Annotated in this window: 43 protein-coding genes (2 of these 43 cut by a window edge); 11 read left to right on the forward strand and 32 right to left on the reverse strand. The window is 49.9% G+C overall.

The window, feature by feature from the left end; translation table 11 throughout:
• Window positions 1-423: the 3' portion of an AraC family transcriptional regulator gene (locus RSX24_RS11390; protein WP_236413967.1), read on the forward strand. 393 nt of this gene lie to the left of the window's left edge; only the last 423 of its 816 coding nucleotides appear in the window; its start codon lies off the left edge, out of view; the stop codon is at window positions 421-423.
• Here RSX24_RS11390 and RSX24_RS11395 read toward each other — a convergent pair.
• From RSX24_RS11395 to RSX24_RS11425, 7 genes are all read right to left on the reverse strand, one after another.
• Entirely contained in the window at window positions 420-1,061 is a 642-nt protein-coding gene (locus tag RSX24_RS11395) for an HAD family hydrolase (RefSeq protein WP_343260641.1), read from the reverse strand. The genes RSX24_RS11390 and RSX24_RS11395 overlap by 4 nt on opposite strands.
• A gap of 37 nt (window positions 1,062-1,098) precedes the next feature.
• On the reverse strand, window positions 1,099-1,692 hold the full coding sequence (locus RSX24_RS11400) for a DUF1349 domain-containing protein (RefSeq protein WP_339278152.1): 594 nt from the start codon (window positions 1,690-1,692) through the stop codon (window positions 1,099-1,101).
• A gap of 296 nt (window positions 1,693-1,988) precedes the next feature.
• A complete protein-coding gene (locus tag RSX24_RS11405) occupies window positions 1,989-3,236 on the reverse strand; it encodes an MFS transporter (protein ID WP_343260642.1) in 1,248 nt (415 codons plus the stop codon).
• A gap of 96 nt (window positions 3,237-3,332) precedes the next feature.
• Complete coding sequence (locus RSX24_RS11410) at window positions 3,333-4,364, reverse strand: zinc-dependent alcohol dehydrogenase (protein WP_339278150.1); 1,032 nt, start codon at window positions 4,362-4,364, stop codon at window positions 3,333-3,335.
• A 35-nt stretch (window positions 4,365-4,399) separates the two neighbouring features.
• Window positions 4,400-5,707: an aminotransferase class III-fold pyridoxal phosphate-dependent enzyme gene (locus RSX24_RS11415; RefSeq protein ID WP_343260643.1), complete on the reverse strand. Its 1,308-nt coding sequence runs from the start codon at window positions 5,705-5,707 to the stop codon at window positions 4,400-4,402.
• Window positions 5,708-5,741: 34 nt separating this feature from the next.
• Window positions 5,742-6,896 carry a glycosyltransferase family 2 protein gene (locus tag RSX24_RS11420; RefSeq protein WP_343260644.1) on the reverse strand — a complete coding sequence of 385 codons (1,155 nt, stop codon included), beginning with the start codon at window positions 6,894-6,896 and terminating at the stop codon, window positions 5,742-5,744.
• A 359-nt stretch (window positions 6,897-7,255) separates the two neighbouring features.
• Window positions 7,256-8,179, reverse strand: a complete 924-nt coding sequence (locus RSX24_RS11425; RefSeq protein ID WP_343260645.1) for an RCC1 domain-containing protein — start codon at window positions 8,177-8,179, stop codon at window positions 7,256-7,258.
• A 205-nt stretch (window positions 8,180-8,384) separates the two neighbouring features.
• On the opposite strand from RSX24_RS11425, the gene RSX24_RS11430 reads away from it, so the two are divergent.
• On the forward strand, window positions 8,385-8,921 hold the full coding sequence (locus tag RSX24_RS11430; protein WP_343260646.1) for a GNAT family N-acetyltransferase: 537 nt from the start codon (window positions 8,385-8,387) through the stop codon (window positions 8,919-8,921).
• A gap of 227 nt (window positions 8,922-9,148) precedes the next feature.
• On the opposite strand, the gene RSX24_RS11435 is transcribed toward RSX24_RS11430, so the two are convergent.
• Window positions 9,149-9,628: an N-acetyltransferase gene (locus tag RSX24_RS11435; protein ID WP_343260647.1), complete on the reverse strand. Its 480-nt coding sequence runs from the start codon at window positions 9,626-9,628 to the stop codon at window positions 9,149-9,151.
• Between the two features lie 353 nt (window positions 9,629-9,981).
• On the opposite strand from RSX24_RS11435, the gene nrdI reads away from it, so the two are divergent.
• The 3 genes from nrdI to nrdF are packed head-to-tail and all read left to right on the forward strand — an operon-like array spanning window position 9,982 to window position 13,417.
• Window positions 9,982-10,341, forward strand: a complete 360-nt coding sequence (gene nrdI / locus RSX24_RS11440) for a class Ib ribonucleoside-diphosphate reductase assembly flavoprotein NrdI (protein ID WP_236413955.1) — start codon at window positions 9,982-9,984, stop codon at window positions 10,339-10,341.
• Entirely contained in the window at window positions 10,328-12,412 is a 2,085-nt protein-coding gene (gene nrdE, locus RSX24_RS11445; protein ID WP_236413954.1) for a class 1b ribonucleoside-diphosphate reductase subunit alpha, read from the forward strand. The genes nrdI and nrdE overlap by 14 nt, the downstream gene beginning before the upstream one ends.
• 42 nt (window positions 12,413-12,454) lie before the next feature.
• Window positions 12,455-13,417 (forward strand): class 1b ribonucleoside-diphosphate reductase subunit beta, encoded by a 963-nt coding sequence (nrdF, locus tag RSX24_RS11450; RefSeq protein ID WP_343260648.1) that lies wholly within the window; start codon window positions 12,455-12,457, stop codon window positions 13,415-13,417.
• A 127-nt stretch (window positions 13,418-13,544) separates the two neighbouring features.
• Here nrdF and RSX24_RS11455 read toward each other — a convergent pair whose 3' ends face one another.
• The 4 genes from RSX24_RS11455 to helD all read right to left on the reverse strand — a co-directional run bounded on the left by RSX24_RS11455 (window position 13,545) and on the right by helD (window position 21,403).
• Window positions 13,545-17,111, reverse strand: a complete 3,567-nt coding sequence (locus RSX24_RS11455) for an S-layer homology domain-containing protein (protein ID WP_343260649.1) — start codon at window positions 17,109-17,111, stop codon at window positions 13,545-13,547.
• Window positions 17,112-17,800: 689 nt separating this feature from the next.
• Complete coding sequence (locus tag RSX24_RS11460; protein WP_343260650.1) at window positions 17,801-18,340, reverse strand: GNAT family N-acetyltransferase; 540 nt, start codon at window positions 18,338-18,340, stop codon at window positions 17,801-17,803.
• Between the two features lie 66 nt (window positions 18,341-18,406).
• Entirely contained in the window at window positions 18,407-18,877 is a 471-nt protein-coding gene (locus RSX24_RS11465; RefSeq protein ID WP_236413950.1) for a GNAT family N-acetyltransferase, read from the reverse strand.
• 105 nt (window positions 18,878-18,982) lie between these two features.
• On the reverse strand, window positions 18,983-21,403 hold the full coding sequence (gene helD, locus RSX24_RS11470) for an RNA polymerase recycling motor HelD (protein WP_438286808.1): 2,421 nt from the start codon (window positions 21,401-21,403) through the stop codon (window positions 18,983-18,985).
• Between the two features lie 476 nt (window positions 21,404-21,879).
• Here helD and RSX24_RS11475 point away from each other — a divergent pair, with 476 nt between their 5' ends.
• Window positions 21,880-23,322, forward strand: a complete 1,443-nt coding sequence (locus RSX24_RS11475) for a 4-hydroxyphenylacetate 3-hydroxylase family protein (RefSeq protein ID WP_343260651.1) — start codon at window positions 21,880-21,882, stop codon at window positions 23,320-23,322.
• Window positions 23,323-23,438: 116 nt separating this feature from the next.
• Here the strand turns inward: RSX24_RS11475 and RSX24_RS11480 are convergent, their stop codons facing one another.
• The 13 genes from RSX24_RS11480 to treC form a co-directional block, all read right to left on the reverse strand.
• Window positions 23,439-24,440, reverse strand: coding sequence for an AraC family transcriptional regulator (locus RSX24_RS11480; protein WP_343260652.1), 1,002 nt, complete (start codon window positions 24,438-24,440; stop codon window positions 23,439-23,441).
• A gap of 84 nt (window positions 24,441-24,524) precedes the next feature.
• Window positions 24,525-25,724, reverse strand: a complete 1,200-nt coding sequence (locus RSX24_RS11485) for an MFS transporter (RefSeq protein WP_343260653.1) — start codon at window positions 25,722-25,724, stop codon at window positions 24,525-24,527.
• A 28-nt stretch (window positions 25,725-25,752) separates the two neighbouring features.
• Window positions 25,753-28,527: a family 78 glycoside hydrolase catalytic domain gene (locus RSX24_RS11490; RefSeq protein ID WP_343260886.1), complete on the reverse strand. Its 2,775-nt coding sequence runs from the start codon at window positions 28,525-28,527 to the stop codon at window positions 25,753-25,755.
• 279 nt (window positions 28,528-28,806) lie between these two features.
• Window positions 28,807-31,140, reverse strand: coding sequence for a glycoside hydrolase family 95 protein (locus RSX24_RS11495; protein ID WP_343260654.1), 2,334 nt, complete (start codon window positions 31,138-31,140; stop codon window positions 28,807-28,809).
• A gap of 150 nt (window positions 31,141-31,290) precedes the next feature.
• On the reverse strand, window positions 31,291-32,937 hold the full coding sequence (locus RSX24_RS11500) for an extracellular solute-binding protein (RefSeq protein WP_343260655.1): 1,647 nt from the start codon (window positions 32,935-32,937) through the stop codon (window positions 31,291-31,293).
• Window positions 32,938-32,972: 35 nt separating this feature from the next.
• Window positions 32,973-33,872, reverse strand: coding sequence for a carbohydrate ABC transporter permease (locus tag RSX24_RS11505; protein WP_343260656.1), 900 nt, complete (start codon window positions 33,870-33,872; stop codon window positions 32,973-32,975).
• 15 nt (window positions 33,873-33,887) lie between these two features.
• Entirely contained in the window at window positions 33,888-34,772 is an 885-nt protein-coding gene (locus RSX24_RS11510; RefSeq protein WP_236414349.1) for an ABC transporter permease, read from the reverse strand.
• Between the two features lie 325 nt (window positions 34,773-35,097).
• Entirely contained in the window at window positions 35,098-37,332 is a 2,235-nt protein-coding gene (locus tag RSX24_RS11515) for a helix-turn-helix domain-containing protein (RefSeq protein WP_343260657.1), read from the reverse strand.
• Between the two features lie 444 nt (window positions 37,333-37,776).
• Window positions 37,777-41,718, reverse strand: coding sequence for a X2-like carbohydrate binding domain-containing protein (locus tag RSX24_RS11520; protein ID WP_343260658.1), 3,942 nt, complete (start codon window positions 41,716-41,718; stop codon window positions 37,777-37,779).
• Between the two features lie 379 nt (window positions 41,719-42,097).
• A complete protein-coding gene (locus tag RSX24_RS11525) occupies window positions 42,098-42,736 on the reverse strand; it encodes a sugar O-acetyltransferase (RefSeq protein ID WP_438286809.1) in 639 nt (212 codons plus the stop codon).
• Window positions 42,737-42,934: 198 nt separating this feature from the next.
• Window positions 42,935-43,678 carry a trehalose operon repressor gene (gene treR / locus RSX24_RS11530; RefSeq protein ID WP_343260659.1) on the reverse strand — a complete coding sequence of 248 codons (744 nt, stop codon included), beginning with the start codon at window positions 43,676-43,678 and terminating at the stop codon, window positions 42,935-42,937.
• Between the two features lie 100 nt (window positions 43,679-43,778).
• The gene (gene treP / locus RSX24_RS11535) at window positions 43,779-45,788 is read right to left on the reverse strand and encodes a PTS system trehalose-specific EIIBC component (protein WP_343260660.1); all 2,010 of its coding nucleotides are present in this window, start codon (window positions 45,786-45,788) and stop codon (window positions 43,779-43,781) included.
• Window positions 45,789-45,826: 38 nt separating this feature from the next.
• Window positions 45,827-47,527 carry an alpha,alpha-phosphotrehalase gene (gene treC / locus RSX24_RS11540; protein ID WP_343260661.1) on the reverse strand — a complete coding sequence of 567 codons (1,701 nt, stop codon included), beginning with the start codon at window positions 47,525-47,527 and terminating at the stop codon, window positions 45,827-45,829.
• A gap of 349 nt (window positions 47,528-47,876) precedes the next feature.
• Between treC and RSX24_RS11545 the strand changes: the two genes are divergently transcribed.
• Window positions 47,877-48,365, forward strand: coding sequence for an NUDIX hydrolase (locus RSX24_RS11545; protein ID WP_339278133.1), 489 nt, complete (start codon window positions 47,877-47,879; stop codon window positions 48,363-48,365).
• A gap of 184 nt (window positions 48,366-48,549) precedes the next feature.
• Window positions 48,550-48,945, forward strand: coding sequence for a hypothetical protein (locus RSX24_RS11550; protein WP_236413927.1), 396 nt, complete (start codon window positions 48,550-48,552; stop codon window positions 48,943-48,945).
• A gap of 3 nt (window positions 48,946-48,948) precedes the next feature.
• Here the strand turns inward: RSX24_RS11550 and RSX24_RS11555 are convergent, their stop codons facing one another.
• Together RSX24_RS11555 and RSX24_RS11560 are read right to left on the reverse strand one after the other, a co-directional pair.
• Complete coding sequence (locus RSX24_RS11555) at window positions 48,949-49,662, reverse strand: type 1 glutamine amidotransferase (RefSeq protein WP_343260662.1); 714 nt, start codon at window positions 49,660-49,662, stop codon at window positions 48,949-48,951.
• 330 nt (window positions 49,663-49,992) lie between these two features.
• A complete protein-coding gene (locus RSX24_RS11560) occupies window positions 49,993-50,766 on the reverse strand; it encodes an IclR family transcriptional regulator (RefSeq protein WP_339278132.1) in 774 nt (257 codons plus the stop codon).
• Between the two features lie 211 nt (window positions 50,767-50,977).
• Here RSX24_RS11560 and RSX24_RS11565 point away from each other — a divergent pair, with 211 nt between their 5' ends.
• On the forward strand, window positions 50,978-51,790 hold the full coding sequence (locus tag RSX24_RS11565; protein ID WP_343260663.1) for an undecaprenyl-diphosphate phosphatase: 813 nt from the start codon (window positions 50,978-50,980) through the stop codon (window positions 51,788-51,790).
• Window positions 51,791-51,902: 112 nt separating this feature from the next.
• Here the strand turns inward: RSX24_RS11565 and RSX24_RS11570 are convergent, their stop codons facing one another.
• Window positions 51,903-53,963 (reverse strand): beta-galactosidase, encoded by a 2,061-nt coding sequence (locus RSX24_RS11570; RefSeq protein ID WP_343260664.1) that lies wholly within the window; start codon window positions 53,961-53,963, stop codon window positions 51,903-51,905.
• Window positions 53,964-54,227: 264 nt separating this feature from the next.
• Here RSX24_RS11570 and flgB point away from each other — a divergent pair, with 264 nt between their 5' ends.
• Both flgB and RSX24_RS11580 read left to right on the forward strand, forming a co-directional pair.
• Window positions 54,228-54,638, forward strand: coding sequence for a flagellar basal body rod protein FlgB (gene flgB / locus RSX24_RS11575; protein ID WP_343260665.1), 411 nt, complete (start codon window positions 54,228-54,230; stop codon window positions 54,636-54,638).
• Window positions 54,639-54,798: 160 nt separating this feature from the next.
• Window positions 54,799-55,269: a GNAT family N-acetyltransferase gene (locus tag RSX24_RS11580; protein ID WP_343260666.1), complete on the forward strand. Its 471-nt coding sequence runs from the start codon at window positions 54,799-54,801 to the stop codon at window positions 55,267-55,269.
• 177 nt (window positions 55,270-55,446) lie between these two features.
• Here RSX24_RS11580 and RSX24_RS11585 read toward each other — a convergent pair whose 3' ends face one another.
• The 4 genes from RSX24_RS11585 to RSX24_RS11600 all read right to left on the reverse strand — a co-directional run.
• Window positions 55,447-55,668 (reverse strand): helix-turn-helix domain-containing protein, encoded by a 222-nt coding sequence (locus tag RSX24_RS11585; RefSeq protein WP_339278127.1) that lies wholly within the window; start codon window positions 55,666-55,668, stop codon window positions 55,447-55,449.
• Between the two features lie 11 nt (window positions 55,669-55,679).
• Entirely contained in the window at window positions 55,680-56,156 is a 477-nt protein-coding gene (locus RSX24_RS11590) for a DUF2975 domain-containing protein (RefSeq protein ID WP_236413916.1), read from the reverse strand.
• 127 nt (window positions 56,157-56,283) lie between these two features.
• Window positions 56,284-57,027 (reverse strand): hypothetical protein, encoded by a 744-nt coding sequence (locus RSX24_RS11595; RefSeq protein WP_343260887.1) that lies wholly within the window; start codon window positions 57,025-57,027, stop codon window positions 56,284-56,286.
• 155 nt (window positions 57,028-57,182) lie between these two features.
• Window positions 57,183-57,671: the 3' end of an MFS transporter gene (locus tag RSX24_RS11600; RefSeq protein ID WP_343260667.1), read on the reverse strand. 732 nt of this gene lie beyond the right edge of the window; the window shows 489 of its 1,221 coding nt (coding positions 733-1,221); its start codon lies off the right edge, out of view — the gene reads right to left on this strand; its stop codon occupies window positions 57,183-57,185.

Below are 57,671 nucleotides of genomic sequence, written 5' to 3' on the forward strand. Positions count from 1 at the left end.
AAGAACCAGATCTGGCACGTGTCCGCACTGCTGTACATGCTGCTGGTCAGGTTGAACATCGAGGGCGACCATTTGGGCACGTTTGAACGTTCCGAAGCCCGATTAAAGCTGGCTGAACTCATTGCTTTTATCGAGCAGAACTATCACCAGGATCTCTCGTTGTCAACCTTGGCCCAGCAGATGAACATCACCGAGCAGCATTTGAACCGGATTTTCAAAAAAGAGTTTCATATGACGCCGCTAGATTACCTGCTTCGATACCGTTTGCTGAAAGCCAAGGAAATGCTTATCCATGATCATGCCGCCCCGGCCCACGAAATTGCCAAAGCGGTCGGTTTCAACAGCGCGAGTTACTTCGGGGCCGTTTTCAAAAAACATGAAGGCATCTCCCCGATCGAATTGCGCAAGCAATACCTCGGTTAGAGTTTTTCCAATTGGAACTCGATCAGCGACGACAGCCTCAGGTCATGAAGTTGAAATTGCAAATTGCGCGTTACTTCATTCGGCACGATGACGCAGCGAATGCCTGCTGCTTTGGCGGCTTTCAGCCCGTTAGGCGAATCTTCGAACACAACCGCTTCGGACGCCTCGATGCCGAGGCTCTTCAGGGCCAGCAGGTACAGCTCCGGGTCCGGTTTGACCCGTTTAACGTCCTCGGCCGTGTGAATGACCGCAAATTGGTCGAAAATGCCGAGGGTTTGCAAATAACCATGCACCCAGTCCCGGGTGGAACTGGAGGCTACGGCTAGACGAATCCCTTGCTCTCTGGCCGATTGGAGCAATTCTAGAACGCCCGGGAGAATGGCTGCCTGCCCCAGATAGGCGGCGTATTTCTGCTCCGAGAGTCGCTTGATGTGATCGTGGTCGATCGATCTTTGCAGCGTTTCCTCCAGATAAAGATAAGGATGGAAGTCTTCAAAATCGGTGCCCACGTTACGGGACCACAATTCCAGGCCCAGCTCAAGCCCATGCTCTTGATAAATATCGCGAAAGGCATAGTACCAAGGGGTTTCGGTATCCACAATAAGTCCATCAAAATCCAATATGAACGCTTTGACCATGAAGCATTCTCCCTCCTCTGATCGGCAGGGGGGCGGCTCAGAAACGTGCAGCCAAATCCGGACGAGTCACCTGCAAGCTTAGAAAATGGCAGGTACAGCCTGTTCCCGTAGGCGACTGAGCAACGACCCCGCCCCGGAGTTCCCCTTTCACCGGCATGCCGAAATATCGAATAAGTTTCCACTCTTCTCCATCAGGCGAATAAAAAAACGAGATGCAGTGCTCTACTTTGCGAATGCGCAAAAAGGGATGGGATACGGTCACTTCAACCGAGTTGCAGTCGTCGGACAAACCGTCTCTGGTAACGACCGACACGATGGTTGGCACGCTGCCGTCGAATTCGAAACAAAGCTTGCACCAGTTCCGTTCATCGGCCATGAGCATCAGGCAGCCGGAATCGTATTGGTGTTTCATGTCTACGGTCAATTGCGCGGTCATCTCGAAGTCGCCCGGCAGGGGCATGCCCAGGAAAGGCGCGGATGCCCGGACGTTTATGCCAGCGGGGTCTTGAAAGAAATCCGTATCCGGCTGGGCTTCCACGGTTAGGCTTCCTTGATCCGTATAAGACCAGGCCTTCGGCTCATTGATCCAGCTCAATTGTTCCCGCGTATTGCTGTCGAATGCGTTTATCATGTTTTTGCCTCCCAAGTTCGTTTTCCGTATTATATAGGTTGAACAAATAATCTTTACACGGAGTCACTACGTGGTCAGAACCATCTTCCGATCGCTGTTATCCCCAGATTTTTTTGATCCCCTTATTAAGAGGAAAATCCGGTGATAAGCCTATGCTTACGATGCAGCTTTCTTTCAGAAAGCTTTTAGAACGCTCCGCTTCTCCAGATTCTTTCTGACCTCTCCGTTATCGTGTAAATGTCCAGTCCAGTTCAACCTATATAGTTATTCTTTTTATATACAGAAAACCCCTTCTTCTACATATTCTTGTAAGTCTCAATCGCTTGAGCAGGTTGGTTTTTGGGATCAGGCAGGAACAGCATGATAACCATCAGTATGACATATAACGCAAGAATGACACCGAACAACAGAACGGGATTGTGGTGATAAAGCAAACCGGTCAAATACCCCGATGGAATGGCCGTCAAAGTCATGACCGTTTGCACGGCTGAATACATGTCGGCTTTTTCATGGGTGCCCAGACGGTTCATGAGCAGCGAATCCCGATAAGTTTGCAGAATGAAATTGCCTGCTGCGAGCACGATTAGCGTCATGAACAGCATCGACACATTTCCGACGGGAATGAGCAGAAAAAGCACCGAACCGACCGTACTCAACATAATGGAGAAGCTCACGTACTTTTCCTCCGACCGGCGTTTCAGGCGCGGGAAGATCACCAGATAGAGGAGCATGACCGTAAGGGCGGTCACCACCGGGATAAACGAGATGACGCGATCGTCAAACTTCAACTGCTCCTTGAAAAAAACGACCTGGAAAAAATTCAGCTGCAAAATCAGATTGGAGATGACCGTGATCAATATGATCGGCAGCAGACTGCGCTTGTAGAACGATTTGCCGAACAATCGCAAACTGGAAGCAAGCCCCCCAAGCACCCGGGTTTGGCTGTGCAATCCCATGAGTTCCTTCCCCACCTCGGTTTCATCCGTGTAGCGGTTGCGAATGAAAAACATCGCTGTCATAAGGATGCCTCCGATAAAATAAATGCTCGCCAGGGTCGGCACGATGCCGACATCCGTGATGACGATCCCCGCAATCGGGGTCAATACGCCAGCCGCCGTAATGATCATGTTCAGGATGCCGAAAACCTTGGATCGTTTGTGCTCCTCCACATCCTCGATGATGAGGCAATTGAAGGAAACCGTCACGAATTTGGACGTTGCGTTGAGCAGGTAAGCGATCAGGAACAACCAGAAGTTTTGCGAAAACGCCCAAATGAACATCGGAACGCTCCAGGCAAGCAGGTCAAAAATCAACGTTGTCCGTTTGCGTCCCAGCTTGTTCGTTACGGAACCGGCAAACAATTGAAAAATGAAAGCAAAATAAAGATTTACCGAATTGATCAAGCCGATCTCGATATCCGAAAGGCCAACTTCCTTCATGTACAAAGGCGCGTAAAAAAGAACAATCGTTCCGGGTATGGCCCACACCGGTTCGAGCAATATGGAGTACCGTGGATTTCTCGGCAAATCTTGCAGCAGCTTCAACCTTTATCCCCCTCTTTCTGCGGTTGTTAGCCGCTGCGATCACCATTCGTCGCAGCGGCGCAACCGCGAAGGCTTATGTCCTTGTGTGTCAGTTATCTATATGATCAGCGCAGTTTTAACCGAATTCATCGGCAGCGGTTCTCCTGTCCGCAGGTGGTACCCCATTGTACCGTTAAAGGCTTGCTCGTAATCGCTCAGCAATTCCGTGGACGTAACCATTCGTTCCAGTTCCGGAATGCTCTGCGCAAACTTCAGGGCGGTGCTGATCATGGAGTGGGAAGCGACCGCACCGATGACGCTGAGGCCTTCATTGATGACGTCGGTCGGTTTGAACGTCACCTGGTAGCTGTCGTCATACCCCATCGGAATGATTTTCCCGCCTTTGGCGACCAGCTCGAATCCGACGTGAAGCTGGTTCCCCACAGCATCCACCACGATATCGAACTTGTGGTTGTTGTTGATTTCGTATACCTTGTCCAATGTCAGCTCCTGCGGGTGGAACACATGGTCGGCAATGGTAGAAGCGAATTGAATGCGATACGGATCGACCTCCGTGCCGACCGTCAGCCTGGCCAATCGTTTGCTGACGAGCTGGCACAGGGAACCGATGGCGCCGGAACCGAGGACCAGAACCGAATCGCTCGGTTTGACCCCTGCTTTCATGAACGTTTGCAGAACGCAGCCGAGCGGCTCGACCATCATCGCGGTTTCCCAGCTCATGGAGTCCGGGATCGGATAAATATACTTCTCGTCGCCGACATAATATTCTGCAAACGTACCATGAATGGTCATGCCCACCTGGTGGTCTTCAAAGTTTTCGCAATAGATGAACTGGCCTTCGCGGCAATACGAGCAAATTCCGCAAGACTGGGTAGGGTCGATCAACACCCGATCCCCGACGCGAAGGCTTCGAACCTCCGGTCCGACCTCAACCACCGTGCCAACGCCCTCGTGTCCGATCACCGTTCCCCGGTTGGCAGGAATTTTATCTTTCACGATGTTCAGATCCGTGCCGCAAATGCCCGAACCGTAAATTTTGACTTTGACCTGGTTTGCCTTTTCGATGCGCGGCTCTTCAATGTCCAGCAGGGCTACCTCTTTGCGGTCTTGATATACGAGTGCTTTCAAATGTTGTTCCTCCTTCGTCGATTTCCCGATCCGGGTTACGCTTTGATTTTTTTGGTTATGGTTACGCGAGAAAGGTATTGCTGTCTTTGAACCTCTTTCCAATCCGACAACGTTTGCAGGAGAGCTTCCTCTACCCAAAGCATTTCTTCCCGGGTATGCATGTCCGAGAACAAGAAATAACCTTTGGTGAAAATGCCGAAGTGGGCCATTTTTTTCACCATAAATTCACGGAACGGGTCTGCCTGGAAATTGTCTTCCGAAATGGATTGGATGTAGAAACTCGCATAGGTTCCTTTCAGTGCCAACTGCTCGGTTAATCCGAGCAAAACCAGTTCGGACTCGATCCGGTCCATGATCCGAGCAGCGGGCTCTCTCCAGCTCGGCCACGTCTTTGCATTTTCCATCAACTTTTCGCAGGCGATCGCTGCCGCGAGCGCGGTCGTTTCGCTGGAATGAGCATTGCTGAATTTGACCTGTCCCGACAAAGACATCAGATGCTCTGGTCCAAGCACGGCACCAAGGGGCAATCCGTTCGCCATGCCTTTGGAAATGCAGAGCAGGTCAGGCCAGATGCCATACTCCCCCGCTGTGGCCTGCTTGCCCATGCGAATGCCGGAGGTGACTTCGTCAAAGATGACGATGATGTCCTGCGATCGGCAGAGCGACACGACCCGCTCCAGGGCATCGCGTTTCCATTCGTTAGGGCACAGCACAATGCAGGCAATATCTTCGGCCGAAGATGCAATCAAAGGTTCGATGCGTTCAGGCGAGGGTTTGTCCACCCAGATGGTCGTGCGTTCGATATCCACCGGAATGCCGCGGCCTTTGGTTTCGCGGCCATAGTAGCCGTAAGCAGACCAATCATGCCACCCATGGTACGCCGTCGCGATCACTTTGCTTTTGCCGCTCCCTGCGCGTGCAAGCCTCACTGCCCCGCTGACGGCATCGGCACCGCTTTTGGTAAATCGGAGCGAGGCATATCGGCCTTCGAACCGCTTCAAAATCAATTCGGCGCATTGCAGCTCGATCTCGGCCGGAATGGAATAACTGGTTCCTTTTTTCAACTGATGGATGACGGCCAGCTGAATCTCATGCCGGGCATGTCCCCACGAGGCAGTTCCCATGGCCATTTCGCAATCCAGCCACTCGTTCCCGTCAATGTCCGTAAAGCGGGAATGGCGAGCCTCCGCGCAGCAGACGGGGGTGTGACCGGGAAACAATCGTTCCGGCGCCTTGGCAAGCGTGCTGCATCCGCTCGGGATGACTTTTTCGACCTGTTCCAACCACTCCAGATTCCGGTTAAACCTGACGGCACGCTCCAGCGCGCTCTCTTTTGTATTCACAGACAGTACCTCCCTGTTTGCTTGGTTTTTTCGATTAGCGTACTTTCGTTCCAGGCCAGCACCCGTCGTAGATGCGATCCATCGTAATGACATTTCCATACAAGTCGATGATCAGGTCTTTGGCCCTTTGGGCATGCCTCATCTCGATCCAATACCGGTTTTCCAGCAGCCGGGCGAAATTGTCCACCAAAAACAGCAGCCGGTTCTCGGTATGGATCAGTTCCTTGCCGAGTACCTGCGGCAGCCAGATGGCTCCATTCGAATGGAAACGGTTGGAATAGTCCCGAACTTCGGCAACAGGCGCAATGTCCGCTTCTTCCAGCTTCGTCCAGAACGTTTCCGCATCGCTGCGCACCTCGGCGAGATCAATGCCTACGATCGGCAGATGTCGGTCTTCGCCTTGGCCTTCAAGCTGTGACTTCAAGTGACCGAATACGAACGGCCAGATATCGGCTTCGATTTCGTTGCCCCATTTCTTCCAAAACCGCGCCAGATTGTTTTTGCGGTTGAAGTTCCGGTGGATTCCGCTGCTTCTTTCCCAGTGGTAAGCAAGGATGTCGGGATTGATGACCGTATCGTAACCTGCGGCCCGTGCCCGCATTTGATAATCGAAGTCTTCGTATCCATTAAAGAACTTTTCGTCGAGCAAGCCGATCGTCTCGTACACTTCTCTCTTCATGCCAAACATGGCGAAGACGACGAGTTGAACCGAAAAGGTCTCTTTCGGGATATCTTCGGGAGACGCGTTCAGGAAGAGATGGCGGCCGATCGTGTCCGCAAAAGCGATGCCGCAGTGCTGTACGCCGCCGGTTTGCGGATATAACAGCACGCCGCCGGTCATGCCGATCGTAATATCCCTGTCCAGCGTCTCTTTCATCATCCATTGCCAGTTGGGCTGAAGAATCGTGTCGGAGTCCAGGAAGAAAATATAGTCGCCTTTGGCGATGCGCAGCGCGCTATTGATGGATACGGCACATCCGAGCGGAAAATCATGCTGCAAAATTTCGATGGTTACGCCTTCTCTGACTTCCTGCTTCAATTTTTCCAAATGCTGCAGGACGGCCGCACCCGAGCCATCGTTAATGAAGATGATTTCGCTGGACGGGCTAACCGTCCGAAGCAGCGAATCGGTGAAGAGGTTCAGAATGTTATAGTCCTGGTTAACTGGCAAGATAATGGTATAAAGCATGGAATCCCTCCTGTAGGATAATGTGGAACGACTGACTCTAACCGATTCAAACCTGCGGGAAATGACTAAACAACCCACCTCCTGTCCGAATCCCCTGTCTTAACTTGGCAAAGATTTGAATCTAATAGAAATTTATATCAATTTTTGGGATTTTTAAATCTTAAATTCTGAACTCTATCAAAATCTGAATCTCTCACTGAAACACCTTTGTTGCAGCCAGTTTGCAGCCAGATCGCCTGGTCTTCATGTCGACTCAGGGTTATCGTGTTAAATATGCAGCATTGTTGATTAAGGAAGTTACAAATGCGTCCAACAAAAAAGACAGACCTGTTTGGCCTGCCCCCATGGCATTCTCTTTACTATATTTCGCCGCTGCATGCCCGAAACGATTCCCCCGGCAGTCCAATGCCGCGCCAACCGCTTACATCGCATTGACCGTACTCGTTATCTCCCACAGCGACCATGATGCCGTTCTGTTGAAGGCCCAGGGTATGCGTGCAGCCTGCCGCTACCGCCACGATATCCCTCCAGCTGTCTACATCGCATTGGCTGTACTTGTTCCAACCCGCTGCCTTTACAGTGCCGTCGGCTCCAAGACCGATCGTATGATTACTGCCCGCCGCTATGGCGACGATCCCGTTCCAATGGCTTACGTCACATTGGCCTTCGTGATTACGCCCTGCAGCAACTACGGTGCCATCCGACTTTAGTCCAATAGTATGGAGGTAACCTGCCGCCACCGCTACGATATTGTCCCAGTCGTTTACATTGCATTGGCCATACCGATTATTGCCCGCAGCCATTACGGTACCGTCCGATTGAAGCCCGACAGTATGCCAGTCACCCGCGGAGATCGCTATAATATCGCGCCAATGGCTAACATTGCATTGGCCTTCATGATTTCGACCCGCAGCAACCACCTTCCCATCGGCTCCAAGCCCAATCGTGTACCGCCAACCCGCTGCTACAGCTGCAATATCTTGCCAATCGTTTACATCGCATTGATGATGCTTGTTCCAACCTGCGGCAACCACCGTGCCGTTCGATATAAGGCCAATCGTATGGGCATTTCCCGTATTGGTCGCCATATGAACATTACCGGCAGCAACCGCCACCACATCACGCCAGTCCCCGACATCACATTGACCGTGTTTGTTATCGCCTACAGCCATCACGGTGCCGTCCGCTGCAATTCCAACGGAATGACGGCGTCCTGCTGCAATCGTATCTCTAGGCCATGGTTTTACTTTTAAAGCAGCTTCCATCGGTGAATAATAATCCATGCTTCGCCTCCTTCAACAACTAGGCTTTTGAATGCAGCTTCACATTCGGAAATTGACCCTATCCGTTACACCACTCCCCCGTTTAAAAAGGGGCCATTTCGTCATAATAACACCAGCTTGAGGCTGCATCGCTTGACCTTAGTATTATACCAAGGTTTATCGTGGTGAATATCCAAAGATGATGATTACATTCAGGGGTGGTTGTATGATGCTGCAAAAACAGTTCGATCAAGTATACGACATTATGAAACAATCTTTTCCGGAGGCTGAGTATCGTGAATATTCGCAGCAATTGAAGCTGTTGTCCAATTCGAGATATCTGCTTCTCACCGAGAAGAATGAACAGAACGAAGTCATTGCCTTTCTCGCAGGCTGGGAATTCGAGACGTTTCGGTACGTTGAAAATATCGCCGTTTCCCCGGGCATTCGCGGTGGAGGCATCGGCAAGCGGCTGATGGAACGTTTCATGAAGAGGTCTGCTCTGCCGATCGTATTGGAGGTGGAATTGCCCGAGGATTCGCTGAAGCGAAGAAGGATCGGATTTTACGAGCGTTTGGGATTCCATTTAGAGGAGGCTGCCTATGTTCAACCGCCGCTGCGCCCAGGACAGCAGCCTTTGTCACTCCGGATCATGAGTTATCCGGAGCAATTGACCCCTTCACAGTTTGAAGAAGTGAGGGATGTGCTCTATCGGGAAGTGTACGGCGTATCTCCGGCAAGCACGGTCGCCCGGAATCGCTGATGTTATCCGGTTGGCAAGACAACGCGCCGTATTTTTCCCAGCTGTTCAAGAACCTAAGGGGATCGCCCCCAAGTCGTATAGATTGGCAATCAAACAAACGTATCAATAAAGAGATTGGAATACATCATGAAGAACAAGGCTCTGCTAGAGGTACATAACCCCGCAGAGCCTTTATCGATTATTGTGAATGCCTAATTGAACTTTCGAATTGAACTTTCGCTTACTTATCAAGAAAACAAATTTGTTCCAGTTTCTTTCCATTCCATCAAGTATTCCTCATGACCGGTTTGCTCATCCAGAAGCTCTTCCACGATATGAAAGCCGTTTTTCTCGTAAAAACGTACGGCCGAGGCATTTTCTTTGTACACTTTTAGCGTGATTTTTGATTTCTTGCTTTTGACAAAACGAAGCAGCTCTTTGCCGTATCCCTTATTCTGACGCGATGGATCGACAAAAAGCGCTGCCAAATAGTCATCTACCATCGAAACGAATCCGGCGATTTCTTCTTGATCGTAGATGACATAGGTTTCCGACATCGGAATATACTTGTCTCTCATTTCGGTTTTGTTGGAAAGCCAATAAGTCTCCTCGATAAAATCATGGGCTTGAACCGAGCCTTTGTACCAAATTTCAGTTAAAATATCGACATCGCTCTGCTTATGTAATGTTATTTTCACTATGATCTCACCTCTATATTTTTTTCCCAATCACTTATGTATCCTAACATAACCTTCAGCTCCCAAGCAAAATGGAGTCTCCTCATACAAAATTAGCCGCCCCCCTCGTTCCACCGCTCCCGACTGCGAAGCTTCCTCCCTTCCTCCTTACGCTTCCTCACCGAATCACGCAATCGATCGATCAGGAATACAATGTTATTCAGGACAACGGGTTCATCCTTCTCCCATTTTCACACATATTTGATTCCATGCACCCTCATCGCTATTTTGAAAGAGTTCACCTTATATTCATTGACAAATCTATATATTGATATAGAATTAGAAAAGAAATCTACATATAGCGTATTTATAGATAGCTTTTACGTTTAAGGAGGTTAATGATATTGCTGATCGTGTATGATTCCATCACTGGCAATGTGAAGAGATTCATCTCCAAGCTTCACATGCCGGCCATCCAGATCAATAGTCAAATGACGATCGACGAACCGTACGTACTCGTGACATATACAACAGGTTTTGGACAGATACCTGACAAGGTGTCTTCTTTTTTGCAAAAAAACTCCAAACATTTGATTGGCGTTGCCGCGAGCGGCAACCGCAACTGGGGCGAACGTTTCGCCAAAAGCGCGGATTTGATTTCCGCATCCTATAACGTGCCTGTAATCAGCAAATTCGAGCTGTCCGGCACCAAAAAAGACGTAGAGCATTTTGAACAGGAGGTAAGCCGCCTTGAAACATATTGAATTGAACAACATGCTGCTGCAGCGCGACTCCGATGGCTTTTTCCAGTTACATAAGGATCAGGAAGCTGTAGCCGAGTTCATGAAAGAGATCGAAGAAAAGAGCATGCGTTTTGCCACCATCGACGATCAAGTCAGCTATATGATTGAGAATGATTATTACGAGGACTTCTATGCTTCCTACACTGCCGATGAAGTGAGACGAATCTTTGAAATCACGCGCAGTTACCAGCATCGCTTCCCTTCCTACATGGCAGCTTCGAAATTTTATACCGATTACGCGCTGAGAAGCTATGATCGCAAAACGGTGCTGGAGCAATATCCGGATCGCGTGGCAGCCGTAGCGCTGCATTTGGGTCGCGGAAACTTCGACACAGCTTCTTTGTTGTCCCGTTCCATGATGGAACAGCGCCTGCAGCCTGCCACTCCGACATTTTTGAACGCGGGCAAAAGCCGGCGCGGGGAGCTGGTATCCTGCTTCCTGCTCGAAATGGACGATTCCTTGAACTCGATCAACTATGTGCTGAATACATGCATGCAGTTGTCCAAAATCGGCGGCGGCGTTGCCGTGAATTTGTCCAAGCTGCGCGCCCGGGGCGAAGCCATCAAAGGCGTGGAAGGTGCTGCCAAAGGCATCACGCCCGTGCTCAAGCTGATGGAAGACGGCTTCTCCTACGCGGACCAGATGGGTCAACGCAAAGGCTCCGGTGCGGCTTATTACAATATTTTCGGTTGGGACGTCATGGAACTGCTCGATAGCAAAAAAATTAATGCCGATGAGAAAATTCGCCTGAAAACCCTCTCCATCGGGTTGATCGTTCCGAATCGTTTTTATAAGCTGGCCCAGGATAATGAGCCTCTTTACCTCTTTGCACCATATAGCGTATACCAAAATTACGGAATTCACCTGGATGATATGGATCTGGACGAGATGTACGACACCTTGGTCGCCGACGAACGCGTGAAAAAGAAAAAATCGTTGATGGCGCGGGATATGCTCACCAAAATCGCCATGGTTCAACTGGAATCCGGCTATCCATACATCATTAACAAAACGAATGCCAATCAGGCACACCCTTTGAAAAACGTGGGACAAATCAAAATGTCGAACCTGTGCACGGAGATCTTCCAGCTCCAGGAAACCTCTGAAATTACGGACTACGGCCAGCCCGATATCATTCGCAGAGACATCAGCTGCAATCTGGCATCCCTCAATATCGTGAATGTCATGGAAAGCGGCAAAATCAAAGAATCCGTTCACGAGGGCATGATCGCGCTGACTTCCGTCAGCGACATGACCCATGTCGCCAATGCTCCCGGCGTAGCCAAGGCCAATTCGGAAATGCATTCGGTCGGCCTCGGCGCCATGAATTTGCACGGGTATTTGGCCAAAAACAAAATTGCTTACGAAAGCTTGGAAGCCAAGGATTTTGCACGCACGTTCTTCATGACGATGAATTTTCACTCCTTGGAAAAAAGCATGGAAATTGCGAAAGAAAAGGGCCAACGTTTCCACGGATTTGAAGCATCCGATTATGCGACAGGAGTTTATTTCGATCGGTACCTGTCTACGGACTACTCGCCTAGCACGCCAAAAGTGCAGGAGCTGTTCAAGGGGATATTCGTTCCGACAACGGATGATTGGAATTGGCTGAAGTCCAAAGTGCAGGAACACGGCCTATATCATGCCTACAGAATGGCCATCGCGCCGACGGCAAGCATTTCTTACATTCAAAACGCGACCTCCAGCGTCATGCCGATCGTGGAACAGATCGAAACGCGAACCTATGCGAATTCGACGACGTACTACCCGATGCCTTACCTGCAGAAGGATAATGTGTTCTATTACAAATCGGCGTATCAAATGGACCAGTTCAAAGTGATTGATCTGATTGCGGAAATTCAGCCTCATGTGGACCAAGGGATCTCGACGATTCTCCACGTCAACAGCGACGTGTCTACCCGGGACCTGGCCCGCTGTTACCTGTATGCCGCTCATAAAGGGTTAAAATCCCTGTATTATACACGCACGAACAAGCTGACGATGGAAGAGTGCATCGCTTGTTCGATTTAAACTAATTTACCTGCGGGTATGACGATTGGAGTTTGATATAAAATGCAGCCTATTCAAGCCGTGAACTGGAATCGCCCGGATGATGATTTCACGCTGATGTTCTGGAATCAAAATATTATGCAATTTTGGATCGATGATGAAATCCCTCTATCCGATGACAAGATGACATGGGTAACGCTCAGCGATGAGGAAAAAGAAGCTTACATGAAAGTCCTTGGGGGATTAACCCTCCTGGACACCATTCAGGGCGGCGTGGGCATGCCGCAAATCATGGAACATGTCGATGGACTCCAACGCAAGGCCGTGCTTGGCTTTATGGCGATGATGGAGCAAATTCACGCCAAGTCGTACAGCAGCATTTTCACGACGCTGGCAACGACCGAGGAAATCGACGGAATTTTCCGGTGGGTCGAACAAAATCCGTATTTGCAAAAGAAAGCTTCGATCATCCGCCAGTACTACACCAGCATTGAAACGTCCAAAGACTTATACATGGCCATGGCCGCTTCCGTGCTTCTGGAAAGTTATTTGTTTTATAGCGGGTTCTTCTATCCGCTCTATTTGGCCGGGCAGGGCAAACTGACGTGCAGCGGTGAAATCATCGACCTGATCCTGCGGGATGAAAGCATTCATGGCGTATACGTGGGCGTGCTGGCCCAAGAAATATACGCCGGTTTGGACGAAGCGGAACAGAACGAGCTTTATCAGCACCTGGTCGATTTAATTCAGACCCTACATCAGAATGAATTGCGTTACACCGAAGAATTGTATACGCCGATTCATTTAACCGATGACGTGGAAGCTTTCCTTCGTTACAATGCCAACAAAGCGATGATGAACCTGGGCTTTGAGCCATTGTTCGAAGACGCGGAAGTAAACCCGATCGTATTGAACGGAATCAGCACCCACACCAAACAGCATGATTTCTTCTCCAAAAAAGGCAACGGATACGTTCGTGCGTTGAATGTAGAACCGCTGACGGATGACGATTTCCGCTTCGAGTGAACCGTATAGAGCTCTTCATGATCAACAAATCGATAAAGAAAGGCGTTTAACCGGATTGGATCAGCCGGATGTCCGCCATATCAACGAAAAAGCACCCGCAATGGGGTGCTTTTCTTTGAGTTCAATCTTAAATATGCAAAGCTGACAGGAGCTTATAGATCATGGCTGCCGCTTCGGCACGGCTTGTCATGTTTGCTGCACGCACGGTATGGTCGGCGTAACCTTCCACGATGCCTGCTTGAACCGCTGCATCCATAGCCTCCTGCGCCCAAGCTGGCGTTTGCGAAGCATCCGCGAATGCCTTGCCATTTTGGCCGCTGGTGTCAACTTGAACCTCGCTGCTGAGCTTGAGCGCGTTTGCGAGCAATACGGCCATTTCAGCCCGGGTAATCGTACGATCCGGCTTAAACGTGTTATCGCCGTATCCCTTTACAATGCCAGCCTCTACGGCAGCGGCAATATCCTCGCGAGCCCAGGACGGCAGCGTTGTTTGATCTGCAAAGGCCGCAGCCGACGCAGCAGGTTTCAATGCCAGCGCTTTGCTGAGCAATGTCACAAACTCCGCGCGCGTGACGTTCCGGGACGGTTGGAAGCTGCCGTCGCCATAACCTTGAATGACGTTCATCCCCATCAAGCGATCCACGTAGTCAGCCGCCCAATGTCCATTCAGATCAACAAGAGATTTCGGTGCATAACCGGCCACGATAAACGTGCCCAAATGATTCACATCTGCCGTGATGCTGCCTGCGGCGTGAGAGACTCCGCCGACGAATACCCAACTTTTGCGGTCTTCATGGTAATAATAGATCGCTGGGCGTTCACCGTCGGATAGTTTGGAAGAATCGTAATTTAATGTCAAGGAAGCGTCCTTATTCAGAATACGTCCTTCGTTTCTAGTAATCCGGATTCCCTCTCCCAGAACGTTAAGCGATGAAGCACCAGGCAATCCGTCTTGAGGAACCAGGGAAAGTTGCAGTGTCTCCTTTCCTGGAAATGTTCCAACGGGTGCGTCAAACTGAGCTTTGTTATCAATGCCTGTGCGTAGGGCCTGGTCCGGTCCAGTCTCTATCTTGACCTCGGTCACAGGAGCTGGTTCCGCTCCCGGATTGGCAGGATTTGTAGAGTTTGTAGGATTGGCAGGTTCAGCCGGTACAGCTGGCGAGCTGCCACCTGTGCTGCTGCCCGGGTTATCGCCTCCGCTGCTGCCGCCAGAGCCGCCGCTTCCTCCGGAACCTCCGCCGCTCGAACGAGGCTGCACAGTCACCGTGCGCGTTACCTCTTGTGCCTCATTTCCGGCAAAATCCTTCGCATGATAACGAATGGTATATATTCCGGGTATTTGCGTATTCACTGTACCTTCTATTTTCACGGAACCGTCGATGCCCACATTGTCCGCTGCCTGTGCACCAGGCTCGTTATACGTATCTCCTACATTCAGGGTCATTTGGCTGCTGCCCTGTAACATAATCACCGGAATCTCCCGATCAATTTTGACGATAAGCGGAAGTGTGTACTGCTGTTCCAGATTATCGGTAGCTCTGAACAAGAGTGAATGTTCACCAGGTTCGGTGACTTCAACCGGCGTATTTTCCTCATAGGATTCATAGCTTTCTCCCCCATCCCGGGACAACTCTATGGTCGCTGAAGCTGCCGGAGCATATACCGCACTGGTGACGCTCAACGTGACAGACTGGTTGGTCCATGTGTCCGTGCGATACGGCTGCGCATCCGCCGTGGTCATCGTTCCTTTCAGCACCAATGCCTGATTGTTCCGTCCTTCGACGATGATCTTGAACACCTTCGTATCCGTCACGCCGCCGCGGCTTACGGCTGCCGTCAGCTCCAGCTGCTCATTGTTATCCGGCTGGGTTAACAGCTTGCCTTCATCGTTTATCAGCTCCGGTCTGGAACTGGACCAACGGATCGCTGCGCCATGTTCGCCACTGACAGGAAGCGTAAGGTCGGTTGTGACCGCGTTCAGATCACCCAGATCGATGCCCTGAATGGTATCGTTAACGGCCTGCTCATCACTGTATGGCGCTGCGCTTACGAAAATCGGATTGGAATAGAACCACAGATCGCGATAATTGTTATCGTTGATTTCATTGAATCGGGCTGCAGCATCCGCCGTGGTTACTTTGGGGTCCAGCTGCGGTTCCCCGTTTACCGTTTCTCCCTGCACGTTCATGCCCAGGTTCGTTCCGCGCAAACGGAAATACTGATCTTTATCCGATGCTTTGATCTTATACGTGATGACATTGTATCCCTCCGCGTCCGTCGTCCAATCATCAGAGGTGAACGTTGCCAACACGCGGGTAGAATCATTGGTATCCTTACTGTACTCCGGTGTCCCTTTTCGGGCTTTGCCGGTCACATCGCCGGCGATCAGGTCAACGTGGTCCACGACAGGGGCTTGCCCTACCTTGATGCCGCTGTTGATCGGATTTTCATAATTGTTGGTCGACGGGCTTTTGAAGCGGATTTTGATTTCCATGTCGTCCCCTTGGGTCACTTGCAAATCCTCGCCCATTTCGGATCGGGAATCGTTGCTTGAAATCGTGAAATCCAAGGCATTGATCAAGTCTCCAAATACGGAAAATGATTTGCCGGAGCGCAGTCCGTCAAGCACCGCTTGCATGCCCGAACCCTCTACCCAAGCATAGGTTTTGGCATACTCGCCCGGGAAATAACCGCTGGAATTCGGGTCAATCGTTTTGAAATGATAGTCCGAGTTGCCATAATTCCAGAAATGGCGTCCCTCTCCAAGCAATGCATCCCATAGACCGCCCACTTTGGCAACCATGTAATCGACACCGCCATATGTGCGGTACTTGTAGCCGTCATCGGCGGTTGGATTCGATGTATTGTAAGAGGTGTTATACCCGCCGCGATCCGGTTCCATCTGGTTGCCGAGCATACCTTCAATACCGAAGACCACTTCGGGGGCCAGATCGTTGAAATCGCGGAAATCGGCGATCGTATATTTGTTTTTGCCGCGCGAAGGATGATTAATCATGGCATAACTGGTCATCGGATAATGAGTGGAGAGCCATTCAATGGCGGTAAGCGCATCCTGATGCGTCGAATAGGCACGCGCTCCTTCCGCATTCCATTTGGCTACATCCTCGGCGTCGAACATATTGGCATCACGATTCGTGAACCGATATTCAAATTCCTTGGCCGCTTCAAGTGCCTCGGTGGAATTGGGTTCATTCGTCAGAATGCCCACGCCGACATGTTCGTGTGTGGGCATGTCCCACTCAAAACCGGAGAATATTGTTTTGCCAGCGTAGTTCCCCTCTTCCTGCAGCTTTTTAATCTGCGGAACTTGATATTCATTCATGCCGAGCGACATGGGGATAGGCCCGTTCTTAATGACATTACCGTCAGCATCACGCTTGGACGTCCGCAAATGATCCGTAATCGCAATCCAGTCCAGCCCATACTTGTTCAGACCGTTGTCCAGCACATTTTTGAGCGAATTCTGTGCATCATCCGACTCAAACGTATGCACATGCAGATCTCCCGTCTGCCACGATCCTGTGACATTCGTTGTCGATACGGGGTTATTTCCCGTTACCGGATCGCCATGTGCCGTCCCTGCAGGCATGATTGTTCCTGCTACCAAGCCTGTCGTCAGCGGAACCAGCGCAAGCATGGCCAGCATTTTCTTTCCTTTACTCCCGAACAACATTGTCCACCATCCCTCTGTGTGTATGTAACGAAGTTAATATAAGGGACGTTGCGGACAAGATCAACGGAATGAAAGCGTATATCAAAATTTTGACATAGAGTTACATTTGTTAACGTTTTACTAACACTTTCTCATATGCTCATATATACGCTTTTACGCTTTTTTGCTTCAATAATAACTCGCCACAGGGTCCGCACCCCCCTTCCCCCTAAGACCGTAGGAAGTCACACAATGTTCACGACTCAGGAATATTCCACCACCCTTGTGGATCACAGGAAAAGCAAGTCCTGGGCATTCAACGATCGTTGCGTAAAATGATGTGTTCTGTAAAATGAACAGATAACTTCAACAAGATGACTTTGACCAAACAAGCCGCTGCATACGATTGCCAATAATCCCAAGGATGCGCGTCCTGCCTGTATTCCCCGCTGCTGTGGGAAGATCCGCCCCTTCATTCTATGTAAACGGAAGGCAAACGGATTGTTGCCGCATCATTAAATTGGAGATATGGGCCGCTGAAAGCTTTGACTACATTGTCCTCCTTTCAGCGTTATTTCCTAATAATATGAAAAGAGAGCCGCAAATTGCGCGACTCTCTTCGGTATTATTTTTTTATCGGCCCTGCCGGTTGACCGTTTTAAGATCAGTCGTCGTCTCCTGTTCAACAAACGTACCCCACGTTCTCCTCCTCAATAGAGGTAGCCTAATAAGTCCAGATCTGCCTCTTCCCAATCGATCTTGCCTACTTTTTTGATCATCAGTTCGTCCATGGCTTCATGGCCTAAGCCAATGGAAGTTTGAAATCCATCATCGATTTTCAACCATTTGCATTTGTTCTTCACCGGTTTGTAGCCATTTTTCAAATATAAAGTCATGTTATCCGCAAACAAAAGGATAAAGTCAATATTTCGACCTGCACAAAATTGATCCAATTCCGCCAGCAAGGACGAGCCTATTCCTTGGGAACGGGCGCTTTGTGAGACACATAAATCAATGACGCCGAGTACCCTGATCGGTTTCTTGTTTAAATTCATGACTCTGTAATCCAATCCAACATGTCCGACGAGTCGATCTTCCTGGTTGTAAACCAGAAATCGCAAATGCGGCAATTGCTTGAAATAAATCCGGTGCTCAGGGTACACATCCGGAAAACTGGCGATCAATAAATCTTGTATTTCTGATTCCAATTCATGGCTTATATCGTATTCGTATACTTTTTCTATTCGCAAAGTAAAAGTAATCTCCAATTTCATATTTATTTGGTCACTGTGCCCACGCGTTGCAACCCCAAAACATTAAACCGGCTCGCGGACGACATCTTTCTGATACGCCAGCACTTCCTCCCATTCACCGCTGAAAATCGGGATTCTATAATAACCCACCCGTTCATAGAGCGCTGCCGCTTCCGGCTGTTTCGGTCCTGTTTGCAGCTTCAGGTTGCTATAGCCGAATTCCCGCGCCAACCGCTCCGCTTCGGCCAATATCGCCTGCGCCACGCCTTTGCGCCGGAAATCCGAGCGGGTATACATCCGTTTCACTTCCACCGAATCTTCGTCAAGCGGCCTGATTGCCCCGCAACCGACGGGATATCCGTCAAGACGGGCTACGATAAAGGCCGAGCGTGGTCCCTCCACGTCGCTCGGCGAGAAACCAGCCGTACCGTCGCCGCCATATAATGCACCCAATTCGATGCTTAACTCCCGAATCAATTGTTCCGAATCCTTGCTGCGCACATCTTCAGCGGCAGCTTGCACTATATGCGTCATGTATGATACCCCCTTCATTCACATTGAAATTATTGGCTTAATATCGATGTATATAAGCTATCACCAATACCGTACGAGCGTCAATTGCCGCATATATTGAAATTTTCAATAAGAACGCAATTCGTACAAATTCGCGGGCAGTGCTTGCACAAACGGCGACCATTCACCGGTCGTATACAGATGGAGACGATGCATGGCCCGCGTACACGCGGTATAAAGAAGCTTTCGCTCGTTTTCCTGCGCGTATGTTTCGGGTGAAGCATCGTAGATCAGGACGGCATCGAACTCGACACCTTTGGCGAGATATACGGGAATCACCATGACTCCTTTATGAAATCCCAAGGTATCCTTTGTGATCAAGCGAAGCTTCTCACCTCCATGAACACGCAGCGATTCGTAAACCTCCCGGCTTTCGGATGCACTCTTCGTAATGACGGCGATCGAATCGAACCCTTCGGCCATAAGTCCATCGATGTCTGCCCAGATTTGCGAATAGCGCTGATCCGCATCTTCCAATTGCACCAGGATCGGTTTATGACCTCCGCGTTGAAATGGCATAATCCCCTCTCCGTCCGCAAGCATCAATCTTGTGAATTCGACGATTTCCCGGGTTGAACGATAACTGCGCACAAGACGAATAAGTCTGGTTTCGTTTTCCCCAAAAAGACGAAGCAGCGGCGAATCATCTGCGTCCAGACTTGTCGCCTGCAAGAAGATCGCTTGCCCGAAGTCGCCCAGCACCGTCATCCTGGCACGCGGGAAAAGCTTTTTCAAATATTCATATTGCAGGGGTGAATAATCCTGGCCCTCATCAACAAAGACATGCCGAATATCCGTGTTCGTTCGGACTCCTTCGATCATTTCCTTGACATACAGATACGGCGTCGCGTCTTCATGAAACAATTCGTTCCTCATCAGCTTTTCCTTGGTCTGTTTGCATATTTCCAACCAAAGCGGAGGCGTTGCAGCGCCATTCGTTCTCTCCCGATAAACGGACTCGTCAGCAAACAATTGGGCATATATGCGTTGAACATTCACAAACTTAAATTTCCTTACGCTTCTTCTCAGCGGTGCAAAGCGTTCTTTCACGACCTTGCGGCGCAGCAACTGTTCCTCTTTTACGGCATAGTCGAAATCGCCCTCATCGCCCCGGCGCTGCTTGGTTATTTTCTCACGAACGACGGCATAGTGCTCCGTTAGATCCAACAATTCCTTTTCTTTGTGCAATGAGCGGTAAGCTTCCGCATATTGGTCATTATCGAGGTAACTCAATTCCTCCTCTACCCAAGGCGCATCCCGTTCCGCACGCTCAAGCGATGCGAGCTCTTTCAGCAGCCATTCCTGCAAAAGAGCGATGCGGTTAACCAAGGACAAGGAACGGTCATAACCGTAAAATGTCGTCTTCATTTGCTCTGCCGTAATCAGCTCACGGTCCCGGAACCGGATGCTGTTGAACTGCATGCCTTCTTGCCCCAGCCACACTCCATAGTTTTGCAGGGCTTGCATGAAAACCTCGGAAGCTTTGTATTCGATGCCTCGAATGCGGGCCTCATATCCTGCCGAACCTCGCGCAGTCAGCACATATTCAATCTGATCAAAAACATCCTCCAAACGGAGTGCGGAACCCAGCCAATAGTCCAGATACTCTTGAAACGTCGTCTGCTGCATGTTCTCCTCGCCAAGCTCCGGAAGGACGGTGGAGATATAGCTGTTAAACATCGGATTCGGCGAGAAAAGAACGATTTGATCCGCCCTGATGGTCTGACGATGTTTATAGAGCAGGTACGCCACCCGCTGCAGTGCCGCAGAAGTTTTGCCGCTGCCGGCTGCACCTTGAACGATGAGCATCCGGTGATGGTCGTCGCGGATGATGGCATTTTGTTCTTTTTGGATCGTTGCCACGATGCTCTTCATTTGCGAGTCCGCGCCTTTGCCGAGCACCTGCTGCAATAACTCGTCCCCGATCGTCTCGGTAGCGTCAAACATGTTGCGAATTTTCCCGTTCTGTATCTGAAACTGCCGCTTGAGCTCCATCGTGCCTTCGATCTTTCCGACCGGCGTGACATAGGAGGCTGGCCCTGGAGAATAGTCGTAGTACAAACTCGCGATGGGCGTACGCCAGTCATAGATCAAAAAATTCAACCCGTCTTCGTCAAGGAAGGAAGAAACCCCGATATAAACCTGTTCACTGGAGTTAAGCCCCTTCTCGTGAAAGTCGATCCGTCCAAAATACGGGGACGTTAACAAACGCTTCATATTGTTCCATTGCTGGACCAACCGCTTATGACTGCGTTCCCTTTCTGCCAGCACTGCGGATTGCTGTTTAATCGTATAGAAGGTTTCCTCGAAGTCTTCATCCGTAGCCGTATTGATCGTGACTTCTTCCCAGAAGCGTTTGCGGATGTCGCTGGCCTGATCTCCCAGCCCTGCAACCTCGGGCTCCAGTTCATCCATTCTCGCTTGCAGTTTAATTTTGACCTGTTCCAGCCGTTCCTGTTCTTGATGCCATTCATTGTTCTTGATCACGTTTAGGACACGCTCCTCTTCCAAGTTGTTGGGCGAAAAAGAGCATTGACAATCCCAAATCCAGAGTGTATAATTAAATTAGGGATAAAATTAGTAACACAATTTATTTGTTTTGTCAATGACGCTATTGAGTATATCATGGCGTTTGTTTTAGTTCAATTCTTTTTTGACATTACTGAACATACCTTGTTATTGAAAAAGGAAAAGATGCTCCTCCTGTTGAGAGGAACATCTTTTTTTTGTCCTTGATGTTCTCTTGAAAGCGATACTTCGACCTTCGTTGAATCTGGTCCTACCCTGGCTGTGATCCATGGCCGAGCTTATTGGCTGCATTAGACGGTTAACGTTGACTTTTCGGACATAGGAGCGTTATTCTTTCAGAAGATACAAGTTGTATCGAACCCCAACTTCTTCTGTTCACTTAACTTGGCTTCTCGAGGATTCGCAGCTTATGCCAATAAGGAGGCTCATACATAATGAGTTTAACGATGTCTCGTGGACAAGCATATATTCACAGATTAAATGACGATCGGAATGTGTGGTTGGACGGTGAACGTGTCAGCATTCCCCATCACCCGGCTTTTCAGGGAACGCTGCAAACGATAGAACGATTGTTCAATCTGGCGGATGAACCCGAAACGAGGGATACGGTCGCTTTTTGGGACGAGCAGACGGCAGGATATGTTCACCGCGCTTTTCAACTCCCCCTCTCCCCTAACGATATCCAACGCAGAGCGGGTGCCTTTCGGCTATGGGCTGACCGGACCCATGGCGTCATGAGCCGATTATCGGACTACGCCCGCTCCCGTCTGACTGGCTGGTATGCGACTCGCCATGACATGGCAATATACGATCCTTATTATGCAGACAAATTAGCAGCCTACTATCAGGAAGCCAAACGAAAAGACGCGTTCCTGACCATTGTGCAGCGCGATCCGCAGATCAACCGAGCCTTGCCTGTCGGCCAAGATGAGGACGCCATGCTGCGCGTTGTTAAAACAAATGCCGAAGGCATATTCCTTCGTGGCGCCAAAATGGTGGCCACTGCGGCCCCTTATGCAGATGATATCGTCGTTTATCCGGTACAGCGAATTCCGGCAGATCGTCCGGAGCTGGCCCATATGGTCATCGTGCCTGTCTCAAGTCCGGGCTTGCACCTGGTATGCCGGGAATCTTTTGCTGCGAAGACCCCCGACCCAAGTCATCCGCTCAGTGCACATTATGATGAAATGGACGCGATCCTCTTTTTCGACGACGTACTGGTCCCTTGGGAGCGTGTGCTCATACATAACAATCCGGAAGCATTGTGGCAGATCCGCAGCAATGCCGCATCGTCCAGCTTGGCTTACCACCAGAGCATCATTCGTCTGCATGCAAAACTGGAATTCATAACGGCCGTAACCTCGGCGGTTGCCAACGAAATCGGCGTGGATTCCTTCCTGAACGTTCAGGAACAGCTTGGGGAGATGATCAGTCAGATGCAAACTATCGAGGGACTGATCATCGCTTCTGAAGCCCAGGCCAAATCGGACGCGCATGGCAACTGGCTTCCTTCATTCCCATTCATCGAAACCGCCCGCAATTTGGGAAGCCGGTATTATCCGCGTGCCGTGGAAATTTTGAAAACCATCGCTGCAGGCGGGCTGATCCAGATTCCCTCCGGAAACTTCGATCGTAATGAACCGCTGAGACCTTTGCTGGACAAATACCTTGGCGGAACGACGATGCAAGCTTTAGAAAAAATTCGCCTGTTCCAGCTTGCTTGGGATATAACGGGCAGTCCGCTTGGAGCGAGGCATGATCTTTATGAACGGTTCTATGCGGGAGATCCGACCCGCAACCGGGCAAATCAATATGTGCAATACGACAAGGAAACGTTAAAAAAGAAGCTTGAACCATGGCTGAATATCCCTCTGTAACCGTGCTCTGGCCTGCCGCATTTTTTTCATAGAACAAAGCTCCTGTCCGTCACTCCGGGCAAGAGCTTTTCTTTATTGGAACTTAAAACAAACCAACGCTGCCAGATGTCTGCTCTTCAGAACGCGGCCGACGGATTGTTGCGAATGGTTTGCGGGGTAGCCCCATAAACTTGTTTAAACTTTTTATAAAAAAAACTCATGCTCTCATAGCCGACCTGTTTGAAAATCGTCTCAAACGGCAATTGGGTGTTCACGACCAAGGAATAAGCCGCGTTCAACCTGATGTTGGCAATCAGCTGCGTATACGTCAAACCGGTTACCTTTTTCAACTTGTTGCTCAAATAGGTACTGTTATAGCTAAAATGGTCGGACAATTGCTGCAGGCTCAAATTCCTGTAATGTTCCTCCATATAATTCAAAATGGCCGTGATGTTGTTCTCCTGCTCGTTCAGGCGAATGTTGTGCTCGCTTTCCAATACGCGGACCAGTTCCCCAAACACGATCTGCATGTACGCCTTCACCAATTCCATCGAATCGTCCTGCTCGGAATAGTACTCTATCAACATTCTTCGCAAAATATATTGCAGGTTGTCGTGATCCTGGGATTTGAAAATAATGAAGTGATCATGGTGCTGATGCTGAAGCACCGAGTTGGCCAGAAATTCGCCAATCAAGCTTTTTTTCTTCGACAACCGCTGCAGGAACAGCGAAGAGATCGTCTCCCTTTGCAGCAAAATATTAATAAGGATATCGTTCTCCCCGAGCGGAGCGATGCTATGAGGCACATCCTTGTCCAGCACGCACATCTGGCCTTGGCCCAGCTGAATTTCTTTACCGGCGATGATCTGATGGCACGTTCCTGAATACACATAGTTCAACTCAATGAATTCGTGCATGTGTTCCAGCATCGGAGCGAAGCGGTTATGCTTTTTAATATAAATATCGTGTTTGCCGAAGAAAAACGATGCGGGCATGCGATACATCTTCCGCTGCATGTCGAAATACCGTTCGTCTTCGGATTCTGCGGAAAGATCGTTGATGACCTCATTGTTCCGCTGCTGCAACCGTTCGATGTCCGTTTTGGTTCGCAGCAAGCGATCCAGCTCTTGAAGATCCATGAACGACACCCCCTCTTTGCTTAGATCATGGAGAAGCGGGCAGCGGACTGCCCGTGGATGGATACTACTTTCAGCGAGAAACCGTTACCCGCCCAGCACGGCTGCCTGATCCCGATTTGCCTTTCCTTTGACGGCAATTCCCAGACAGATCACCGCAGCAACCGTGAACACGACGGCAGATACGAGGAATGCGAATGATGCAGTGCCATTGCCAAACATCGTGCCGACTGCGTTGATGACGTAAGGTGAAGCAAACGCTCCCAAATTGGAGCCTACCATCGCAATTGATATGGAAATCGTTTCGCTCCCTTTGGGCACGATTTTGGTCAGCGTCGTAAAGATATAAGGGATGAACAACGCAAAGCTGAACCCAATGATCAGCATAGCGATCGTCACCATGGTTACGCTCTGGGAAACCCACAACAGCACAAAACCTGCTGCCGTCAACAAGCTTGAAATAAACGGAGCGTAACTTCTGAACCATGTATATATTTTGCCAAACAAGAACCCGGCGACCATGGACGACAAGGAAAACAATGTGAATGCGGTCCCCAAAAATCCGGCATTCGACATGCTTTTCTCGCTAATCATAATGCCCGTTTTGGTGTACACGATCATGATAAACGTCATAAACAGGAACAATGCGGCACTCAGTCCAAGCACGGGCATCGATACTCCACGGCTTTTGGTGCCCGTTTCTGCTGGAGTCTGTGAAACAGGCTCGGCGCGCTTTGGTTCAGGTACGACAAGGAAAAACAGCAACGCGATAGGCAGCGCAATGGCATAACATAAGAAAGCATACTGCCAATCGATCAAGGCAAGCTGTCCGGCTACAAAGGTAGCGAGGCTGCTTCCCAGCCCTTGAACGGCGCTTTGGAATCCCACCAGCTGGGCCCGTTCGTCTCCCTCGAAAAAGTCGCTGATCAAGCTGACGGCAAGCGAGTTGAATATGCCAAGCCCGGCGCCGAGTACCAGTCGTAACGCGAGAATCCAAGTGATATTTGTTGTGAACATCGGCAGGATTCCCCCGGCCAGCACCAGCAGGAGCCCAAGCATCACCGTATTTTTCTTGCCCAACCTTGAAGAAATCGGGCCGCTCAGCAGCACAAACAGCATCATGGAGAAGGAAGGGATCGTGACTACGCTTTCGATCAGGGAACTGGATACGTCCGATAACTGGTTCAGCATCATCGGAATAATGGCCGAAATGGCACTCGCTGACGTCAAGACCAAGGAAATGGACAGCAGGGCGGTTTTGAATAAAATGCGATTTTTCGTCTTCATGACAAGTCCCTCCTCTAGTTTACGCGATTTATCTTCTGGATGCATGCACGGGGGCAAGAGCCGGCTCGTATTTATACTGGAACGTGTATTGTCCTGAACCTGCTGTAAATGTCAATCCGTTCTCTCCATTGTTGCAGAACACCTCCGCGTTCCCCTCTATCCCCATTTTCCCGGCCAATTCCGGCGGAATGTTAACTGGCGGATTCGCAATCGAAGGATACTGCGCAGCAATGGTCCGCTGCAATACATCCGGTTCCTTTACGCCTGGCAGCGTAATTGCGGCTGTTGTATTGTGCGGGATATTCACTTTAAGCAGCATTTTCCCTTCCACGATTTGCCATTGAACCTCAAGGGCTCCATATGGCGTTTCCAGTTTGCCGCGTGCCGACGTCAGATTAACCGGGGGTTTGGGGGCGATTCGCGATTTTTTGTAACCCGCCTCCATCAGATCGATTCCCGCAATGCTGCGATACATGAAATCGCCGATCGAACCATATGAATAGTGGTTAAACGAATTCATCGCCGTACTCCAGAACGATCCGTCCTCTCTGATGCTGTCCCAATGCTCCCACATGGTCGTTGCTCCCCGTTCAACTTGATAGAGCCATGAAGGGTAATCGTTTTGGAACAATAATGTATAGGCTACATCCGCATAGCCATTGTCGGATAAAACCAGGCAAAGATATGGTGTGCCGACAAAACCGGTATCCAGATGCATGTTTTTCTTTTCAATGAGCCGAACGAGTTCCTGGATGACTTGCTTTTTATGCTCTTCTGGCACCAAATCAAAGTGCAGAGCGATGACCTGTGCAGTCTGTGTTTTGGAGGTGAGCTGGCCTGCCTCGTTGAAGTATCGGGCGGCAAATGCCGCTTTGATGCCTTCGTGCAAAGACTTGTAGGTTTTGTAGTCGGTATAACGATTGAGCAGTTTGGCCGTTTGCGCGACGATCTGCGTTGAATACGCAAAGTAGGCCGTGGCGACCAACGTTCCGTCCGTTGCCCCGAAATAACTTCCTTCCTCGCTGTCCAATGCCAGCCAGTCTCCGAGCTGCAGTCCGGTATCCCATAGACATTCTTCGTTTCCTTGTGCTCGTACGTAGTCGACCCAAGCCTTCATGCTCTCGTATTGCTGAGCCAAAATTTGCTTGTCGCCATAACACTGATAGATCGTCCACGGGCAAATGACGGCTGCATCTCCCCAAGCCGCTGTCGTTCTCCCTGTGTTATCTGCAAACGTCCCTTTAAGTACGTCCGGAACGACAAAAGGAACCGCCCCGTCTTCCATCTGGTTGTAAGCCAAATCTTTCAGCCATTTGCGAAAAAAAGAAGCCGCATTCATATTGAAACTGGCCGTTCTCGCAAAAATCTGCGCATCACCGGTCCATCCTAACCGTTCATCACGCTGCGGGCAATCGGTCGGCACATCCAGAAAGTTCCCCTTCTGTCCCCAAACGATGTTATGCTGCAGCTGATTGAGCTTGGGATCGGACGTTTCGAACGTACCGATCGACTCCATACCCGAATGCAGTACAACGCCGGTGAAATCTTCAATCGTGATCCCGTCCGGAAAACCTTCAAGCTTCACGTACTGAAAGCCCTGGAACGTAAAATGCGGCCGATACGTTTCCGTGCCATTTCCGCTGCAGATGTACGTAATCTGCTGTGCCGCATCCCGAATATTATCCCGATAAAAGTTTCCTTCCTGATCCAATACCTCGCCGTGAACCAGATTCAAGATCGTGCCCCTTGGTGCTTTGACTTTGAATTCCAGCCATCCCACCATGTTTTGCCCCAAGTTCAGCACAAGCTCCCCTTTGGGCGTTCGAATGAGTTCAACCGGTCGGAGACGATTCATGATCCGCACGGGTTCGTTCTCCTGGGCAACCAGATGGCTCAAAGGAAACGGCATGACTTTCATCATTTTGCGTTCATTCACGGTTGGATTTCCGTCTTTCGGCAACGCAAGCCTTGCATCATAAATTTCGCCGTTATAGATGTCCGACATCAGAATGGCGGAGCCCGTTTCTTCCCAAGTGGCATCGGAGCAGATCAGCTCGGTGCGGCCGTCTTCATAGCTAATTTTCATTTGCAGCAGCAAGGCATTGGTATCCCCATACGTGTCCTTGCGCTTTTGCCATCCTAGATAACCGCTGTACCAGCCTTCACCCACCGTTGCTGTAATGGAATTATGCTGCTGGCCAATAAGATCGGTGACGTCATAGGTCTGTACCTGTATGCGATCGTTATAATCCGTCCATCCCGGGGTGAAGTAGGCCTCGCCTACTCTTTGCCCATTCAACTGTAATTCATACAATCCGAGACAGGTCGCATAAATAACGGCTTTGCTAACCTTGCCCCCTACCGAGAAAGTTTTGGTGGTCGCAAATGGTGCCCGCGCCTGAAAGCCTTCGTGGATGCTTCGCTTCTGGACAGTGATCCATTGCGCTTTCCAATCCTGTTCATGCAGCAGCCCCATTTCCCAAAATGCCGGCTCGCTCCACGCGGACTCTTGCGGCTCCGCATCCCCTGCCCCTTGGGCCCATACTTTGACCCGATAATAATATCGTTGGCCCGATTCCAACGGCGGCCCTTCGTATGGAACAAGAACGGATTGCTCCGAGTAAGCGAAATGGTTCCAGATCAGCGAATCGAATGCCGCATTCAAAGCGACCTGCAGTTGGACCCGTTTCTGCGTGACATACATGCTGTCGGATTCGATGTGCCAGCTTAACCGCGGCTTCGGGCACCCCAGCCCAATCGGATTGTTGAAATGTTCGCATCGAAGCGTTTTCACTTTCAGCATCATATGATGACCTCCCCTTGATCCTCTTGCGTAACTACTATAATTAAAACGCTTCCAAGGAAGGAGCGTCAATGTTGGATCCTTTCATGTTGAGTGCTTGATTTACAGGTGTTGATGGTTGGGCAGGCAGTTTACTCAAGTTAATCTAAGCAAGAAACAACAGAAAAAGCCGCTCCAAGGCGGCTTATGAACGGCTTAAAGAACGGTTGTATTCCTTCTGATCGTGAACATCATTCCAACCATGAATCAAAACGCATGACGGGTTGCAGGCTCATATCGTTATTCGACCCGTTCCAGTCTATCGTTGAAATGAGTTCTTCCACCCGCTTCAGCCTGAAACGTCGTTTTAAACCCTTGCGTACACACGGTAAACGTTCCTGTCGATAATGTGCGAATGGTTGCCGACGCTAGCTTGCCGCTCTCCCAAGTCATATCCACCTCGGCATTGCCTTTGACCCGAAGACCGGATACGGTTCCCGTGCTCCATGCTTGCGGCAGCGCAGGCAACAAACGGATCTCTCCTTGATCGCCCTGCAGCAGCATTTCCGCAATGGCAGCGGTACCTCCCATATTCCCGTCAATGACAAATATGTTGCTCTCCGCCCCCGCGATCCCCGACTTCGAATAGGTTAGCAGGTTATCAAAGCAAAGTCCGCTTATTAAATGGCGGATATGTCTGTATGCCGTCTCACCGTCATGCAGCCTGGCAAAGCACATACCGAACAAGGCGGCCGTAAATTCGACATCCTCCAATTCTTCCTGGGACATCCGGTTCTCCAGCGTCACACGCGCTGCCTTGCTCAGCTCCGGTGTCCGCTCAGGCGTGATTCGGTTCCGCGGATACAAGGCAACCATGTGCGACAAATGCCGATGCTCCGGCTGTGCTTCTTCATAATCCTCCAACCACTCCTGAAGCTGACCTTTCCGGCCGATTTGCAGCGGCGGCAAGATGGCAGTGGCTTCCTCCAGCCTGGTTCTAAGCCCTTCATCCCGATTCAGCAGCTTCGCCGCTGTCAGGCAAAACTCGAATAACTCGCGCACCAGCATTTGATCCATCGTTGGACCCATGGACAACTGGTGAACGGTACATCCGGCATTATCGGCATAGAAATGATTTTCCGGGGAGTTCGACGGGCCTGTCACCAGCCAGCCATATTTCGGATGGACTGTCATATAATCCAGAAAAAAAACGGCCGCTTCCTTTAGCACCGGATAGGCCGTGCTTTCCAGAAATTCGCGATCCTGATGGTACTCATAGTGCTCGATCAAGTGGGATGCGAGCCACAATCCCCCCGTAACATTCAGCCCCCATGACGTTTCCCAGCCGGGAAGCGTGAAGCCCCACACATTGGAGAAAACATGGGCCACCCAGCCGTCGCTGCCGTATAATTGTCGAGCCGTCGATCGGCCTGCCTCCGCCAAGTCTTCGATATAATTGAACAAAGGAAGGAGGCTTTCCCCCAGATTCGCGATCTCCGTCGGGTAATAATTCATCTGGGTATTGATATCCAGATGATAATCGCAGCTCCAACCCATGCGGCATGCCTCGCCGTCATTCCAAACCCCTTGGAGATGCATCGGCAGCGGGGAATCACTGCGTGAGCCCGCAATGGTCAAATAACGGCCGTATTGCAGGAACAATGCAAACAGCTGCGGGTCGTCATCCCCGTCCTGCGCCAGTGACCGGATGCGTTGGTCGGTAGGCAGGTCGGCATGCACCGGGCCGTTCAGCTGAATGCGCACCTTGCCGAATGGCTCGGCGTAATCGTCGATATGGTCCTGTCGCAAACGCGCATATCCTTTCCTCAGCGCCTGATCCAGCGTGAAACGGCTCTCCTTTTTCCAATCGGAACCTATACGGCGGTAGTCTGTGCTGACCGTAAAATAGATGATTGCCTCATCTGCACCCATCACCGTCATTCGCCCATTTTGCTCACTCACCGTGCCGCCTGAAACAACTACCTTTACGCAGCCTTCGGCCCCTACCCCGCAAGTCCCGTCGCTATGCACGGTTTCTGTTGCCTGTCCGTTGAAACCCAGCGTACTGTCATCAATGGCGATCGCCTGAAACGACTCCGTACTTCCTTCCAGCCAAAGGGTAAACGATACGTTTCCCGAGACGTTGCTCCACACTCTTGAGGCGACAAGGTCATCCGCATGTGTGGCAAAAACCTCGCGAGACAACGTAGTGCCCTTGCTCACCCACTCTGCCTTTGCTATCGCTTCGCCTAGATCGAGTTCCCGCCTGAAGCTTGCATATTCATAGCTGTCCACGTCGGTATCGCTGAATTCGATCACCACTTCGCACAATCCAAGATTTGTGCCGTAATTCCGCTTTGGCGGCTGCAGATGCTGCTTGGCCAAACGATCGCCTTCATCGATATTGCCGGAGAAAAAATGATGCCTCATCTCATCCAGCGCTGCTCTGCCTCCCGTTGAAGCAAACGCGGGGTCCTCGTCCGCTTGGCCGGACCAGTACGTAAGCTCGCTCATGCTCCACACCTCGCGATGCACATCGGCCATAACCACCGCACCGATTCTTCCATTGCCCAGCGGCAGACCTTGAGCCCACGTAACCGCAGGGGTAGAGTACCATAATTTGAAATCGTCCATTTCGTCCTCCCATCAGAGAAATCGCTTCGTAAGCCCCTCGTCCAGTGCTATGAATGTGCCGAACCGAACAAACGGCCTCCTGTTCATAGACAAAGCACACTCAGGTGCCCTTTTTGCGGCAGCACCCGAGTGTACCGGCTTTATCCCAAATTACTTGGAAGCCTCATACGCCTTTTGCAAAATCTCGAGATAACGGTCCAGCTTCAGATCCTGCAATCCTTTGACGTATGCGTCCCAGTCTTTGTCCAGATCCTTGTTGCCCGTAATGAACTGGAGCGTATTTTGTTCGATGTAATTTTTGATGTTGGTTTGCAGCAAGCTGGCCTCATCGATCTCAGCCGGATCGATCCAGACCGACCAGATCGGGAACAGCTCTTTCGGTTCATGTCCTTCATACAGCAGCGTTGCATCGTAAAGTCTGCGTTCGTAACCGTCGGATGCGTAAATATCGGTTCCTTGCACAAACGTGTCGCGATATTCTTTCGGCATGTAGAAGTGAGCCATGCCGCTCCAGCCTGCATTCCGCGGTGCCTCTCCCTCGGCCATCGGGATCAGTTTGACGACCGCCTTGGAATCCTTGCCCAGTGCGACGTCTGCCTCTCCGGGATCGGTCCAGTCGATCCCTTTCAAGCCGCTAGCCCCGTTCGTCTGGCCTTCGGGAGTGAACATATAGTCCACCATTTTGATCAAGGCGATCTGCGCTTCTTCGCTGGCTTTGTTCGTGATGACGAATTTGGCTCCAGGCTGCACGCCTCCTCCGTCATGCGTCGCATAGGACACGCCATGAGGACCTGTAATCGGTGGCACAGCATTGTAATGAGCCGATCGCGTGTTGCCCGGATCGATGTTCACGAAGATCGCCGGATGCATGCCCGCGCCTGCGCCCAAAATTTCGGCATCCGCGTTTTCCCCGATTTTTTTGAACGCTTCGGCATTCTGCGTAAAGGCACCCGGATCGATCAATCCTTCATCGAACAAAGACTTGATGTACGTCAATCCTTCTTTCCACTCGGGCGTGATCGCCGCGGATTGCACCTTGCCTCCGGACATTTGCAGGTAATTCCGGTCATCGTCGTATACAAAGGCGTTCATGAGAAACGGAACGACGCGTACGCCGAATTCCTCGATCGAACCGCTGAGCGGCACTTCATCCGCTTTGCCGTTGCCGTTCGGGTCCTGCGTTTTGAACGCTTTCAATACGTTTTTGAATTCTTCCGTCGTCTTGGGCATCTCCAGGTTCAGCTTCTTCAACCACTCGGTATTGATCCACATCTTGCTTGAATACGAGCAGTGGAAACACTCGGTATAGGCAACCAGACCATAAATATTGCCATCCGGCGCGGTGTTCAACGTTCTCAGGTTCTCGTTGCTTTCCATCGCGGCTTTGATATTGGGTGCATACTTGTCGATCAGATCGTTCAGAGGCACCAAAACCCCTTGTTTGCCGTATTTCAGAAGGTCTGCTTGTGAAAATTGGTCGATGTAATGCGTCAGCAGATAAGCATCGGGGTAGTCGCCGCTCGCCAGCGAGATTTGCCGTTTTTCCTTGGCTCCGTCAGACGGATTGATCTGCCAGTTGAATTTGATGTTGAATTTGTCTTCCACGAATTTCGTGAATTGGTTGGTCGGAATGTCGATTCCGGATTCCTGCACGGAAAATACGCTAATATTCACCGGACCATTCCCCGTTGACGATCCCCCGGACTCCGGTGCGGAAGCATTATCGCTTGAACATCCACTCAGCGCAAGCGTGAACAGCATCAACAGCATAAGCATCATGATGAGGCCTTTTTTCAAATCCGATCACTCCCTTTAGTTTTTGGCCGCCGGAATTATCCCTTAACCGAACCGACCAGCATTCCCTGTACGAAATGGCGCTGCACGAACGGATAAATAACCAGCACGGGCAGCGTGGCAACTACGATCAAAGCATATTTCAGCAGTTCGGCCAGCTGCTGCCGCTCCACCATTTTCGCTGCATCCATCGCCCCTGCGCTGTTGTTCTGGATGATGATGCTGCGCAGAATCAGCTGCAATGGGAACAAATCCGCCGATTTCAGATAAATCAGAGCATCGAAATACGCATTCCACTGCCCTACCGCATACATGAGGACCAGAACCGCAATGATCGGTTTGGATAAAGGAAGCACGATGCTCCATATGAAGCGCATGTCGCTGCAGCCGTCCATTTCGCTCGCTTCCAGCAGCTCCTCGGGAATGGAGGATTTGAAGAACGAACGGGCGATGATGACCTGCCAGACCCAGATCGCATTCGGGATCAGAAGCGCCCAGCGGGTATCGATCAGATGGAGCTGCTTGACGACCATGTACGTCGGAATCAAACCGCCGCTGAAGATCATCGTAAAGGTAATGACCATCATCAAAGCATTTCGGCCAAAGAAGCTTCTCCGCGATAACGGGTAGGCAATCATGATGGTCAGCACCACGCTGATGATGGTTCCTGCTGCGGTATAAAAGATCGAATTCCCATAGCCCGTCAAAATTTCGGGCGTGTGGAACAAGGCTTTATATCCACTGAGCGAAACGTCGACCGGCCATAACCATACACGACCGGACGTGACGGCTGCCGGGCTGCTGAACGAACTGCTGATAATGAAAATGAGCGGATAGATGACGGCCAACGCGACAAGACTGAGCACGATGTAAATCGCAATCAGGAATGTCCTGTCGGCGGCGGATTCTTGAATCCGTTTCTGCACGGGTACTGCCATGGGAAACCTCCTTTCCTACCAGATGCTGTGGTTGGTCGCTTTTTTGGCCAAACCGTTCACGGTCAGCAGCAAAACGAGATTGATCAGCGAGTTGAACAGGCCGACTGCCGTCGCAAAGCTATAGTTGGCGTTCAGCAGGCCGATCCGGTAAACATAGGTTGCAATGATTTCCGAGTTAGCAAGATTGAGCGGATTTTGCAGCAGGTACACCTTCTCGAAGCCGATGGCCATGACATTGCCTACATTGAGGATCAGAATGATCACGATGGTCGGCACAATTCCCGGCAGGTCGACGTGGCGGATTTTTTGAAACCGCGAGGCACCGTCGACTTTGGCCGCTTCGTAGAGCGTCGGATCGATGCCGGCGAGCGCAGCCAAATAAATGACGGCACTATAACCCGCAGTCTGCCAAATGTCGGACCACACGTAGATCGAACGGAACATGCCGGGTTCGCCAAGGAAATTGACCGATTCAAGCCCGAAGAAATGAAGGGCAATGTTGGCAAATCCGAGCCGTGGCGCCAGAAACAGCATAATGATCGAAACCATCACCACCGTTGAAATGAAATAGGGCGCGAACGAGACGAGCTGCACGAATTTTTTGAACTTCGTCCCCCTCACTTCATTGATCATCAGTGCCAATAGGATGGGGATCGGAAATCCGGCCAGCAGCAAATACCCGCTGAGCAAGATCGTGTTCTTAACCAGTGTCCAGAATAACGGATTTTCGAAAAAGAGTCGGAAATGTTGGAATCCAACCCACGGACTTCCCCATATTCCTTTGATGACGTTATAATCCTTGAAGGCAAGGACCGTATTGATCATCGGGTAATACTTGAATATGAGAAAAAACAGCAAGGGCGGAATAACCAGCAGATGCAATTGCCAGTGTTTCTTCATTTTTTTGCGGGCATCGATCCAAAAGCTCGTTTCTGCTCTCTGCGGCAATGACCTGCGATTTACGGTGACTTCTTCCTTCAGAACAACCCCCCCTAACGACAGTCTGTGGAACAGGAAAATGATAGCGCTTTCCACAAATTGATCATAGAGGAAACGGCCATCCCATAAACAGGTACAATTGCGCCGTTCGGCGTACAGTTATCCTGTGATCAGGGGCACAAAACAGCGCCAGAACGGCCATTTTTCCGTTTGCACCGGTACATCTGCCCCTAAAAAGGCCGCTCTGTCCCATACATGCCAAAGCCGGTTCAAGAACCCGCAGCGTTTAACCGCCACCCGATTGTCTGTACACGCTTGGGGATATGCCATTCAGTCTTTTAAAGGCACGCCTGAAAGAGTGCGAGCTGTTGTATCCGACTCTGGACGCAATTTCATCCACCGTGTATTTGCTCTCATTTAACAGAACCATCGCTTGATCCATGCGGACCTTGATCAAATAATCGGAGAAATTGATGCCTGTATATTCCTTGAACAATTGCGAAATATACTTCTCCGGACGTTCGACATGTTCGGCAACTCTGTACAGTGTAAGCTCGGTATCCGAATACATTTCGGCCGTGTATGCTTTGATTTGCTTGACGATTTGGCCGTGGACGTCTTTCTTTTTGTTGGCAATGAATCCGCACAGCTCTTTCATGATTGCAAACAAGGTGGTTTTGATGCTTTCCAGCGGCTCTGAAAGCGAGATATCGATAACAAGCCGTTTAATATCCTCGGCAGCGTCGTATTCGGTGAATACTTTCTGATCCAGCAGTTTGATGAATGTTCCCTTCATCTCACCGATCAGCTGATGCTTCATTTCGATGGACAGCTCCCGCTGCTGCATGTTTTGCGCGATGATGCCCTCAACGATCCGCTCGGCTGCTTCCAGCTCTCCGGCCCGAATCGTCGTGATCAGGCGCTGCTCGGAATCCAGCGGATAATAATAGGTCGTATGTTCGATATGGGCTTCGTTGTTCCAAACCATGCCCTTTCGGTTCGTGTGGATGGCATATTCCAGCGCTTGATGGGCTTGCTCGAAAGAAAGGCTCACTTCGGTCAAGGAGGCAAAAAGCTGACCAAAGCCCGACTGGATGGTTATTCGATATTCATTAAAGAGGTATTCCGCCAGACTCTCCATCGTATGCGTGATCTCGTTCACGGCACGATCTGATTCTTCATCCTCCTCGGCAGAGAAAAACAGGATGGCGACTTTGTCCGAATCCCAATCCGTCATTAATGCATCTGCGCCAAGGGCCGCCATCGCCTGTTTCAGCAGCAGACGGGATGCGTTCAGCTCATTCAGGACCTCGACATTGTCCATGCTGCCATAGCCTTTAATCTGGACGATGCCTGCATACCCCGTACTTTGCCGCAAACGAACTCCCGCTTGCTCCGAAGCGGAGTGAATCTCCTCCCTGGATTTGAATTCGCCGGAGAACATCCTTTTCAGGAATGCATCCCTCACCAGCGGAAGCTGGCGGTTCAGCTCGGATTCGAGCTGCTTGTTTTTCGTAATCATGTCGGCGATATTCCCGCTCAGAAAGTCGAACTCGTTTCTGGACGAGCGCTCATCCTTCCCGAATTGTTCTTTCATGACGCTCAGCAGCCGGTTGATGGGTACGCTGTGGCGGTAAGCCAGCACTAACCCCACCACAAGTCCGATAAGCAGCGTGCCGCCGGTGATGAGCATGCTCGTTTTCTTGATTTTGTTGGCATTCTCGAGCAGCAGGTCGCGCGGGATTCCCGCTTGATACACCCACCCGTTGGTTTTGGATTGCGTGGTAATGACCAGATCGTCCCCATAAAACTGGCTGGCCTTGCTCGGGTCGAACTTCGGATCAAGGGACATGTTGGCCATCTCCGCTTCTTCGCTTCCCTTTAGCGCAATGGTTTTTCCCTGCGAATCGCTGATCCGAACCCAACCGCCGTAGCGCTCCGTCATGCCGGACAGCAGTCCCGTAATCAGCTTTTCGTCAATCAAAACGACGGCGACCGCCGGCGATGAATCGTTAAAGCTGTCCAACGGCAACGACTGCATGTACGTGATGACCGACGTTTGCTGGCCTCTCGTCATAAACGGGCTGAGCGGCTTGATTTCGCTGCGGTGGTGGGTATCCAATATTTCCTTTGTCCATTCCTCCAATGACAGGTCGTTATAATGGAAATCGGCATAATAATGATTCGGCCTGTATGACGAACCCGGCGTCAGAATCAGATTGTAGTTCGCGAGGTAAATATAATAATTTTGCAAAAAATCGTTGCTGCGGCCAAACGAAAGCACGTTCTCCATCGTTCTCCAAATGCCGTACACATTGGTTTCGTTGTCCCGTTCGTTCATGAGCACGTTCAATTCCCGATTGACCGCAAGCTGTCTGGTGAACGCCTCCACCTCAGCCATGCGGCGCTCCAAAATGTCTTGGCCCTTCTGGAGCTGGATAACCCCGTTTTCGATGGAGATCGACCGGGTAACGGATATGGAGGTCAAATAGGACATATATCCGCCGATGCTGGGAATCACCAAAATGATCACGTAGGAAATTAAAAACTTCCGAAACACGCTGGAATTTCTAATGGGTAGACCCTCCCCTTGCAGAGATGTTGGTAGCGTTATCATAAACACAGATTATACCACTTTCGCGTTTCATCCAATGTTTTTTTCCACGATGCTCACCCCTATGTGACTGCATCTCCTGCGACATATGAATTGACCTGCGCCCACTTCCTTTATTCAGAAAAAAGGGACCACCGCGTGGTCCCCAAAGACAATCTCTATAAATCGCACTAATCATCACACTAGGGCACTGCAAGTACAGTACCATCTTCCGATCGCTGTTATCCCCAGATTTTTTGATCCCCCTTTTCTAAGGGGAAAATCCGGTGATAAAGGCGAACGCTTCGCTTCTCCAAATTGCTTCTGCCTCTCCGTTAACGTGTGTGTTTGTTTTGCGGTTTATTTCGCTTTCTATTTTTGCTGCGTTTCATCCACCCATTGTTCTCCACCTGTTGCACCTGGCTTCGCCGCATGATCGGTCGATGCCTCCTCAATATCTCCGAAAGCCCAATGCGAAGCCGGAACATCGCCCCATCTTGGCTGCGAAATGCCGGATAACGGCCCTCTGCCCAGCGCACGATTGATCACAGCAACGGCTTCGGCTCGCGTCAACAGCGCTTTGGGACGGAATGTTCCATCTTTGTAGCCATTCAACATGCCTGCGCCTTGCGCCGCGAGGATCGCCTCTTCTGCCCAGTGGCCGCGGATATCGGTAAATCCGCTTCCTGACACCGGTGATTTCGACGCGGCTGCAGCAACAGCAAGGATGGCCATTTCTGCGCGGGTTAACGGTTGATCCGGCTTGAACGTACCGTCCTTGTACCCTTTCATCAGTCCCGTTTTGGCAACCTTGGCAATCGCCTCCGCTCCCCAATGGTCGGAAGGTACGTCGCTGAATGCAGCATTGGTTTCTGCTGCTTCTTGATCGTAAACCTTGGCCAAAATGCTCGCCATTTCCGCACGGGTAATCTGGCGATTCGGTCTGAACCATCCGTCGGCATAGCCATGGATATAAGCCCGATGACGAAGAAGCTCCTGATCCGTGCTGCCTGCGGTTTCCTCATGGGTGCCTGTTCCCGGAGTAGGTGCAGCCGTTGACGGTCCGCTTGGGCCGGATGGTACCGATGGATCCGATGGGTTTGTCGGATTGGTTGGGTTTGTCGGGTTTGTCGGGTTTGTTGGGTTTGTTGGGTTCGTAGGCCCCTCGTTGCCAGACGCAATCGTGAATTTCAACTGATCCGTGAACATCAGTTCCCCGGATTTCTTGACGGCCTTGAGTTTATGCGCCCCTGCTGTTAATCCGGATACGCTGAATATCTCCTGCATGTTTTTACGGCCTGCGCTGTATGCGTCTACCGTTTGAACCCATTGTCCGTCAACGTAAATGTCGACCTCTCCCTGTTCCGGACCGGTCGGCGTAATCATGCGAATGCCGGTGCCTTTGAAGACATATTCAAAATAATCGCCGTTCTCTGCCGAATAGTGCACATCATTGAGGTAGTCGCCGCTAAAAACAAAGGTGAGGTTTAACGTACCGAGCGGCTGGGCGGCAAGATATGATTTTTTCAAGGTGATCAGATCGCCTGAAACTTCATAGTCGGTTCCTTTCACCAACTCACTGGACCCGTTTTTGATTTTGCTGAAACTTGCCGGCTCCTGCAGCAGCCTCACTTCGATGTCTGCCTGAGCGGCTTCCGCTTTGTCAAACACGGCGCTTACCGGTTGGATGCTATTCGGAATCTCCACCTTAAGCATGTCAAGCAGCATGAAGCGTCCCGATTTCTTCACTGCCTTCAGCGTGTGCAATCCGTTCGTCAGACCCGAGATGCTGTAGAGGTTCTGTTGTGCCAGTCGATCGGTGCGGTACGCGCTGACCGTTTCCTTAAACTCGCCGTCCACGTAGATATCCATGTCCCCCTGTGACGGGTCGACTTCCGTGAACAATTGAATGCCCGTTCCTCTGAACTCGTATTCAAAATATTCGCCGTTCTGCTCGGCATAGTGCACATCGTCCTTGTAGTCGCCAAACCCTCTACCCGTGCTGCGGTTCCAGTTCCCGTTATATTTGATGGCCGGGTCATCGTTGTTGATCGTCACGAAGCGCACGCCTGTCGTATCGCTGACCTTCACCGTCAGGACCTGTGGGCTGCCGCTGCTAAAAGTGACGCTCAGCGTCGTTGTGCCCACGGGAAGCTGCGCAAGATATGCTTTCTTGATGGTCAGCGTGTTTTCAGCCACCTCAACATCATTCTCGCCCAGAAGAACGCCGTCTCGTTCGACACCTACGAAGGTATTGCCGTTCAAGTTCAGCGTAATCGAGATATCCTTCTGCTGTTCCACCGCTTTGTCGAAGTTGGTGACGGTCGGTTGAATCGTACTGTCCTGCTCGCCTGTCGGCACTTCCTTGGTTACTGTAAGTGCATCCAGGAGCATGTACTGCCCGGAATCTTTCACAGCCTTTAGAGTATGTGTGCCATTAGGCAAATCCCGTTTGCTGTACAGGATCTGCTGTACTTCCCGGTCACCGTCGGTATATGCACTCACCTTCTCTGGCTCTCCGCCATCAAGCGTGATGATCATGTCCCCTTGTTCCCCATGCTTTTCCGTCAGCAGCTCAATCCCCGTACCCGTAAACGTGTATTCGAAATAATCGCCGTTCTTTTCCGTAAAATGCACATCATCGTTATGGTCGCCCAAACCACGCCCCGAATTGTGGCTCCATGTTCCCGTGTATTGAATGTCACTGCTGTCATCGTTAACGTAAACCACATCGGTTACGGCAGCGTTGTCTTCCAATACGGCGGCGGGTTCATCGTTCGTCGCATTTGCACCTTCAGGCAAATCTGCAATCGCGGATTCCGAACCAGCGGTTGCAGAGTCTCGAATTGTAAGGGACAGGTCCTGCGTGCCTTCGGATTGTTCTTTGCCCCCGTTGCGCTTCCATTCGCCGTGATACCGCATGCCTGTGTCATCGTTGTTCACCGTCGACGTGCCGCTTAGCGCCGTCACTTTCAGCATTCGCGAAGCATGGGGTTCCAACAAACCTCCGCTGAAGCCCTCGTTGAAGGTGCCCAGCTCCGAATGGCTCCACAGATCGCGAACCGAAGCGGGACCTTCCAACCCGATATCGCTCCATTTGACGTTGACCTCGGCGCTCCGGTTAGCCAGGTTAAACAAGGCTACGCTGTATGTTCCATCCCCGTTGTTGGCGTACCATACCTGCTGCTTAGTATCCATTGATACGGGATGAGCCGGGCGGCCCGCCTGATTAACGGCAATGACCTCGTCATTCGTCAACAGCTCCAAGCCATAGCTGTCCAGTCTGGTCAAATCATTTCCCGTATACAATGGCGCAGAGGAAATCGCCCAGAACGTCATGGCCGTTTTGCGCTCGTCCTTCGTGAGTCCATCCATTGAACCATTGCCGACATTCAAGGAATCGAAGTCGTTCCATCCTCCGGGCCCCGCATCCCGCCACCACAATGCCGCGATCGGGAACAAGCGGGCGATATTCGCCCATTGCGTCAGCCCTACGCTGCTGTCGTATGCCTCGACGTCCCAATCGATGCGCCATCCATTGGCGTGCTTTTTCCAAAAGTCTACGTAATTATGGTCCAACGCCCAGGAAAGCTCGAACCAGATGTCATGCCGCGCCAGCGCCTTCGACCACGCTTCTACGTCCCCGCGCGCATCCCGGCTCAGGTTGTTTATCCCCGATCCCGGAGTTACGCTGTCGAACTTGACGAAGTTGATTCCCCATTCACCTAACATATCCGCAATGGAATCCACGTATTTCTGGGAACACGGATTCGAAAAGTCGATCTTGTACGTATAAGAATTCCAATAATCCATTACGGTTAATGGTTGGTACACGATATCCTGCATGCGACAGGCGCCATCCGTTCCGTAAATTTCGAGATTCTGGTTATATGCATCGATGGACAATCCAGGGATCAGATAGATACCGATCTTCTGTCCATTGTTGTGCACGTAATCGATCACTTCCTGAAACCCGTTCGGATACAGCTTTTCGCTCGGAATGGGCCTCCCGTATTCATCCATGTCTCCATTCCAGCCTGCATCGATGTTGATGTATTCATAGCCGTGGGCTTGCAGTTTCTCACGCATGGCATCGGATTGCTTCTTGATGCTCTCTGCGGATGTCCACTGACCGGAGGGCTCATACACTTGCATGCTGTAACTGCTCCAGCCCATGTACGGTTTCTCGGCCAAACTGGCATCCGCCGCCTCAGCCACGTTGCGTGTCGTTCCAATAAAGCCGAATTGCACTGCCGTCATGATTAGCACCAACAGCCCCGTCGCCAACCTGTTCCCCATTCGTTTCAAATTCATTCCTACCTCCTCTGTAAATGAAATTCAGTCGATAAATGGTAGCGCTTTCCTTACGAGAAAAGAATAGTGTAATTTGAAGTCTCCGGGGTAGGTACAATTGGGGAATTTGCGTACATTTCATCGCCCAAGCAGGGGCATAGCGGTCATAGAACAGCCATTTTTCCTCATGGGCTTATCGTTCGGGATCCATAGATTCAGCAGAAGTAGTCTGGTCGTACATTCCTGACGGATAAACTCCTCCGATGTATGGGTTGTATAAAGCATCAGCCGTTCGTAATCTAGTTTACATAAGTATAACTACGTTTTCACCCTTACTCTCTTTCCAATAAAAAAAAGCACGTTCTCGCCTTTTCCATCAGACAAGTCCGTGCTTCCTAAATTATTCGATGACGCGACAATCGGCCAATATCTCCGGTTTATGGCGCATGCTGTCCGCCTCCGTAATGGGGCGAATCACTCGGCAAGGCACGCCCGCGGCTATTGTGTTTGCCGGTATGTCTTGGGTCACGACGCTCCCTGCGCCGATGACGGCACCGTCCCCGATCGTCACGCCGCCACATACCGTGACGTTGGCTGCAAGCCATACGTCATTTCCGATCGTGACGGGTTTGGCGTAACATAAAGACTTGGGTTCTCCGTCATGATGAATCATTTGCCTGCGCTCAGCGGCAATAAGCGGATGAACAGGCGTAACGATCGTGACATTCGGCCCAAAACTGACATGGTTGCCGATGGTCACTTTGGCGTCGTCCTGTACGGTCAAATTGTAGTTGGCAAAGAAATGGTCGCCAATCTTGGTGTGCACGCCATAGTGAAAGAAAATCGGGCCTTGCATGAAGCAATGCTTCCCTTTGCCGCCAAGCAGCTGCGCCAGCAATGCTTCGCGTTCCTCGGTTTGATCCTCGAATGTGCGGCTGTATTCACTGCTCAGATTGTGGGCACGCCGCTTTACTGCTCTCAGTTCCGAGTCCGCGGGACTGAATAAAATGCCGTTAAAAATCCGCTCTTCTTCCAGCAATACGTCCATCTCCTTCGTTTCGTCTAAACAAGCGGAACACGCGAATTCACGGTTCGTACGCACTTTATAAAGAATGTTTATAAAGTATGCAAAAAAATTGCAACTGGGATGGCTGCTCATTAACATCAGGAACCATCTGTTGCAATTTCATTGTAAATCATGGTAAGGGGTGCATGTCAACGCCAGTATGCACCGATGTTAGAACAAATCCTTGGAAGGATCCTCCACGTGCACCCGCCGCGCAAAATCGACGAATTGGAATTTGTCCAGCCGATGCCGCGATTCCGTAAACTGAAACAGCATCGTGTCTTCAAGATATACATAGTTGCGGACGACGACGATGTGTCGGTAATCGCCCAGATCCAGCAGCCTTCGATCTTCGGCCGTGACCTCTTCGACGGAGATTTCCTTTTTGGCGTAACTGATTTTTAATTGGAGCTCTCCTTCGAGATAAGCATAGATCGAACGAGCGGCAATGTCCTCCGTCAACTGCTCGACAACGGACGTAAGAAAGTAATCTTTATCCAAAATAATCCGTTCGCCTTCGATTTCCCTTGCCCGAATCACTTTCCAGACCGGCTCGTTCGCGGGAACTTGCAGATGTCTGGCCACCGCGGCATTGGCAGAGATCCGAGCGACTTCTTCCACATGGGTTTGCGTATCCCTGCCCAACTTCTCCGACATTTCTTTGAATGAAATGAGTCCGGTAATCGGGAAGTCCATGCGTCCCATGTCCAGCACGAAAGAACCTTTTCCCCTTACTTTATGGATGTATCCATTCTGTGCAAGCAGGTTCAAGGCCTTTCGCACCGTTTCCCTGGAAGTGCCATACTCGGCCGTAAAATCGTTTTCCGAAGGCAATTTGGACCCCGGTGCCAGGCGGCCATTCTGGATTTTTTCGGAATAATCATTGTAAATTTGCAAATAAATATTTTTGTTCAACGTAATCACCATACTCATTCTAACACGGAATCGGCATAAATCCATAAAAGCCGCTCTGAATACGGATTCGTCATATCATGAATATGCTGTGCAGGAAACGTTATGCCTTCAAATGCACCCGCAAAATAACGTCACCTTGATGCTGCACAAGACCCAGCTTCGTCTCTTCGACCACATCTACCCGATCCTGCCCATCCGGCAAAATAATCGGCGTAACCAATGAGTATCCTGCATCGGCGATCAGTTCACGGTCGAATTCCAACAGAAGCTGGCCTGCTTTGACGCGATCGCCGGTCTGTACATGCGGCGTATATCCGCTTCCTTTAAGGGCAACGGTGTTGATGCCGACATGGATCAGAATTTGAACGCCGCTCTCATGCTCCAGAATGATTGCATGCTTGCTCTTGATTACATGAGACACCGTTCCGTCGAATGGGGCAAAAACTTTCCCTTCTTCCGGTTCGATGGCAATCCCTTGCCCCATCGCCCCGCTGGCAAAAGCCGGGTCAGGCACGTTATCAAGCGCGACTGCATTTCCTTTGATGGGAGCCTGAATCTCCAATACCGATAGATTTGGCTTCGTTCTGTCCGCGGATAAGACTTTGCCCCCGGCTTCGCCTACGGCTACTTCGGCAGAAGCCTGTTGTACTCCGGAAGCACGGCTGTCACGAACATCCGCTGGATCGCCGTCTGCCAACGCCGCATTGCCTTTCCATTTGCCGTAAACCACAGTCGCAACGAATGGAACCACCAATACGATGGCCATACCGATGAAAAATACGCCCCATTGGTTCGGGAAGATGGACAGGAATCCTGGAATCCCGCCCACTCCGATCGAGGATGCGAGGACATGATTCATGGTCAGCAGCACACCTGCCAATGCCGAACCGATCATACCGAACACAAACGGAAACTTGTGGCGCAAGTTCACCCCGAACATCGCCGGCTCCGTGACGCCTAGAAATGCCGAGACCGAAGACGTGACGGCCAAACCTTTGCTTTTCTGCTGTTTGAACACAAACATCATGGCAAGCGCGGCCGCGCCTTGCGCGATGTTTGAGAGAGCCAGCATCGGCCAAAGGAATGTTCCGCCTTGAGATCCGATGAGTTGAACGTCAACGGCGAGGAACGTATGATGCATACCCGTGATAACGAGAAGCGCATACAATCCGCCGTAAATCAATCCGCCCAGTGCAGGTACGGTATCAAATACATACACCAATCCGGATGTGATCGCATTACCGAGCGCAAACGTAATCGGCCCGATCAGCGTAAATGCGAGGAATCCGGTGATCAGCAGGGTAACAGGCGCGACAACCAGCAGTTTGATGGAGTCGGCTACCCTTTTGTTCAGGAACGTTTCAATCTTGGCGAGAATATAAGCGGATACAAGGACCGGAAGCACCTGACCCTGATATCCGAGTTTGTTGACTTCCCAGCCGAACAGGTTCCACACCGGAACGGCATTGTTCGTCTTGGCTTCGGCATACCCGTAAGCGCTTAACAGATCGGGATGAACAAGGATCAATCCGAGTACGATACCGAGCAGCGGACTGCCCCCGAACCGTACGACGGCTGACCATCCGATCAATGCAGGCAAAAACGTAAACGCCGTGCTGGCAATGGTGTTGATAATCGATGCAAAGTCCTTCCATTGCGGATAAACCTGAATTAAGGATTGCCCTTCAAAAAAGATGCCGGGACCTGTCAAAATGTTGTTGATCCCGAGCAGCAGACCGGCGGTAACGATCGCCGGCAAGATCGGGATAAAGATATCCGCCAGCGTTTTGATCGCACGCTGAATCGGATTTTGTTTTTTGCCGGCGATGTTTTTTACGTCGTCCTTGGATACACGCTCAACACCGGTGAGTTGAATCACTTCTTCATATACTTTGTCGACCAGACCTGGTCCGATAATGACTTGAAATTGGCCTTGCGTGGAGAAATGACCCTTGACCAAATCATTCTTCTCCAATGACGCCTCATCGACCTTGCTCTCGTCACGCAGCGCAAACCGCAGGCGGGTCACGCAGTGCGTGGCCGCTTCAATATTCGCAGAACCGCCAATCGCTTCAATGATCTTTTCCACGTTTTTACGATCCACTGACATATACCTCACTCCTCCTCATTTCTCATACTCCCCAATCGTTAGCGAACGATCCACATGTAAGATGCGTACGGACCAAGTTCGAGCTGTTTCCGGAGTTCCATTTCTTCCCCCGTGTTTCCGACCAACAGCTCAAATGTCTTCCCTTCTAGGTGCTGCCACGACGCATCCGGCAATTCAAACGCTGCCGCTTCTCCGCTGAAATTGGAGATGACAATCAATGTTTCGTCCCCGTTACTGCGACTGTAGCCGTAAATTTGGGGATGGGCCTGATCCAAACGTTCGTACGTGCCATCGGTGAACACACGAATCGTTTTGCGGAACGAAATCAATTTGCGGTAATGATGGAACACGGAATCCGGATCTGAAAGCTGCTGCTCCACATTCCATTCGGGATAACGTTCATCCACCTTGATCCACGGCGTTCCTGTGGTAAATCCGGCGTGCGGGCTGTTTTCCCATAACATCGGCGTGCGGGAATTGTCCCTTGAGCGTTCTTTGATGATGGCAAAGGCCTCTTCCGCCGTTTTTCCGCGTTCCAGCAAGATCCGGTACATGTTCGTTGATTCGATATCCCGAAACTCGCTCATATCGTTCCATTTCGGGTTGGGCATGCCAATCTCCTCGCCCTGGTAAACGTACGGCGTGCCTTGCAAACCGTGAAGCGTCGTTGCCAGCAGTTTTGCACTCTCGGCCAAATAAACATCGTCATTCAAAAAACGGGAAATCGCTCTTGGCTGGTCATGATTGTTAAAGAATAGCGCATTCCATCCCCCGCCTTGCTGCATGCCGGTCTGCCATTCGGACAACAGGCTTTTGAGCTGCTCGAAATCGTAAGGCATGAGCTCCCATTTGTTGTTGTTCGGGTAATCCACTTTCAGGTGGTGAAAATTAAACGTCATCGAGAACTCGTTTTCCGCCGGATTGGAATAGCGGATACAATGTTCAAGCGTCGTTGACGACATCTCTCCTACCGTGACGAGGTTATATGGTGCGAAAACCTTTTCGTGCAATTCCTTCAGATATTCATGAACGCGCGGGCCGTCCGTATAATGGATGCGCCCGTCACCCGGCGCAACTGATCCGTCATCATTCGGGAAGTCCTGATTTTTGGAAATGAGGTTGATCACGTCCATTCGGAATCCACTGACGCCTTTTTCCGCCCAGAACGTCAGCAATTTCACGACTTCCTCTCTGACCTTTTCATTCTCCCAATTCAGGTCGGCCTGCGTTTTATCGAACAAGGTGAGGAAATATTGACCTGTCGCTTCGTCATACTGCCATGCCGGACCACCGAATTTGGATTGCCAGTTGTTTGGTACGCCGCCATCCGGTGCCGGGTCTCGCCAAATGTAGTAATCCCGGTACGGATTGTCCTTGGATGAACGCGAAGCCTTGAACCACTCATGCTCGGTCGAGGAATGGTTTACCACGATATCGATCATGAGATGCATGTCGCGGCGTTTCAATTCCCGGACCAGCTCGTCAAAGTCGGCCATGGTGCCGAATTCAGGAGCGATGCGGTAATAGTCGGCTACGTCGTAACCGTTATCATTTTGGGGACTGACATAAACCGGCTGAAGCCATACGATGTCAATGCCCAACTGTTTGAGGTAATCGAGTTTATTCGTTAATCCCCGGATGTCCCCCAATCCCGAACCTGACGTATCGTTAAAGCTCTTTGGATAGACTTGGTAAACGGTAGATGTTCTCCACCAATCGTTTAAATTCCGCTTGTTCACAGTGAACCCCCTCCGATGCTACTTGAATAATCCTGTATATACAAGCAAGACCGATTTTACACCTGTATATACATGTTGTCAATGCATTTGATAACAAAAGGGGTACTGTGAACTCAAGGGCCTTCGCCCTATTTTCAGAACTGAGGAACCCATCGCACTAAATATATGCACCGACACTCCGATTCAAGCATGACCAAAATGTCAAGAAGAATCCAACAAAGCAACAAGAGCAAAGACAGGTTCATTCAATCGCCGTATGTATCTTCAAGTATAAAAAATGACGCAAGCAGGAAATATCCACATTTACATGGAATAAATATACATCTATATATTATGAGGAGGTCGTTAAATGGCGTTTCCAACACATATTGTATCGGCAGGCGGAATCGTAGAAGATGGGCATGGCAATATTCTTTTGGTTAAAGCACATGACGATGGTTGGGTGTATCCTGGCGGGATCACTGAAGTTGGAGAAAATCTGATCGATGGCGTCATTCGTGAAATTAAAGAGGAAAGCGGCATCGATGCTACGGTTAGCCACATGATAAGTGTTGTGTCGAATACAGCAATACATAAGTGGTATGATGGCGTGACTGACGTACCTACGAAGGTCATGTTTGATTTCGTGTGCAAAGCTGTAGGTGGGGAATTAGCCACTTCTGATGAAACCAGCGATTGCAGGTGGGTTCCCAAGGAACATGTCCTGGATCTGATCACTTTACCTGCCATTCGTATGCGTTACGAGGCTTATTTGAATTTTAATGGTTCCGTAAATTACATGGAGTACGTCACGGCGACAACGTCCGAATGTGATGTCAAGATTCAAAGGCATCTGTAATCGTTCAACATAGCCCCTTAACCAAAAAAATGGCTATATAAACCGCACTAATCACTCACACAAGGCACTGCGAGTGAAGCACCATCCTCCGTCGCTGTTATTCCCCGGATTGGTTCTGCCCCTCCGTTTAACGTGTGGATGCTTTGCGGTTTATATAGCTGATGATTTTAAGGAGGAATGCATAGTGAGAAGCATAAAGTCGCCCGGTGGCTCGTTATTTCCTTATTATTACAAAGGAGGGGAATTGCACTGCCTCAAGTATGGAAGTTTTCACACTAATGCGGATGCGTTATTTATGTTAATGAAAGCAGAAGAAGATTTTATTACAAGCCGAAACCGCCAGCTCAATATATGGGTTGATTTTTACGAAACGAAGCTGACGACTTCTGTCTTGATCAAATTTGCGGAGAATATCGGTCATCTCCAAAACTACACGAAAAAACTGGCGATTGTAGGCTTCACGTTCTGGGACAAGCTGCGTTTGCGCCAAGAGATGAAGAAAATTCCCCATCCCATTTCGTTCCCGATTAAATATTTTGATGATCCGGAGGTCGCCAAAGCTTGGCTTGTAAGCGAATGAGCCTTAACCAGAATTTGTCTTCAACGAGTTGTTTAATGCGATCTTGTCCAAAATTCCCCATAACAGCATCTTGGAATTCTCGCTATGTACCATGCCATCTCGAATCTCCGTTTCACGCTGAATGAAAGGCAAATCCGTAAGTTCATGAGTCCAGTCGGACAACATTTGCTCAATGCAGCTTGGCGTGGATTCCAGGTGAAACTGTAAACCAAGAACATGATTCCCGTACGCAAACGCTTGCCGCTCGCAAGCTTCGGAATACATCAGATGCCGAGCCCCTTCAGGCAGCGTAAAAGTATCTCCATGCCAAGCAAATGACATGAATTGTTCGGGTACGTGCGTGAGCCACGGATGACGTTCCTTCGTTCTTTGCATCCGGTGCCAGCCGATCTCCTTCTTGTCCCCATTGGAGGTTACCGTTCCCCCCAGAATTTCCGAAATCATTTGAGCTCCCAAGCAAATGCCCAGCACCTTTTTTCCCATGTCGATGGCACGTTTTACAAACGCCTTTTCCTGGATGAGCCACGGGTGTTCATTCTCTTGGTAAACGCTCATCGGTCCACCCAGCACCACAAGAAGGTCCATCGTTTGGAGCCACTCTTGCGGAATGTCTTGAGCAGGATCATGCAAAAGCAATTCGTGCCCGGCATGTTCGGACCATGACACGATCACGGATGGATCATCGAATGCAAAATGACGAAAAGCAATAATTTTCATAAGCTCACCTCGACTTCAAAGAATAATCATAATCATATCTCATTTTTCAATATGAGCAATGCAGTTATCCCGAATAATGAGATAATGGCAAAATAATTTGATATAGGTTTATCCCCTTTCCCGAATACCGGGATGAATTCGATGTTACACTCCCTTATGCTCTTCCGGAATGGATCGTAAACCTGCTGAAAATGATGCAGGGAGCACATTACTGGAAGTGAAAACGCGGCAATTACAGCAGAAGGCCCTCCGTCATTGATTGACAGAAGGCCTCATGTATTGATGGTTATATTCCATTGGAATATGATGGTCGAACCTTTGCGAAGAACCTCATCCATGTCGGCTTTTGCCGCGATATCCCAGTTCATTGGATATGAGATTGGCATATTTAATGGCCAAATTGGCGTATTTTTCAACGTTTTCTTCATCAAACCGAATGGAAGGACCTGCTACGTTCAACGAACCGATGACCGTATTCTCGTAAGAGAAGATCGGCGCACCGATGCCGGTGGTGCCTTCCGTTGCCTCGCTGGACGTGATGGCGTAACCGTTCTGTTTGATCTTCGCAAGTTCCTGCTCGATATATTCGCGGGAAAGCGGCTTAAGCGAAGGAATGTCATTCCAGTCGAACGAGTCTAACAATGTTTTTTGCAACCCCGAATTCAGGAAAGCAAGAATCACCCGATTGGAGGCTCCGATGAACAAAGGCAGGCGCAGGCCAATCGGCTCGGAAATTTTCAATACTTGCGGCGAATCCACCGAATCGATGTAGATCCCTTCTGCATTTTCGCGAACGGACAAATATACGGTCTCTTTCGTTCGTTTCGACAATTCCTCCATAACCGGCCTTGCGACCGTACGCAGCATCAGGCTATCCCACATCAGGAAACCGTATTTCATCAGGGACAGGCCGAGCTTGTACCGTTTGGTCTTTGTGTTTTGCGTGACAAAACCATGCTCCGCAAGCGAGGAAAGCAAACGATGCACGCTCTGCACCGGCATGTTCAGCGCCTTGCTGATTTCCGTAACGCTCATGTCCTTTTCCGTGCCCTGGGGCAGCAGCAGATCCAATATTTGCACTGCTTTTGAAATAACGCCAGACAATCCGATCCCCCTCCTTGTCTCTACTTTGCAACCATTATATCAAATGGCAAAGAATTATATTGCACCCACGCTTACTCTATCTATGAAAAGGAATTTGTAGAACATGCGTCCCCTATTGTATCATTATGTATTGTGAGTCTTGTCGTCAGCTTCTATTTTCTGGAGTTCCATCGATAGATTCATAAATTGAATACACCATTGGGAGGGAATCATGGCAGACCTGGTAACTTGGCTGAAATATTTGCTGCTGGGTATCGTGCAAGGGGTGACGGAGCCCATACCAGTCTCCTCAAGCGGACACCTGATCATTGTGCAGCGACTGCTCGGCATGGAACAGAACGGATTATCCTTTGAAATTTTGACAAACACAGCGTCATTGATCGCAATCATTTTCATTTTCCGCAAAGACATCAAGGACTTAATCGTCGGTGCAGTACGTTATTTGCAGACGCGCAAAACCGAGTATCGGACCGACTTCATGTTTTGCGTCTACATCATCGTCGGCACCATACCCGCGGCCGTTGCTGCGGTATTTTTCAAAGACACCATTGAACGAATCTTCACCTCCGTACATACCGTTGCCATTAGTTTATTGCTTACAAGCGTTGCTCTTTGGCTGATTCGCAATTTGCGCGGGCAAAAGAGAGACGGCAATCTCTCGATTCGCGACGCGATATTGGTAGGTTTGGCACAGGCCGTCGCGCTGATTCCGGGCATCAGCCGCTCGGGGTCGACGGTGATCGCTTCCATCGCGGTCGGAATGAAGCAGGAAACGGCACTGAAATTTTCATTTATGCTTTACATTCCAATCAGCATCGGCGGCTTAATTTTGGGTGCATCCGATATTGCCCACGATCCGAATCGTTCCCAGCTGGCCTTTCCGTATCTGATTGCTTTCATTACCACGCTTGTTGCAACTTATTTCGCCATGCGGTGGTTCATGGGCATTATGGCCAAGGGCAACCTGATCTACTTCTCGTATTACTGCTTTGTTGCAGGTATACTTCTTTTAATCCTTTTGTAAATTCAAACATTCAAACAAGTACCGCCCGATTTGGATTTTATGTACTTGTTATGTGCTGCATTTATCAACTGAAAATGGCGCCGACAATCACTGTCAGCGCCATTGTTGTTTTTTATCTTTTTATTAAAACCCATACCCCAAAAGGCTCCAATGTGGTGTTCCCCTCAAGCGTTTGACCTGTCAGCAATTCCTCAGCCTGCTCATGAAAATAGACCGTCGCCTGTTCGCTGCTGTAGTTCAACAAAAATACGAGCTCTTCCGCGGCATCGGCTCGAACGGCAACCTCCACCGTTTCAGGCACCTCACACCAATCATGCAGCGGAGAAGTTAACGGCAAACGTTTCAGAAGTTCCTTCGCCACAGGAAGATCAAAGGACGCTCCCCAATAATAAACGCTCCCTTTGCCAATCCGATTCACCGTCAATGCTGGTTTTCCTTTGTAATAGCTTGACTCATATGTGGCGAGAACTTCAACCGTGTCAGCCTGCACGCTTAGAATATCGTTAAAACGAGGCGCATCGATCTCTGTCCCCTCATCTGTGAATCTCACCGCTACGGGGGCCGCAGTGCCATTCACCATCGTAAAGTCTTCGACGACAATGCCGCTGAGCGCCGCAGCCGGTCCCGGCAATGGCTGCATCCGGCAGTGGCCTGCTTCGTCTTTGTAACCTGTGCGACATCCAAAGACCACGGTCCCGCCATGTTCCGCATATTGCTGCAGCATCCCAGCCGTGCTTTCCCGCAAAATGGCTCCATGAGGATAAATCAATACATCGTATTTCCCGAGCTCCCTTCCCTGCTCTTCTTCGGCTCCCGGTCGGATGGTGACCACGTCAACAGGAATGTGCCCGTACTGTAACGCCTTAAACCAGCCAAGCTCGCTGGGTCTGGCCAAAGAACCGTGCCATTGGTCCAATTCCCCATCCCACTCGTTGTCGTAATCGCGAAGTATGGCAGCTTGGGCCAAGTAACGTTTGCCGATAATGCGTTCTCCTGCCTTTTGCAGCTCCTGACCTACGCGGCCTGCTTCGGCTACGCGACGATTGGGCTGGTTGTGGTAGTCATTGATGCCATGCCAGTAAATTTCCGTGCCAAAGATGGCTGTTCGCCAGCGGAAATAAAGAACCATGTCCGCTCCGTGAGCGATGCTCTGGTATGTCCACAAACGCATTTGTCCCGGTTGCGGCGCCGGCATCTCCATCCGGTTTACCCATCCGCCCGGACCGGCTTGTTGTTCCATGATCGCGAAATTCGGGGATATGTCCCTTACATTGCTCAGGGAAAGACTCCATTTTCGATCAAGGAGCGGCTGTTCGCCGGTGTCAGGATAGATGCTGCTGAACTGTGGATAGGAATCATAGGACATGAAATCCAGGTTTTCATCCGACAACCGGTGGCTGTCCAGGTGCCCAAACAAACCGTTGGTCGTGATCCACTGGTTTGGCGCTTCAGCTCTGAGGATGTCGGCTTGCGCTTTGGCAAACGAAATGGCGTTATCCGAGATAAAACGTTTCTCATCCAGCGCCTGATGTGGATTCGGCGATCCAGAGACGGTTGGACGGGGCAGATGAACCTGATCCCAGCGATCATAGGTTTGATTCCAGAAAACGGTGCCCCATGCTTGATTAAGCCGTTCCAGCGTGCCGTACTTCGTTTGCAGCCAACGACGGAATTGCACATGATCCGCTTCGGCATAGAACACGTTCATTTCGCAGTTCAACTCGTTATCAATCTGCCAACCTATAATGGCAGGGTGATCTTTGTAATGTTGCGCCATTTCCCTCGTAATACGGGCGCAGAGCTCTAAATACACGGGACTGCTGTAATTGTAGTGCCTCCGCTGCCCATGATGATATGTAACCCCTTCCATAGATACGTTCAGTACTTCCGGATATTTATGCGTAAGCCAGGCCGGCGGCGTAGCCGTAGGCGTACCCATGATCACGCTGATCCCGAATGTAACCGCTTGCTCCAAAAAGCGATCAAACAGCCCGAATTCGAATCTCCCTTCTTCCGGCTCAAAAATGCTCCAGGCAAACTCTCCTATTCGGATAATGTTGAATCCCAGTTCCTTCATTCTTCGCAGATCATCCGCCCATAGCGATTCATCCCAATGTTCGGGATAATAACAAGCTCCCAAATAAAACTGATTGACCGTCAAAGCATTTCCCACATTCGCACTCCCTTTCATCGATGGCCTCATTGCAGCCTCTCGTCTCGTCATGAACTTAATGTAATTCTCGTGTATAACCGCGGAGATTTCAAGAACTTTCAACATTCATTGCCCAATAAAGAATGGATGTCCATTTTGTAAAAAATCAGTGTTATAAATGATATGTACATGTAACTATATGTAACAACTGCTATGTTGACAGTCTGCATGCTGCTTTCTATCATGGAGAGGATGGAAAGCATTCGCCGTGAAGGAGGCTAAGACGTGATAGAAACCAACACTTCAAGACGTAATGAATCGCTTTTACAAATACTGAATACGAAACACGGTGTAATTACCAATAACATTGCCAATGCGGACACGCCCAACTACAAAAGGAAATCGGTTGCGTTCGAGGATGAGCTTCGCCGGATGATCGAAAACGGCAACACTACCGAGCTGGATTTGAAACAGACACATCCGAAACATCTGTCCGCCAAGGATGCCAATCCGTCGGTAGTCCCTTACCGGATCATTGAACATACCGATACAACGATGAACAACAATCGCAACAACGTCGATATCGATATCGAAATGGCAGATCTCGCCGAGAACCAGCTATTGTATAACTACATGGTCGATCGCGTCAGCGGACATTACAAGAAAATGAAAAATCTTTTGCAGGATCTGAAGTGACGAACCAAGGCAGCCTTGTGCAGGTTGCTTTTTTTGTTTTTTTGGCTATGTTAATCCTTAATATTGATATTTAGACGAACATCTTTCTTGTACTAAGTTCACAGAGCATGTACTATAAATTGTATTTTTAGCAAGCATCTCAATAGGAGGTATATATTTAATGGAGGTTTCATTATGCAAAGCAGATGTAAAAGATGCAGTGACCATTCATGACATGAAAGTCAAAGCATTTATGCCCTTATTGGAAAAATATCAGGATTTTGAAACAAGCCCCGCCAATGAAACCGTAGAAAGAATGATTACTCAAATCAATCAATCTTTTACAGATTATTTCATCATTCATCATCTTGAGGTTGCTGTTGGTGGAATTAGAGTTGTGAAAAAAGAAAATCAAATCTATAGTGTTAGCCCAATTTTTATACTGCCAGAACATCAAGGAAAAGGAATTGCTCAAAAAGTCTTTACAATAGTTGAGCAGATCTATGATGATGCAAAGTCATGGAAATTGGGTACCATCTTACAAGAGAAAGGAAACTGTTATTTGTATGAAAAGATAGGCTATAAAAAAACGGGTTCAACAAAAGTAATTAACGACAAAATGACGATGGTATTTTATGAAAAGCACTTATAGATGAATAGTCATTGGTTTAAGTTAACCGCCATTCAGTGGGCGGTTAACTTTTGTAATGCAAATCAACAAGTAAGTCTAATACAGCCTTCTTTTTAAGGAATATGAATTCTTGGGACAAAAAAGTCCCCGATGCTGGGGACTTCTTGGCCTGGCGTAAGACATTCTGTACTACCATCGTCAATTATCGCTTTCTTCTTCGTCCACGTATTCCAGAATATCTCCAGGCTGGCACTGGAGCGCCTTGCATATCGCATCCAACGTTGATAGACGTATGGCTTTCGCCTTGCCGGTCTTCAGAATGGACATGTTGGCTAACGTGATATCCACCTTTTCGGACAGCTCCGTGACACTCATTTTTCGCTTCGCCAGCATGACGTCAATATTGATTATAATGGCCATATGCTTTCACCTCAAATAACGAAGTCATTCTCTGATTTGATGTCTGCAGCTTCCTGCAAGAGTCGCTGAAGAACGGCCGCAAAGACTGCTATGACCAGTGAAGCAAAGATCGGGATCATTCCGATCAAAATGAGGCCTGGCGCATCGTCTTTCTCTGCAACGAGATACACAAAGGGCATCATGAGGACATACAGGATGCTGATCGCAACGGCGCATTGTTTGATTTTCTTCAAGGCCCTCACCGAAACCTCGGAGAACGCTTGGTTCGCATCAATGTAACCCAGAAGCCGGAACGCCTGTACCAGCGCCATGAAGAAAGGGATTATCGAGACATAGGCAATCAACAACGCGGGATACAGCATGTGAGCATATTCAGGATTTGCCGGATGATTCATGAACCAATACAGTCCAAAAACGCCCAAAACCAGAACCGGAATCCCAATCAACAGGACGGCTGCCTTCAGAAAAATGGTTGAACCTCGTTTCACTTTTAAACACCTCGCTTGTTTTCGTGAAATGAATGTATCATGAAATTTATCGTTTTACAATAAATTATTGTTGTTTAACAAAATATTATTATTCTTTTAAAATAAAAAAACAGCTGCGGAATGTTTGTTACATTCCTGCAGCTGCTTTAATTTGTTGTCTTTGTGACATGATCAACCTCTTTAATTTTTCCGTCCCAAACGCTCCGTCCGTAAAGGCATTTGCTTTTGGATAAAACACCATCCTGAATGATGTGCCGTCCTGCAGGTGCACGCGCAAAAAAACGCCGGACTCATGTTTTGCTTTTTTATAAACCTCATCGAACCCGACATATTTCAAAGGAATCAGTTCGCTAATGAAGTCCGCTGCCGCATCTTTAGAGAAGTCGCCGATCCTACTGCCGTCAATGCCGCTTTCGAGGCTAACTTTCTGTACTTTGCCTTCAATATCCAAAAGGTCACCCAGCGTGCTGGCATTAGGGTTATCGTCGGCCTGGTAAATCTTACCTTCTGCGACAACGCGGAATTGCGATTGATACCCTTTTAATTCACGCACTTCCGTTCCGATGGGCAGAAATGCAGCATCCCCGTTTTGGGATACGTGGTCTGAGCAAGCATGACCGCTCAACGTGTAATTGACCTCCCCTACCTTATCCCCGATTTGCTCCGGCTTGATGACCATCGTTTCATCGCTGTTTCGGACATAGGTAATCTCGTTGATGATCATAAAATCAACCCAGTCAACCACTTCCTTGCATGCTGACTTCGACGTCTCCTGCCCTTTTTCCGCAGTATTGCAACCAACGAGAAACATCAGAACTAAAAATACCGTCATTAGCAATCGACCATATTTCATCGTTTTTATGTAAATCACCTCAACCAATAAACGAGTGGCGGAAGCAGAATGTTACCACTTCATGTCTATTTTTTGTTCGCTGAGGCAAAGCTCGTTTCCCAAGCCCCAATTCTTGAAAACGAAAAAGGTCGCCATCATCGCGACTTTTCCTGGAATGACATCTGTTGTTCTACTCATTGGTACTGGGATTGAGGTAACACCTTTGGTGTACTTTTGTCGTCTTCAGGTTTCAATTGAATCGAGCTTTGACATACTCTCGTAATGACAAATGCCAGCAAAGCCAGGATCACGGCAACCGGAGGCACCCAGTTGACGCCGCCCAGATTAACGGCAAGTCCGCCGACACCGGAGCCGAGCGCGATGCCCACGTTAGCAGCAACAGGCAGCAGCGTCGAAGCAAACGGCTTGGAGTTCGGAGCGATCGCTCCGGTTACCTCGAACAGGTACAGCTGGGATGCCGCGCTCATTGAGGAGGATAAGCAGCCGATCAGGAACAAGCACGCCAAGCCGAGCCAAAGTTGGGACACGGCGAAGCTGAGCCCAAGAAAGACGGCAGCCTGGATGACAAACAGCCACTTGAGCTTGGTCATAAAATCGCCCTTGGCGATTTTTGCGCCGATCCAGTTACTCAGAATGCTGCAGGCTCCATAGATGAGAAGCAC

It is taken from the genome of Paenibacillus hubeiensis (assembly GCF_032334105.1).
GTDB lineage: Bacteria > Bacillota > Bacilli > Paenibacillales > Paenibacillaceae > Paenibacillus > Paenibacillus hubeiensis.

Excerpts from the sequence above, each read along its gene's own strand:
- RSX24_RS11455 (WP_343260649.1), bottom strand. The coding sequence starts at position 17,111 with ATGTTGTTCGGGAGTAAAGGAAAGAAAATGCTGGCCATGCTTGCGCTG.
- RSX24_RS11395 (WP_343260641.1), bottom strand. The coding sequence starts at position 1,061 with ATGGTCAAAGCGTTCATATTGGATTTTGATGGACTTATTGTGGATACC.
- RSX24_RS11425 (WP_343260645.1), bottom strand. The coding sequence starts at position 8,179 with ATGGATTATTATTCACCGATGGAAGCTGCTTTAAAAGTAAAACCATGG.
- RSX24_RS11430 (WP_343260646.1), top strand. The coding sequence starts at position 8,385 with ATGATGCTGCAAAAACAGTTCGATCAAGTATACGACATTATGAAACAA.
- RSX24_RS11565 (WP_343260663.1), top strand. The coding sequence starts at position 50,978 with ATGGCAGACCTGGTAACTTGGCTGAAATATTTGCTGCTGGGTATCGTG.
- nrdF (WP_343260648.1), top strand. The coding sequence starts at position 12,455 with ATGCAGCCTATTCAAGCCGTGAACTGGAATCGCCCGGATGATGATTTC.
- RSX24_RS11475 (WP_343260651.1), top strand. The coding sequence starts at position 21,880 with ATGAGTTTAACGATGTCTCGTGGACAAGCATATATTCACAGATTAAAT.
- RSX24_RS11420 (WP_343260644.1), bottom strand. The coding sequence starts at position 6,896 with ATGCTTTATACCATTATCTTGCCAGTTAACCAGGACTATAACATTCTG.
- RSX24_RS11465 (WP_236413950.1), bottom strand. The coding sequence starts at position 18,877 with ATGACGCATATAGTGCAAGCTGCCGCTGAAGATGTGCGCAGCAAGGAT.
- RSX24_RS11505 (WP_343260656.1), bottom strand. The coding sequence starts at position 33,872 with ATGGCAGTACCCGTGCAGAAACGGATTCAAGAATCCGCCGCCGACAGG.
- RSX24_RS11485 (WP_343260653.1), bottom strand. The coding sequence starts at position 25,724 with ATGAAGACGAAAAATCGCATTTTATTCAAAACCGCCCTGCTGTCCATT.
- RSX24_RS11520 (WP_343260658.1), bottom strand. The coding sequence starts at position 41,718 with ATGAATTTGAAACGAATGGGGAACAGGTTGGCGACGGGGCTGTTGGTG.
- RSX24_RS11480 (WP_343260652.1), bottom strand. The coding sequence starts at position 24,440 with ATGGATCTTCAAGAGCTGGATCGCTTGCTGCGAACCAAAACGGACATC.
- RSX24_RS11400 (WP_339278152.1), bottom strand. The coding sequence starts at position 1,692 with ATGATAAACGCATTCGACAGCAATACGCGGGAACAATTGAGCTGGATC.
- RSX24_RS11490 (WP_343260886.1), bottom strand. The coding sequence starts at position 28,527 with ATGCTGAAAGTGAAAACGCTTCGATGCGAACATTTCAACAATCCGATT.
- RSX24_RS11545 (WP_339278133.1), top strand. The coding sequence starts at position 47,877 with ATGGCGTTTCCAACACATATTGTATCGGCAGGCGGAATCGTAGAAGAT.
- treP (WP_343260660.1), bottom strand. The coding sequence starts at position 45,788 with ATGTCAGTGGATCGTAAAAACGTGGAAAAGATCATTGAAGCGATTGGC.
- RSX24_RS11510 (WP_236414349.1), bottom strand. The coding sequence starts at position 34,772 with ATGAAGAAACACTGGCAATTGCATCTGCTGGTTATTCCGCCCTTGCTG.
- RSX24_RS11580 (WP_343260666.1), top strand. The coding sequence starts at position 54,799 with ATGGAGGTTTCATTATGCAAAGCAGATGTAAAAGATGCAGTGACCATT.
- RSX24_RS11585 (WP_339278127.1), bottom strand. The coding sequence starts at position 55,668 with ATGGCCATTATAATCAATATTGACGTCATGCTGGCGAAGCGAAAAATG.
- RSX24_RS11495 (WP_343260654.1), bottom strand. The coding sequence starts at position 31,140 with ATGGACGATTTCAAATTATGGTACTCTACCCCTGCGGTTACGTGGGCT.
- RSX24_RS11555 (WP_343260662.1), bottom strand. The coding sequence starts at position 49,662 with ATGAAAATTATTGCTTTTCGTCATTTTGCATTCGATGATCCATCCGTG.